The sequence below is a fragment of the Clostridium ihumii AP5 genome (assembly GCF_000612845.1).
GTDB classification, from domain to species: Bacteria; Bacillota; Clostridia; order Clostridiales; family Clostridiaceae; genus Clostridium_J; species Clostridium_J ihumii.
On the sequence record NZ_CCAT010000047.1, the window covers coordinates 1 to 57,671 of the forward strand.

The 57,671-nt window shown below is 27.1% G+C and carries 34 protein-coding genes, 2 pseudogenes and 2 riboswitches (1 of these 38 running past the window's edge); of the genes and pseudogenes, 34 read left to right on the plus strand and 2 right to left on the minus strand.

Annotated elements, in window-relative coordinates:
- The first annotated feature begins 425 nt into the window (after positions 1 to 425).
- Positions 426 to 5,711: a DUF7507 domain-containing protein gene (locus tag BN346_RS20525; protein ID WP_051540254.1), complete on the plus strand. Its 5,286-nt coding sequence runs from the start codon at positions 426 to 428 to the stop codon at positions 5,709 to 5,711.
- Positions 5,712 to 5,799: 88 nt separating this feature from the next.
- Here BN346_RS20525 and BN346_RS09765 read toward each other — a convergent pair whose 3' ends face one another.
- Positions 5,800 to 6,267 (minus strand): GreA/GreB family elongation factor, encoded by a 468-nt coding sequence (locus tag BN346_RS09765; protein WP_040328263.1) that lies wholly within the window; start codon positions 6,265 to 6,267, stop codon positions 5,800 to 5,802.
- 888 nt (positions 6,268 to 7,155) lie between these two features.
- Between BN346_RS09765 and BN346_RS09775 the strand changes: the two genes are divergently transcribed.
- The 14 genes and pseudogenes from BN346_RS09775 (at position 7,156) to BN346_RS09835 (ending at position 23,307) form a co-directional block, all read left to right on the plus strand.
- Positions 7,156 to 8,289, plus strand: a complete 1,134-nt coding sequence (locus BN346_RS09775) for a deaminase domain-containing protein (protein WP_040328265.1) — start codon at positions 7,156 to 7,158, stop codon at positions 8,287 to 8,289.
- 310 nt (positions 8,290 to 8,599) lie between these two features.
- Complete coding sequence (locus BN346_RS09780; RefSeq protein ID WP_040328267.1) at positions 8,600 to 9,130, plus strand: glutathione peroxidase; 531 nt, start codon at positions 8,600 to 8,602, stop codon at positions 9,128 to 9,130.
- Between the two features lie 95 nt (positions 9,131 to 9,225).
- Positions 9,226 to 9,702: a GyrI-like domain-containing protein gene (locus BN346_RS09785; RefSeq protein WP_040328268.1), complete on the plus strand. Its 477-nt coding sequence runs from the start codon at positions 9,226 to 9,228 to the stop codon at positions 9,700 to 9,702.
- Positions 9,703 to 9,784: 82 nt separating this feature from the next.
- A riboswitch (SAM riboswitch) is annotated at positions 9,785 to 9,901 on the plus strand.
- A 520-nt stretch (positions 9,902 to 10,421) separates the two neighbouring features.
- The gene (locus tag BN346_RS09790) at positions 10,422 to 12,116 is read left to right on the plus strand and encodes a methyl-accepting chemotaxis protein (RefSeq protein WP_040328269.1); all 1,695 of its coding nucleotides are present in this window, start codon (positions 10,422 to 10,424) and stop codon (positions 12,114 to 12,116) included.
- A 183-nt stretch (positions 12,117 to 12,299) separates the two neighbouring features.
- Positions 12,300 to 12,416: riboswitch (SAM riboswitch) on the plus strand.
- 169 nt (positions 12,417 to 12,585) lie between these two features.
- A pseudogene (locus BN346_RS21920) lies at positions 12,586 to 13,014 on the plus strand (ECF-type riboflavin transporter substrate-binding protein); the annotation flags it as partial.
- Between the two features lie 147 nt (positions 13,015 to 13,161).
- Entirely contained in the window at positions 13,162 to 14,853 is a 1,692-nt protein-coding gene (locus BN346_RS09795; protein ID WP_040328311.1) for an ABC transporter ATP-binding protein, read from the plus strand.
- On the plus strand, positions 14,850 to 15,677 hold the full coding sequence (locus BN346_RS09800) for an energy-coupling factor transporter transmembrane component T family protein (protein WP_040328270.1): 828 nt from the start codon (positions 14,850 to 14,852) through the stop codon (positions 15,675 to 15,677). The genes BN346_RS09795 and BN346_RS09800 overlap by 4 nt, the downstream gene beginning before the upstream one ends.
- A gap of 457 nt (positions 15,678 to 16,134) precedes the next feature.
- Positions 16,135 to 17,784: an ABC transporter substrate-binding protein gene (locus BN346_RS09805; RefSeq protein WP_040328271.1), complete on the plus strand. Its 1,650-nt coding sequence runs from the start codon at positions 16,135 to 16,137 to the stop codon at positions 17,782 to 17,784.
- Between the two features lie 102 nt (positions 17,785 to 17,886).
- On the plus strand, positions 17,887 to 18,855 hold the full coding sequence (locus BN346_RS09810; protein WP_040328272.1) for an ABC transporter permease: 969 nt from the start codon (positions 17,887 to 17,889) through the stop codon (positions 18,853 to 18,855).
- Positions 18,856 to 18,891: 36 nt separating this feature from the next.
- On the plus strand, positions 18,892 to 19,737 hold the full coding sequence (gene opp4C, locus BN346_RS09815; RefSeq protein WP_040328274.1) for an oligopeptide ABC transporter permease: 846 nt from the start codon (positions 18,892 to 18,894) through the stop codon (positions 19,735 to 19,737).
- 11 nt (positions 19,738 to 19,748) lie between these two features.
- Entirely contained in the window at positions 19,749 to 20,735 is a 987-nt protein-coding gene (locus tag BN346_RS09820) for an ABC transporter ATP-binding protein (RefSeq protein ID WP_040328276.1), read from the plus strand.
- Entirely contained in the window at positions 20,735 to 21,754 is a 1,020-nt protein-coding gene (locus BN346_RS09825; protein ID WP_040328277.1) for an ABC transporter ATP-binding protein, read from the plus strand. Before BN346_RS09820 ends, BN346_RS09825 begins: the two co-directional genes overlap by 1 nt.
- 125 nt (positions 21,755 to 21,879) lie before the next feature.
- The gene (locus BN346_RS20530; protein WP_051540256.1) at positions 21,880 to 22,407 is read left to right on the plus strand and encodes an SPOCS domain-containing protein; all 528 of its coding nucleotides are present in this window, start codon (positions 21,880 to 21,882) and stop codon (positions 22,405 to 22,407) included.
- Positions 22,408 to 22,443: 36 nt separating this feature from the next.
- Positions 22,444 to 23,307 (plus strand): DUF11 domain-containing protein, encoded by an 864-nt coding sequence (locus tag BN346_RS09835; RefSeq protein ID WP_040328279.1) that lies wholly within the window; start codon positions 22,444 to 22,446, stop codon positions 23,305 to 23,307.
- A gap of 44 nt (positions 23,308 to 23,351) precedes the next feature.
- Here the strand turns inward: BN346_RS09835 and BN346_RS09840 are convergent, their stop codons facing one another.
- Complete coding sequence (locus BN346_RS09840) at positions 23,352 to 26,789, minus strand: COG1361 family protein (protein ID WP_040328281.1); 3,438 nt, start codon at positions 26,787 to 26,789, stop codon at positions 23,352 to 23,354.
- A 194-nt stretch (positions 26,790 to 26,983) separates the two neighbouring features.
- On the opposite strand from BN346_RS09840, the gene BN346_RS09845 reads away from it, so the two are divergent.
- The 19 genes and pseudogenes from BN346_RS09845 to BN346_RS20535 form a co-directional block, all read left to right on the plus strand.
- On the plus strand, positions 26,984 to 35,062 hold the full coding sequence (locus tag BN346_RS09845; RefSeq protein ID WP_040328283.1) for a DUF7507 domain-containing protein: 8,079 nt from the start codon (positions 26,984 to 26,986) through the stop codon (positions 35,060 to 35,062).
- Between the two features lie 205 nt (positions 35,063 to 35,267).
- On the plus strand, positions 35,268 to 36,479 hold the full coding sequence (mtnK, locus tag BN346_RS09850) for an S-methyl-5-thioribose kinase (RefSeq protein WP_040328284.1): 1,212 nt from the start codon (positions 35,268 to 35,270) through the stop codon (positions 36,477 to 36,479).
- A 766-nt stretch (positions 36,480 to 37,245) separates the two neighbouring features.
- On the plus strand, positions 37,246 to 38,301 hold the full coding sequence (gene mtnA, locus BN346_RS09855; protein ID WP_040328286.1) for an S-methyl-5-thioribose-1-phosphate isomerase: 1,056 nt from the start codon (positions 37,246 to 37,248) through the stop codon (positions 38,299 to 38,301).
- 28 nt (positions 38,302 to 38,329) lie between these two features.
- A complete protein-coding gene (locus tag BN346_RS09860) occupies positions 38,330 to 38,989 on the plus strand; it encodes a class II aldolase/adducin family protein (RefSeq protein ID WP_040328287.1) in 660 nt (219 codons plus the stop codon).
- 314 nt (positions 38,990 to 39,303) lie between these two features.
- Entirely contained in the window at positions 39,304 to 40,374 is a 1,071-nt protein-coding gene (locus BN346_RS09865; protein WP_040328288.1) for an ABC transporter ATP-binding protein, read from the plus strand.
- Entirely contained in the window at positions 40,374 to 41,255 is an 882-nt protein-coding gene (locus tag BN346_RS09870) for a carbohydrate ABC transporter permease (RefSeq protein ID WP_040328289.1), read from the plus strand. The genes BN346_RS09865 and BN346_RS09870 overlap by 1 nt, the downstream gene beginning before the upstream one ends.
- Before the next feature lie 8 nt (positions 41,256 to 41,263).
- Positions 41,264 to 42,082, plus strand: coding sequence for a carbohydrate ABC transporter permease (locus BN346_RS09875; protein WP_040328290.1), 819 nt, complete (start codon positions 41,264 to 41,266; stop codon positions 42,080 to 42,082).
- Entirely contained in the window at positions 42,066 to 43,361 is a 1,296-nt protein-coding gene (locus tag BN346_RS09880; RefSeq protein WP_040328292.1) for an MBL fold metallo-hydrolase, read from the plus strand. Before BN346_RS09875 ends, BN346_RS09880 begins: the two co-directional genes overlap by 17 nt.
- A 17-nt stretch (positions 43,362 to 43,378) precedes the next feature.
- Positions 43,379 to 44,647 (plus strand): ABC transporter substrate-binding protein, encoded by a 1,269-nt coding sequence (locus BN346_RS09885; RefSeq protein WP_040328294.1) that lies wholly within the window; start codon positions 43,379 to 43,381, stop codon positions 44,645 to 44,647.
- Positions 44,648 to 44,751: 104 nt separating this feature from the next.
- Positions 44,752 to 46,266 carry a bifunctional metallophosphatase/5'-nucleotidase gene (locus BN346_RS09890; RefSeq protein WP_040328297.1) on the plus strand — a complete coding sequence of 505 codons (1,515 nt, stop codon included), beginning with the start codon at positions 44,752 to 44,754 and terminating at the stop codon, positions 46,264 to 46,266.
- A 373-nt stretch (positions 46,267 to 46,639) separates the two neighbouring features.
- Positions 46,640 to 47,785 (plus strand): PucR family transcriptional regulator, encoded by a 1,146-nt coding sequence (locus BN346_RS09895; protein ID WP_040328298.1) that lies wholly within the window; start codon positions 46,640 to 46,642, stop codon positions 47,783 to 47,785.
- 215 nt (positions 47,786 to 48,000) lie between these two features.
- Positions 48,001 to 50,250: an ornithine decarboxylase gene (locus BN346_RS09900; RefSeq protein ID WP_040328299.1), complete on the plus strand. Its 2,250-nt coding sequence runs from the start codon at positions 48,001 to 48,003 to the stop codon at positions 50,248 to 50,250.
- 121 nt (positions 50,251 to 50,371) lie between these two features.
- A complete protein-coding gene (gene potE, locus BN346_RS09905; protein ID WP_040328300.1) occupies positions 50,372 to 51,715 on the plus strand; it encodes a putrescine-ornithine antiporter in 1,344 nt (447 codons plus the stop codon).
- Between the two features lie 202 nt (positions 51,716 to 51,917).
- Positions 51,918 to 53,000, plus strand: a complete 1,083-nt coding sequence (locus BN346_RS09910) for an HpcH/HpaI aldolase/citrate lyase family protein (RefSeq protein ID WP_040328301.1) — start codon at positions 51,918 to 51,920, stop codon at positions 52,998 to 53,000.
- A 9-nt stretch (positions 53,001 to 53,009) separates the two neighbouring features.
- The gene (locus BN346_RS09915; protein ID WP_040328303.1) at positions 53,010 to 54,206 is read left to right on the plus strand and encodes a phosphoribosyltransferase domain-containing protein; all 1,197 of its coding nucleotides are present in this window, start codon (positions 53,010 to 53,012) and stop codon (positions 54,204 to 54,206) included.
- A 43-nt stretch (positions 54,207 to 54,249) separates the two neighbouring features.
- Entirely contained in the window at positions 54,250 to 54,993 is a 744-nt protein-coding gene (locus BN346_RS09920; protein WP_040328304.1) for an HAD family hydrolase, read from the plus strand.
- 208 nt (positions 54,994 to 55,201) lie between these two features.
- The gene (locus BN346_RS09925) at positions 55,202 to 55,648 is read left to right on the plus strand and encodes a MarR family winged helix-turn-helix transcriptional regulator (protein WP_040328305.1); all 447 of its coding nucleotides are present in this window, start codon (positions 55,202 to 55,204) and stop codon (positions 55,646 to 55,648) included.
- 2 nt (positions 55,649 to 55,650) lie between these two features.
- A complete protein-coding gene (locus BN346_RS09930) occupies positions 55,651 to 56,718 on the plus strand; it encodes an FUSC family protein (RefSeq protein ID WP_040328307.1) in 1,068 nt (355 codons plus the stop codon).
- Positions 56,719 to 56,853: 135 nt separating this feature from the next.
- Positions 56,854 to 57,671 (plus strand): annotated as a pseudogene (locus BN346_RS20535) (hypothetical protein); its annotated part runs 210 nt beyond the window's last position; the annotation flags it as partial.

Consider the following 57,671-nt stretch of genomic DNA (forward strand, 5'->3'; position numbering starts at 1 on the left):
ATATACATTGAATTTTGAATTACATATTTCTAAATTTAGTTCACACGACGTCCTGTCTAGGCAGTCGCTGAACTCGTCCTTGGGTTCAGGTCTTGAAAATAAAAAACAAATTAATAAGAGTTTCTAAATCAATTTTTAAAGAAATACTAATTTAAATAATTCCTGTTTCTTGATGAAAGAAAAAAGTTTTTCAATTGATAAATTTGTTATTTTGAATTTGGAACCCTATAGACTTAAATTTTGAAAATATAAATGCGAGATAACCTTATATAATTTCTTGAATAAATAGAAAATAGAACTGCTCAAAAATCAACAAAGATTTAATTGTGAATATACTATATTGTGATATTTTTAAAAAATAGCTCATAGAGAAAAGTTTTATTTATATAGATTTTAATAAAATTTTATTGAGGAGGGGAACTTTTATGGCATCATTAGTTTATGCAAATCCTGGTGGAAATTCACCGAGTGCAGGTGGTATTGGATGGGTTAATTTTGGAAATTTTACTATAAATCCAGGTGAAACAATAACTGATATAACTGCCACATTATTAGATGGTTCAACAGTTAAGTTTGATTTAACCAATACTGCAATTGCATTAGGGGGAAGATCATTTGTAGCAACACCATCACCAACATCAGGAGGAGCAGCTTTTGGAAATACAGGGTATACAGGGATTAATGGAAATGTAGTTTTATATGAGCCAAATGGTAATTTTAATAATAGAGTAACTGAGTTAAGGATTTTTAATATAAAAGTTTTGGATAAAGAAGGAATGAACATTCCCAATTACTCTGTTATTTTAGCTGATGGAGAAACTACAAATTTGGAAGAAGGTATTATATATACTACTAATCAAGGTGTTTGGGATTTATTAATAAATATGCCACCAGTAGGTGGAGGTATAGCAACTACACCAGCAATTAGTGGAATTGGAACAAATATATTTAAAGAAGAAGGTACAAGTGGGTATATTGTTTCAGCACCTGTCATTGTAACAAAAAATGCAACTGATATTAATGTAAGAGTTATAAGTTCATCTATTGGAGGAGGCGGAAGACAAGGAATTGCAATTGGTTTTGCTATAAATAAAATAGAAGTGTTAAAAAATATTACATCAAGAAGAAGTCCATTAGATCAATTTACTTTAAGTATAAATGGAATACCAAATAATAAAGTAACCACAACAGGAAATTCAAATGGAATACAAATAGAGACAGCAAATGTATTTGGTAAAGTTAATAATACTTATACAATAGATGAGTCAATGAGTTTAGAAAGTGAAAATTCATTAACAGATTATAATCAAACAATATCTGTTATCAATTTATCTAATGGTGGACAAATACCTCCAATAACACAGTTACCAGAATCAGTAACATTACAACTTGGTGATATAATAAAATATACAATAACTAACACACCTAAAAAAGCTGATTTAAGAATAATAAAAACGGCAAATCCTAATCCTGTAGTTGCAGGAAATAATATTAATTATACAATAGTTATAACTAATCAAGGCCCGGATAATGCTCAAAATGTAATATTGAGTGATACAATTCCATCCTGTATATTAAATCCAGAGTATTCAATTGATGGAGTATTACCATGGAAACCATGGCCTCAAAATGGAATAACATTAGGAATATTAATTTATGGAGCAAAAGATATAAATGTACAAATAAGGGGGACTGTAAATAAATCTTGTATAGAAAATATAATTAATACAGCAAAGATAGCCTCAACAACACCAGATCCAAATCCTGATAATAATACTTCCACAACAACCACAAAAGTAAACACATTAGCAGATATAATTGTGAAGAAAACAGGTAATCCTAATCCAGTAATTGCAGGGGACTTATTAACGTATAATATAGAAATAATGAATTTAGGACCATCAAATGCACAGGAAGTAATATTAGAAGATATAGTTCCACAATGTATATTAAATCCAGAATATTTAATTAATGGAATATTACCATGGAAGCCATGGCTTCAAAATAAAATTAATTTAGGGAATATAGAAGCAGAAGCACCTGAAATAAATGTACAAATAAGAGGAAATGTAAACTCATCATGTATAGAAAATATAGAAAATACAGCTACTGCTAAATCAACAACACCAGATCCTAGTCCAGATAATAATACATCAAAATCAACAACTGTAGTAGATACTTTGGCTGATATAACTGTTAAAAAGACAGCAAGCCCTAGTCCGATAGTATCAGGAGAAATGTTGACCTACACTATAGTTATATCAAATTTAGGTCCATCATACTCACAAGGTGTTAAACTTAAAGATGCTGTAATACTAGAAAATCCTGAATATATGTTAGAGGGTTCATTAAATTGGTTACCATGGAAAGGAAGTTTAAATTTAGGAACATTACAAGATAATGAATCTAAGGTAGTTTTAATAAGAGGTATAGTGCCTAAGGATGTAACTGGAATTTTACAAAATACAGCTACAGTAAGCAGCACAACAAAAGATCCAAATCAAAATAATAATACTGATACAATTGGAACACCTATAAATTCTTTAGCGGATATAAGTATTAAAAAAACAGTAAATAATAGTTTTGTAAATAGAGGAAATACAGTAGTTTATACCTTAGTTATTAACAATAGTGGACCATCAAATGCACAAGATGTAATTATAGAGGATGTAGTACCAGAAGAAATATCCAATGTTGAATTTTCTACGAATGGAGGAACTGATTGGAGCGTATGGATAAGTCCTTATAATATAGGAACGTTAATAGTAAATGAATCAAAAACCATTCTTATTAGAGGAACTATAACTAATTCTGCATTAGGTATAGTTACAAATACAGCTAAGGTAAGTAGTACAACAAAGGATCCTAATCCAAATAATAACACTTCATCAGTTGATATAAAGGTTGTATATGCAGATTTAGTATCATCAGGGAATTTAGTTAAATCTGTAGATAAACAATATGCAGATATAGGAGAAGAAATAACTTACACAATTAATGTTAATAATACAGGTAATACAATTGCTAACAATGTTGTAATATCAGACGCTATTCCTAATGGAACAATTTATATTGAGGGAAGTTTAGTATCAAATGTTCCTATAACTGGAAGTCCATCTAGTGGAATTAATATTACAAATGGAATTTTGCCTAATCAAAAAATAATTTTGAGTTACTCAGTGAAAGTAGATAAAATTCCAGTGCCAAACCCAATCCCAAATACTGCATATATAAAATATACCTACACAGTTAATCCATCTAACCCTAATTCAGTAAGTGGAAGTGGCTATACAAACACTGTATATACAAAGGTTAACCATGGTGAAATATTGCCACAAAATGCAGAAAAGTCATCAGATAAAATAGTTACAACACCAGGAGATATAATAACTTATACTATAAATTTGAAAAACACAGGAAATGTAAGTGTTATTAATACAATTGTAAATGATATTGTTCCAGAAGGAACAGAATTTATATCAGGTACAGTTACTATCAATGGTGAATTAGAACCTTTGCAAAATCCAAATTTAGGAATAAATGTTGGTAGCATTGCGCCAGGTGAAACTATTACTACAACTTTTAAAGTGAAGGTATTGCAAAGTGCTCCAAGTGTTTTAACAAATGATGCAGAGATAAATTATGAGTATAGAGTTAATGATAATCTTCCACCAATTAAAAGTAAAATTGTCACAAATAAAGTTAATATACCTGTAATAAAAGCAAAGTTAACTTTAGTTAAATCATCTGATAAAGTTAAAGCTTTAGTTGGAAATACCATAAGGTATTCAATAAAGGCAATTAATGCTGGAGAAGTTTTATTACAAAATGTCATAGTTAGTGATGAATTATCATCAAATTTAAATTATGAAGGAAAGTTAACTATAAATAATATACCTTCAAATCAAAGTATATTAACTGGAGTTAATATTGGTAATTTAGAAATTGGAGAAGAAAAAATAATATCATTTGATACAAAAGTAACATCTATTCCTAAAAGTGGGGTTATAACTAATATTTCAATTTCAAAGTTTAATTATATAGTATCTAAAAATAATTTTAATGGAAATTCAACTAGTAATGAAAATAAAATTAATGTATATAATCCTAATTTTACAATAAGCAAAATTTCAAATAAAAGCTCAGTTAAGGTTGGAGAAATATTTGTATATACCATTGAGATTAAAAACACAGGAAATATAGAAATAAATAATTTTATTATTAAAGATGACTTACCATTAGAATTTCAAGTTTTAAGCATAAAGTTAAATGGAGTGGTTATTACTGGAGATTTAAAAACAGGAATTGATATTGGAAATATAAGTATAGGTGAAAATAAAACTGTTGAAATAGAAGTTAAAGTAATTTCTGATTTAAATGAAATATTTAAAAATATTATAGTAGGAACAGCTAAGGTAACTGTAAACTCTGAAACAGATCCCAATAAAATAAATAAGATAGCTACTGATAATACTGGTGTTCAAGTTTTTAATCCACAGTTAACTTTAATTAAGAGTGTAGACAAAAAGTATGTTGTAGTAGGAGATATAGTCACATATACGTTATTTGCTGAAAATACAGGAGATATAACTTTAGGCGATGTAGATGTTAATCCAATTACTATTTCAGATATATTGAGTTCAAGCTTAGAGTTTATATATGGAACAGTAACTGTAAATGGAGTTGAAGATTTACAATCAGGTATTATATCAGGTATAGATATAGGAGTATTAAAACCAGGTGAAAGTGTTACAATAACTTTTAAAGCAAAGGTTATATCTAATGAAATAGTACCAATAACTAATATATCAAAAGCAAAATATGGATTTAAGTTACCAGGCGAAAATTCAGAAACAGGTATATCATCTAGTAATCAAGTTGAAATATATCCGGAAATAGCCAATATAGATATTGAAAAAACTGCAGATGAAAAATTTGTAGTTCTAAAAGATAATATAACTTATACATTAATATTAAAGAATACAGGAACTTTAGATGCTTACAATGTAATATTTAAAGATGATTTACCATTTGAAGTTGAAGTAATAGAAGGTAGTTTTTCTATAGATGGAAAAGTTATTAATAATATTAATATTAGAGAAGGAGTTAATATAGGGGATATAAAAAAAGGTGATGAAGTTATAATTAAGTATACTGTAAAAGTAATTAAATCTAATTGCAAACAACAAATAATTAACAAAGCTAGTGTTAAATTTAATTATATATTAAAAGAAAATATTAATAAATTAGAAAAGAGCATAAGTAAAAGCTCAAGTACAATAGTAGATGTTGGAATATCAAATTTTAAACAATTTAGTGTAGAAAAAGTAATTCAAATACCATTACAAAAGCCAGATATAGAGGGAATATTAAATGTTAAGGGTGAAATAGAGATAATAAATAAGTATGTAGTAGAAACTTCTAATGGTGAATCTAATGAAGGTCAGAAATTAGGAGGTTATAAGTTGATTGTTCATGGAGTATTAACTGAAGTAGTTGAATATACTGCATTATGTAAAAGTCAATCTGTTCATTCAGCTCATTATAATATACCATTTTCAACATTTATAGTATTATCTAATTATGCCGAGGATAACAATGTAAAAATTGAAGGATTTATAGAAGATATATATTTTAATAAATTAGATAATAGGAATGTATTTATAAATAATACTGTTTTAATAAAATCATGTTTAGGTTGTTGTAAATAAAATAGAAAAGTGAGTAGTATACTCACTTTTTTATTTGAAAATATTATGATTATAGACTAATTGTTTATAAATTATAATATAAATAACTTTAAAGTATTTCTAATATTTCTATTGAATAATTTTCTCCAGGAGCATTAACTTCAACTATATCTCCAGCTTTTTTACCAGATAAAGCTTTACCTAAATCAGATTCTATGCTTATACACATATCTTCAGGAGATGCATCTAGTGTAGTTACAAGTGTTATAATATCTTCATCCTCAGTATCAACAAATTTAATTTTAGCTTTACCATTAACACCTAATACTGATTTATCTATGTTATCGCCATCTATTACAGTTGCTGTAGATATCATAGTTAATAAATATTGAATTCTATTATCATTTTCTCTATAGTTTGCACAAGCTTCTTTATATTCAGCATTCTCAGATCTATCTCCATGTGCAGCAGCTACTAGTTTCTCTTTAGCAATTTCAGCTCTTTTTACAGTCATTCTATAATCTAATTCTTCTCTTAATTTTTTTATGTTTTCTTCTGTCAGTTGATGATTCTTCATAAAAAATAAACCTCCCACAAAATATATTATGTCATAGGGCTTTAAACTAATCTTACAATTTAATTTGTTTCAAAAATTAACACCCTTAAATATAGGGAAACAAGCTCGAATTCAAAACTATTTTTTAAGCTGAAAATATATTGCTTTCAAAAGAAATACTTACTATAAAATGATTCCGAGCTAGTCTCACTCTTAAGGGTATCCAAGTTTTGAAACTAATAATTATGAAGATGAACTTGGAACCCTATATAGGGTTCCAAGTTCGAAGTTTAAATAACATCTTTATCAAGTGATATTATTAAGCTTACAGTTTATTCTATTATCATGTTGGAAACCAATTAAAAAGTAAGAGTGAAAAGTGATGGTGAATATCCCGGGGATTGAAATCCCCACTACAATGTTTTATTTGTACTTCAAATAAAATCAGTATAATATTTATCCATAAAAAGTTCATTTTGGAGAATAAATTCCCCATCATAATATTCTTACTAATCACAGTTTCAATAGTAACTATCCCTATTACTTTGGATATTTTATAAAATTCAGTTTTTATATTGTGTTTAAATAATTTGCTTTGCAAATTTAATAAAAAATCATTTTTAAAAATTGAATCTCCAATTTTTACATTCACTTTCAACTTTCAATTTTCCATTTTAAATTAATTAGAATTCCCAAATGAAACAAAAATAATTTTATTTTTCAGCTTGTAACCCTATAATATTATATAATATATAGAAAAAAATAAAACCTCTATTGTAAAAGTTATAGCTATAAAGTTAAGTTTCCTATAGTTGAGAAATTGTAATAATAAATATTGTAAAGTAATTAATAATATATATATAATTATAAATAGACTTATTACTTACAAACTAAAGATAAGGGGTTAATATGACGGGAAAAAATGGCTTATTAAAAGAAAGAAAAAAAGAACGAATAAAAATCAGTAATTCAGATGATTTTAAAAATGCATTAAAAACAGAAGGGTACAATATAAATGAATTTGATGAACTAAAGTTTAGAAAGAAAGTTATAGATACTTTTAAATTAGATAATAATTCAATGAATATGTTAAATGTATGTATTAATGACACTAAGACTACATATAAGGCAGATGATATTAATGATTTTATAGATTATGTAAAAAGAATTACTATATTTCAAAATAATCATAATAAATTATGTGAGAGTATATGTAAAATTAAAAAAATGTATATAGATAGAATTGAATATGAGAGAGAACCTAGTTTAAAAGAAAGTGTTGAAGAGATTTTAGATGAAATAGAAGAAATAAAAACTAGAGTAGATAAAAAAATAAGTTTAGAAGAAAAGTTTGAATTAATAAAGTTAGAGAAGGAATTAGATAATGAATATCTTTATGCAAAAGATATAGAATTATTAAAGAGAATGATTTTAGTAGGAAATGATAGTTTAAAAGAAAATTACAATGATAAAAGTAAAGTAAAAACAATATCATTAGAGATACCTAAAAAAATAGAGTGTGAATATTTTAAAGTTAAAAAAGGAACTGTAGAATATCATGAGCATTTAAAAAATAATATACCAAGAGTTAAACGCTTAATAAAAAATATAAATAAATATATGAGAGTAGATGAAAAAGAAAAAGCAACATTTCATATAAATCAAAGTGAAGCATTGCAAGATTCTATAAATATAGCAATTGCAACATATGATAATAAGGAATTTAAAGCAATAAGTGGGAAAAATGAAATATCAAATTATTGTGCAGCACCACCTATGGAAAAGTCAGTTTTTAAAAGTTTAAAGGTAAATAAGTTGGGAAATTTGGGTGTTGGATATGAAAGAGTTAATGATAGTGAAAAGAAGATATTGGAAGAAATACATAAGCAAATAGAAAAAAAATTTTTAAAGGATAAAGGAAAACTTATTCTTTACAGCAAGTGGGAACCATGTCCAAGTTGCTATTTTGTAATTAGTCAGTTTTGTAAAAAACATCCTAATATACAATTACAAGTAAAATATATTAAAAAATATGGTGAATAGAAAAATATAATGAAAAATCACTTAGGTTTAAGAAAAACCTAGGTGATTTTTTATAGAAATTTAAAAATGTGAGAGTATTGCATAGGTATTGATATTAGTTTACTTGTGAGACATGCTTCTGGATATGTAGTATAAAGTTTAGTTATTGATAATTTGGATTTAAAGAATGAATTAGTGTGAATAAATAGTTATATATATATAAAGTAAAATGAAAAAAATTTAACAGGAGTGAATTATTTAATGTTAATAGTAAATGATAAGTTATGTAAATAATTAAACATATTATAATTTTAGTATGGAGGAGTTAAAAATGATCTATGATTTCAAAGTAAAAGATGTAATGGGAAAAGAAATTTCATTAGAAGATTATAAAGGAAAGGTTCTTTTGATAGTTAATACTGCAACAGGATGTGGATTTACACCACAATATGAGGGTCTTCAAAAAATATATGATAAATATAAAGATAGAGAATTTGAAATTTTAGATTTTCCATCAAATCAATTCTTTGAGCAAGCCCCAGGAAGCAATGAAGAAATAGTTAACTTTTGTAAAACAAACTATGGAACAACATTTAAAACTTTTGGAAAAATTGATGTAAATGGAGAAAAGGCAGTTGAAGTATATAAATATTTAAGAAAAGAAGCACCAAAAGCTTATGAAGATGAAGCATCAAAATCTTTTTATGATAAACTAACATCATTAGGATTTAACACAAAAGATGATGATATAAAATGGAATTTTACTAAATTCCTTATAAACAGAAATGGAAAAGTTGTAGAAAGGTTTGCGCCAACAGTAGAACCAGAAAAAATAGAAAGTGCAATTGAAAAGTTACTGTAAAAACATATAAAAATTTACAAATTATTTTTATATATTAATTAGGTAAGATGATAATATAATTATATTGTCAGATAAATTGAAAATGGGGGATGAAAATGGAAAATATTAGATTAATTGAGTTGCCTAAATGTAAAATGGTTTCATCAGGTTGTGATGTGAATTGTGATTTTTCAGAAACAGGAATTTTGGGTAAATTTGATAAGTGGTGGAGTGCATATGATAAGAATAGAAAAGATAAATTTTTTCCAAGAGACTTTATATGGTATGATTTTAAAAATGAAGGACTTGTTTGGTATTATGCTATTGAAGAAGAAATAAGTGATTGTGAATATGAAATTATGGATTTTAACGGTGGATTATATGCTGTTGCAACTTCAATAGACGGAGATGATGAGGACGGTGCAAGAGTTATTAAGAGTATTTCAGAATGGATAGAAAAAAATGAACAAATAGAAGTTGATAACAGTAGACCTATTATGGTTCATGTTATAACACCACAATGTGCTATAAAGGCTTTAAATTATCATCAAGCAGATAACTTTGTTCCAATAAAAATGAAAACACCGGAATAAATTTTATTTTTGAAAAAATTAAATATATTTTAAATAATTAAATTAAAAATAAATAGATTGGATTAATAAATTTAATATTGAATTCTTATCAAGAGTGGTAGAGGGACTGACCCCATGATACCCAGCAATCTATTTTTATATATAAATGATATATAAAGTGTGCTGCTAAATCCTGTAGCTTTTAGCTAGTAGATGAGAACAAATTATGTATTTCAAACGCTAGAGGGAAAGTATCTAGCGTTTTTATAATTACTCAGTTTTGCAAAAAACATCCTAATATAAAATTACAAGTAAAATATGGTGAATAGAAAATACAATGAATAATCACTTAGGTTTAAGAAAAACCTAAGTGATTATTTTATTATATAGAGGGTTAAATTTTAAAAAATTATAATATAAGAAATTCATATTACTGTATTTTTATAGTTAAATATATTAGAAGATTATAAAGAAAAAGTTATTTTGATAGCTAATAAGGAAGATGGAGATTTAAATTTATTTGACTATATAAAGTTTAAAAAAACAATTACATTTTTATACTTTTATTATAAAAAGAATAATTTATATTTAAATATATTAAAATAAATTTTAAAAAAAATTAAAGTATTAAATTTATATTAAATACATTTAAGTTTTATTAATATTTAGAATAATAAGTCGTAATATAGAATAATGAAAATACATGATATTAATTTGTAAAAAAATAGGAGTGTGTATGTATGAAAAAACTAAAAGATAAGATTAAAGATTTTAAAATTGAAAAGAAATTAAAAACTATATTTTCTATTATTATTTTTATGCTAATTATTACAGTAATATCATCAATTGTAAGCTTAGTATTAGTAGGAAGAAGTTTCACAACATTTTACAACGGTCCTTATCAAAACACAAATAAAGTCATGGAAATACGTAGAACAATTCAATCATATTCAAAATTTATAAATTATGCATTTGGTACCCCAGATAAAAGTAAAACAGAAGAATATATAAATAATGCAAAAGAAGAACTTGATTCGATAAAAGATGATTTAGATTACTTAAATAATAATTTTTTAGGTGATAAGATATTGATAGAAAAATTTGATAATACAATGAATACTTCAAAAGATTTTAAGGAAAAAATATATGAATTGGCTTTAGTTAATGCTAATGATGAGGGAAGAAAAATATTTTTTGAAAATTATCAGCCAATACTATTAGAAGCAAACACATACTTAGAATCAATGTATAAACAATCTCAAGAAATTGCAACAAATAAATATAAAACTTTGAGAGTGATACAAATAATTACAATTGTTGTTTTGATAATAGTTGCAGGTATTACAATTGGAATTACAGCTATTTTAGCTATATATATTACTAATAGTTTGACAAATCCAATATTAGAAATTGAAACAGCGGCAGATAAGATGGCAAATGGAGAGTTTAATGTAGAACTTAATTATTATTCTGAAGATGAACTTGGATTATTATCAAATAGCATGAGAAAAATGATAAAAGTAACTAATGATGTACTAAAAGACACGGCTAGGGGTTTAAGAGAAATTTCTAATGGTAACTTTAATATTGAACCTGAAGTTGAATTTATTGGTATATTTGAACCAATAAAAGATTCTATATATAAAATTATTAGACAGCTTAGTGATATTATAATAGAAATAAATGAAGCATCAAATCAAGTTTCCAGTGGATCAGATCAATTAGCAGAAGGATCACAAAATCTTGCACAAGGAGCTGCTGAACAAGCAAGTGCAATTGAAGAGCTTTCAGCATCTATTGGGGAAATTAGCAATGAAGTTCAAAACACTGTAAAAATAGCTAATGATGTAAATGAGATGTCACATGAATCTATGGTTGTTGTAAATGAGGGAAATAAAAGTATGAAAGAAATGGTAAGTGCAATGGAAGATATTGAAAAATCATCTATAAACATTAGTAGTATTATTAAAGACATTGAATCAATAGCTACAGAAACTAATCTACTAGCATTAAATGCTAGTATAGAAGCAGCTAGAGCAGGCGATGCAGGAAAAGGTTTTGCTGTAGTAGCCAATAAAGTAAAAGAGTTATCACAACAATCAGGACAAGCAGTAAAAAATACTATGGAGTTAATTGGAAAATCTATAGATTCTGTAAAAAATGGGAAACAATTAGTGAATAGTACTGCTGAAAAGTTGGTAAAAGTGGTGGATTCAGTAAGTAAATCTACTGAATTAATTTTTGAAATAACAAATGCATCAAAAGAGCAAGCACAATCAATTGAACAAATAAATGATGGAATACAACAGATAGCAGAAGTAGTGCAATCAAATTCAGCTATATCAGAAGAAAGTGCAGCAGCAAGTCAAGAATTAACAGCACAGGCTATTAACTTAAATAATATGGTGTCACAATTTAAAATAAAAAAAATATAAGATAGTTATTAAATAAAGATAATGAGAGTTTTCCTAATATATCAACGATTAATATGACTAAAAGAATAATAAACTTTATGATAATATAAGTTGAAATCTTATTATTAAATTCAAAACTATAGAGTATACTATTGACATTAAAGATATTGTAATATATCATTAATTAGTAAATTTAATATTGAATTCTTATCAAGAGTGGTAGAGGGACTGGCCCTATGATACCCAGCAACCTATTTTTATATATAAATGATATATAAAGTGTGGTGCTAAATCCTGTAGCTTTTAGCTAGTAGATGAGAAAAATTATATGTTTTTTCAACGCTAGGTATGAGTTATCTAGCGTTTTTGTTTTGAATAATATATAATAAAGTTAAAAAATACAAGAAAATAAGGAGAAAAATAGATGAAAAAAAATAATAAGCTACCCATTAAAACAATAGTAGCTATAGGTATTGGGGCAGCTGTATTTATGATATTAGGGCGATTTGGATCGATTCCTACGGGGATTCCAAATACAAATCTAGAAACAAGTTATGCATTTTTAGGATTAATGTCAGTTATATTTGGGCCAATAGCAGGAGCTGCAATTGGATTTGTAGGACATACTTTAAAGGATTTAATGATGTGGGGTAGTCCTTGGTTTAGTTGGATAATAGCATCTAGTGTTACTGGATTTATTATTGGATTTGCAAAAAAATCAGTGGATATTTCAAAAGGAAAATTTACGAAAAAACATGCAATAATATTTAATATTTATCAAGTGTTAGCAAATATAATAGCTTGGTGTGTAGTAGCACCAACATTAGATATTGTAATTTATAGTGAACCAATAGATAAACTTTATATTCAAGGTGCGGTAGCAAGTATATCTAATATAATAATAGTAGGATTTTTAGGAACTACATTATTGTATACATATGCTAAAAGCAGAACCCAAAAGGGCAGTTTAATTAAAGAAGTAAATGAAGAAAAAAGTAAAGTTTCTTATGAAAACTATGATTTAAGTTTAAAAAATGGTTCAAAGAAAAGTTCCCAAAAGCCGGTAATTGAATTTAGTAACTTTACATTTAAATACAATTCACAAAAAGAACCAACATTAAGAAATATTAATTTGACTATATATGAAGGAGAAAAAGTGCTTATTGTAGGGCCATCAGGATCAGGCAAGAGTACACTTTCAAATGCAATTAATGGGCTTGTACCTTTTTTATATGAAGGTGAAATACAAGGATCACTTAAAGTTAAAGGCAAAGAAACAAAAGATATGAGCATATTTGAACTTTCTAGTGTAGTAGGAACTGTACTTCAAGATCCAGATAGTCAATTCATTGGATTAACTGTAGCTGAAGATATAGCATTTAGATTAGAAAATGATTGTGTATCACAAGATAAGATGAAAGAAAAGGTAGATAGAGTTTCTAAAATTGTGGATATAAATAGTCATTTAAAATCTTCACCTCATAGCTTATCTGGAGGACAAAAACAACGTGTTACATTAGGTGGGGTAATGGTTTCAGATGTAGATATACTTTTATTTGATGAACCACTAGCAAGTCTTGATCCTGCAACAGGTAAGAGTGCTATGGAGCTTATTGATAATATAAATAAGAAAGATAACAAAACCATAGTTATAATAGAACACAGATTAGAAGATGTATTACACTCTGATATTGATAGGATAATAGTAATTGATAATGGAAAGATTGTTGGAGATTTAACTACTAGAGAATTATTAAGTTCCAATTTATTAAATAAAACTGGTATAAGAGAACCTTTATATATAACAGCATTAAAATACGCAGGTATACAAATAACAGAGGAATTATGCCCAGAAGCTATAAACACTTTAAAATTAGATAAAGAAAAACATAAACTTAATAATTGGTATCAAGAAAGTAGTGAAGTTGTTAATAAAAGTGGTAACGATGCTATTCTTGAGCTTAAAGACATAAAATTTGGATATGATGAAAATAAGGAAATTCTTAAGGGAGTTTCATTTAAAATAAATAAAGGTGAGATGGTTAGCATTATTGGAAAAAATGGTGCTGGAAAATCTACTATATCTAAACTTATATGTGGTTTTTATAAACCAACTAGTGGAGATATATTATTAAAGGGAAGAAGTATTGAAAATGAAACTATAAAGGAACGTTCTGAAAAAATAGGAGTAGTTATGCAAAATCCTAATGCTATGATATCTAAGTCAATGATTTTTGATGAAGTTGCATTAGGTCTTAAGATTAGAGGAATAAGTGAAGAAGAAATAGAGGAAAGAGTATATGAAACACTTAAAATTTGTGGTTTATATGAATTCAGGAATTGGCCAATATCAGCTTTAAGCTTTGGTCAAAAGAAACGAGTAACTATAGCTTCAATTCTTGTATTAAATCCAGAAATTATAATTTTAGATGAACCAACAGCAGGACAAGACTTTAGACATTATAGTGAGATTATGGAGTTCTTAAAATATATAAATGAAAAAGGTGTAACTATAATAATGATAACTCATGATATGCATTTAATGCTTGAATATACTAATAGAGCAATAGTATTATCAAATGGATTAAAAATAGCAGAAGATAGTGCTTCCAATATACTTACAGATGAAGAAGTTATAAAAGAAGCTAACTTAAAAGAAACATCTTTATATGAATTAGCATTAAAAGCAAATTTAGAAGAACCAAGAAATTTTGTTAAAAGATTTATTGATTATGATAGGAGGATTAGAAAAGTATGAATACAATGCTAGAATATTCTGAGATAGATTCGCCTATTCATAAACTTAGTGGTGCATCAAAGCTCATTGCATTAATTCTTTGGGCAATAGCATCAATGGTAACCTATAATACATTTTTGCTTATAGGAATGTTTATATTTAGTGTAGTAGTATTTAAAATTTCAAAGGTTCCTTTTAAAAAGGTTTCTTTTGTACTATATTTTATACTAGTATTTTTACTTATAAACAACATAGCTATATTTATCTTTTCACCAATGGAAGGTGTAAAGATATATAATAGTAGAACAGATTTATTTACGATTGTAGGACCATACACAGTAACAATAGAACAATTATTTTATCAGTTTAATATAACATTAAAATATTTTTCTATAATACCAATGGCATTATTATTTATAGTGGCAACAAATCCTAGTGAATTTGCAGCATCTTTAAATAAAATTGGTGTAAATTATAAAATTGCTTACTCAGTAGCAATAGCATTAAGATATGTTCCAGATATTCAAAAGGATTATATGGATATATCATTTGCACAACAAGCAAGAGGAATAGACATGTCTAAAAAGGAAAAGGTATCTAAAAGAATAAAACAATCAGTAGCTATATTAATTCCACTTATTTTTTCAAGTCTAGATAAAATAGAAACAATAAGTACTGGGATGGAATTAAGAGCATTTGGAAATAAAAAGAAACGTACATGGTATAGCGAACGAAGTTTTAAAATAGGAGATTATATAACAGTTGCAATTATGATGACAATTTTACTTATGGCTATAGCTTGCAATATATATAATGGAGGACGTTTTTATAATCCATTTTTATAATAATATAAACTTATAGTTGTATATATAGAACTATAAACGTATAAAAGATGTTGTAAATTAAATTTTATGACATCTTTTTCTGTTTTAAAAAATTATATAGTAAAGAAATATTATAGTGAAACTATAGGGTTCCAAGTTCATCTTCATAATTATTGGTTCCAAAACTTGGATACCCTTAAGAGTGAGACTAGCTCTAAATCATTTTAAAGTTAGTATTCCTTTTGAAAGTAATATATTTACAGCTAAAAAAATAGTTTTAAATTCGAGCTTGTTTCCCTATATTATTAACAAAGTGTAAATAGGAAAATTTAATAAAATCAAATATTCTATAGATACTAAGTTATTTATTTGAAATTCAAATAATATGAAAAATATGTAGAAAAAGGATTGTTAAATGATATAATAAAAAAGTATTTTACAAAAAAATTAAAAATATGACAAATTTAGGGGGACTAAAATGAAGAGAAAGTTAAGCTTAATTTTAAGTTTAATCATCACAGTTTGCTTTGCATTTACAGGTTGTGGTGATGCAGAAAAGAAAGAACAAGCTAAAAAAGTTAAGACAGGTGGAGTAGTTACAGAAGCAATAGGAACTTCTCCAAGCGGTGTTTTTTTACCGACATCATTTACATTTAGCTATGATGCATCTATTAACAATATTGTATATGATGGATTATTATCTTTAGATGAAAATATGGATATAGCACCAAATCTTGCTGAGTCATACGAATTTTCAAATGATAACAAAACATTAACTTTTAAACTAAGAAATGACGTGAAATGGCATGATGGTGAAAAATTTACTGCAGATGATGTTGATTTTACATTTAAATTTTGTTCTGATGAAAAATATAAAGGACCATATACAATGTTTGTTAAAAACATAACTGGATATGAAGATTATAAAACAGGAAAATCTACAGAACTGAAAGGTGTAAAAAAAATTGATGATTATACAATAGAAATAACAACAGATGAAGTATATGGATCAGCTTTAATTAATTTTGGATTTATGATGAGAATTATACCAGAACATATATGGAATAAAGATACTGTAGAAAAAGTACAAAATGATACAAATTTAATAAGAAAACCAATTGGAACAGGTGCATTTAAACTTGAAACATTTACACCGGATCAAGGAGTAGAACTTGTAGCAAACGAATATTATTGGAAAGGTAAACCTAATATCGATAAGTATGTTTTTAAATTAGTAAGTAGTGAAACAGCAGAATCAGAAATACTTAATAAAGAAGTAGATATTATAGGTGTGGGAAATTTAACTAAAGAAGACGAAGAAACTTATAAAGAGCAAGGTTATAGAATTGAAGATATAACTAATAATGCATATCATTATGTTGGACTTAATTTAAGAAAACCTCAATTTAGTGATAAAAAAACAAGACAAGCTTTAGCTTATGCTTTAGATAGAGAAACAATTGTAAAAGAAGTTTTAAAAGGAAAAGGTGAAGTTGCATACAATCCATATCCATCAAATTTTTGGGCTCATCCAGATGGATTAAATGAATATAAGTTCAATCCTAAAAAGTCTATAGAACTTTTCAAAGAAGCTGGATTTGAATACAAGGAAAACGATAAAAAGATGTATTATAATGGGGATCCATTTACATTTACTTATAAGTATGTTGGTGGAGATGAGTCAAAAACTAAATATGCACTAATGCTACAACAAAATTTCAAAGATATAGGTATAGATGTAGAATTAAAACCAATGGAATTTACTGCATTATCGAATGATGTTAAGAATGGAGATTTTGATACTTATTCTATGGGAATAGGAAACTTCTATGATGGAGATTTAGGTCCAAGTTATCTTTCGACATTAACACCTCCAAATGGATATAATTATACTGGGTATAATAATCCAAAAGTAGATGAACTTATCAAAAAAGCATCTACAATGGTAACGAAAGAAGAGAGAGAGCCAGTACTTAAAGAGATTGCTACAATATTGAATGATGAATTGCCGGTAATTTACAGCTACCATTGGAAGAGCACAATGGCTGTAAGTGATAGAATTAAAAACTTTAAGAATGCTCAACCTATATATAGTCAGTATTCTAATGAATGGTTTGTGGAAGATTAAAGTTTATAAATAAAATATAGTGTTAAGGATTGCCTTTCTAATAATAATTTAAGTTTAGAAAGGCAATTACTTTTTATGAATTTAGATTTAGAGGGTATAAAAATGAGCAAATACTTTTTGAAAAGAATTTTTACAATGATTCCAGTATTTATAGGATTATCTATAATTATATTTACTCTTATAAATATTGCACCAGGGGATCCATATACAAATATTGTTGAAGGTGAAATTAGCATTTCAGCATCTGACAAAGAAGATGCATTGAAGTCAATAGGATATTATGATCCAATGCATGTTAAATATGGAAAATGGATAGGAAAAGTTATAAAGGGGGATTTAGGTACATCTATAAGATATAACGAACCTGTTTCAGATATAATTCAAAGAAGAATAAAGAATACTTTTTTATTATCTATGATTACATTAATCTTAACAACGATAATAGCTATACCATTAGGAATAATATCAGCTGTAAAACCATATTCAAAAACTGATAAAATACTTACAATACTAGCATTTATAGGAATTTCAATACCAGGATTTTTTGTAGCACTTCTTGTAGTTAAAATTTTCGCGGTTAACCTAAAGTGGTTTCCTATATCGGGTATGTCTAGTTTAGGAAAAAATTTAACGGGATTCAGTAAATTTTGTGATGTAGGTAAACATATGATTTTGCCAATTTTATCTATGACAATAATAGAAATAGCTTCACTTATGAGATATACACGGTCAGCTATGATGGATGTATTTAGCGAAAATTATATAAAAACTGCAAGGGCAAAGGGATTAGGTGAAAAACTTGTAGTATATAAACATGCATTTAGAAATGCTTTAATACCAATTGTTACATTATTAAGTATGTCTCTTGGTTATATATTTACAGGAACTATATTAATCGAAACTATATTTGTATGGCCAGGAATGGGAACTTTATTTTATCAATCTATAGCTAACAGAGATTATCCAGTAGTTATGGGGTGTGCATTAATTTTTTCAGCAAGTATATTAATAGCAAATTTACTTTCAGATTTTATTTACTCTATTGTAGATCCTAGAATAAGGTTTAAATAAAATATAAAAATATTAATGTAGAAAAGGTGAAGTTAAATGATAAATAGCAATAAAAGAATTTTTAAACTTTTAAAAAATAAAAAGGCAATGATAGGGTGTGCAATATTAATATTTATAATGTTACTTTCTTTGATTGGGAGCATTGTTACATGTCATGAAAGAGATCTTATAAATACAGCAATAGCTAATAGCAAACCTAGTTTTGAACATATATTAGGAACAGATGATTTAGGTAGAGATGTTTTTGTAAGGTTGAGCTATGGTGGCAGAGTATCACTAGCAGTGGGAATCGGAGCAACAGCTATATCTTTAATTATAGGTGTAACATTTGGAGCTATTGCTGGATATTATGGTGGAGCTATAGATCATATTATAATGATTTTTATAGATATATTTATGTGTTTACCATTTTTAGTAATAGCAATTATACTAGCAGATTTAATAGGTGCAAGTGTTTGGAATTCAGTTTTTATAATAGGATGTTTAGGGTGGACAACTATAGCAAGAATAGTTAGAGGTCAAGTTATGGCGTTAAAGCAAAGACAGTTTGTGGAGGCTGCAAAATGTGTTGGCATGAATTCTATGGAAATTATAATAAAACATATAATTCCCAATAGTATTCCAACTATAATTGTTTATGCAACATTGGGGATTGCAGGAGCTATATTAGCAGAGGCTGGATTAAGTTATTTAGGAATGGGTGTTAAGCAACCTATACCTAGTTGGGGAAATATGTTATCTACAGCTAGAAATATGAAATCACTTATGAGATATTGGTGGGAATGGGCACCAGCTGGCATAATGATTTTTTTGACTATTTTATCTATCAATTTTATAGGAGATGCAATTAGAGAAGTATTAAATCCTAAAGTAAAGGAGTAGTGAAATAGAAAATGAAAAATATATTAGAGGTAAAAAATTTAACAACGAGCTTTAATACAAATAAAAATAAAATTAAAGCTGTTGATGGAGTTAGTTTTAATTTAAAAGAAGGAAAGGTTTTAGGTATAGTTGGAGAATCAGGATGTGGAAAAAGCATGATAGCTATGTCAATAATGGGACTTATAGAGAGTCAAAATGGAAATATAGATAATGGTGAAATAATGTTTAATGAAAAAAATCTATTATCTTTAAATCTAAATGAGTTAGATAAAATAAGAGGCAATGAAATTGCTATGATATTTCAAGAACCTATGATTGCCTTAAATCCTGTATTAAAAATAAAAGATCAGATAGGTGAAGTGATAAAAGTACATAAAAACATTGTGGCAGAAGAGAATAAGAAAAAAGTGTTAGAATTTTTAAATTTAGTTGGAATAAAAAGGGCAGAAGAAGTTTTAAATTCATATCCGCATCAATTAAGTGGAGGTATGTGTCAAAGAGTTATGATAGCTATGGCTTTAATATGTATACCTAAACTTTTAATAGCAGACGAACCTACAACTGCATTAGATGTAACAGTACAAGCACAAGTATTAGAACTTATAAATAATATTAAAAATAAGTTTAACATGTCAGTTCTTTTTATAACTCATGATTTAGGTGTTATTTGCGAGGTCGCAGATGAAGTTATGGTTATGTATGCTGGAAAAATTGTTGAAAAAGCTAAGGTTGAAGATATTTTTGATAGTCCTAAACATCCATACACTATAGGGTTAATAAATTCAAGACCAGAAAACTTTAAAAGAGGAGAAATACCTAAATGTATAAAGGGAAAAGTTCCTAAACTTACAGAACTTCCAGAAGGATGCTCATTTTATGAACGATGTGATTTTAGAATGGATATTTGTCAAAATGAAAGGCCTAAATTGAATTTTGTTGGAATAGAACATGAAGTTAGTTGTTTCAAGTATAATTTAAAATCGGATGGTGAGGCGTAATGTGTACTACAAGCAAGGATGTATTATTAGAAGTAAAGAATTTAAAATGCTACTTTAATGATAATAGTGGTATATTGAAAAAAAATAGCAATATAGTAAAAGCTGTGGATGGTATATCTTTTAATATAAAAAAAGGAGAGGTATATGGGTTGGTTGGAGAATCAGGATGCGGCAAATCTACAACAGGTAGAGCTATATTAGATTTAATTCCTAAAGTTAGTGGATCATTAACGTTTGACAATAAATTAATATTTGATATAGAAAAAAAGTATAATATAAAAAGAAGTGAATTTAAAGATATAAGAAAAAATATGCAAATGATTTTTCAAGATCCATATTCATCATTAGATCCACATATGACGGTTGGAAATATTATAAAGCAAGGTCTTATTAAAAATAAAGTTGTGAATAAGAAAACATGTAATAAGGAGATTATAAATATATTAGAGTTATGTGGTCTAAGAGATTGTGATATAGATAAGTATCCACATGAGTTTAGTGGTGGGGAACGTCAGAGAATAGGCATAGCAAGAGCCTTAGCTATAAGGCCTAAATTTGTAATTTGTGATGAACCTACTTCAGCATTAGATGTATCTATTCAAGCACAAATTTTGATACTAATGGAGAAACTGAAAAAAGAAATGAATTTAACATATCTGTTTATATCTCATAATTTAAGTCTTATAAATTATTTTTGTGATAGAGTAGGTGTTATGTATCTTGGAAAAATTGTAGAAGAAGCAAGTTGTGAGGAATTATTTTTAAATCCAATACATCCATACACAAAATGTTTAATTTCATCAATACCTAAAATTCATCCAAAGAAGAAAAAAGAAAGATTAAGATTGAATGAAGATATTTCAAATTGTGATAGTTATGTATCAGGATGTAAACTTAGTTCAAGATGTCCATATTTAAATAAAAAGTGTGTAAGTAATGAGCCAAATTTATTAGAAGTAAAACAAGATCATTTTGTAGCTTGTCATAATATTATTGAAATAAAAAATACTACTAAGTAAAAGAAGAGCAGTATAAACATAAAAAGTTGAAATTTATATATTTAGTTACATAAAAATGAAAGGTTTCATATTATATAAGATAAATATATATATAATAATTTTTTGTTTATGGAGTGAAGTAAAAGATGAATATAGATTTACAAAAACTGGTTCCGAGTCTTTCATGTTCAAGTAGTATAGGAGAATTAAAATATTTTAAACAACTTAATATATATGAAACAATTAACTGTAAAAGTTATGTGTATCATGAAAATAATTTATGTGATGAAATATATAATGATAATAGAAAAATAGAAATTTGTAAGGTTGAATCAACAAATCCAATCTTAAATATAGTATCAAGCAAAATAATAGGTACAATAGAAGGAACTTCAGTGGAGGGACAACATTTAACAGGAAAAAAATTGGTGATTGTTGGTGAGTTGAATCTAAGTATAATAATAACCTATTATATTAGAGGGGATAGGTGCAAAAAAACTGTAGCAAAACTTAAAATTCCATTTAGTACTTTTATAATAATACCACAAAATATATGTAATGATGATAAAGTATATTTAAGATATTTAATAGAAGATGTGAGCATTGCAAACTTAGGAAAAGGTAAAGCTATGGTAAGTATCACTACATTAATACAATATTTAGATGAATATTAAATATAAATTTATTCAAGTAAGAGTGTAAGGTTAAAAATGGATATAGTTAATGAGTGTAGAATAGATTTTAAATATAGATTATCACCACAAAGCCCTGTAATAAGTAAAACTATTTTTAGTAATTTAGTATCAACACAAATTATAGAGAATACTTTAAAAATGACTAAATATGTAGATAAAAAAGAGACCTATGCATTTGATATATTAACTTATACAATAATTATTGAAAATATACGAGAATTTGATGTAACTAATATTTTTTTTCATGATACTATACAAAAAGGAACACAATTCATTGAAAATTCAGTAGAAGTAAATAATAGAAAAAGAAGATGTATAAGTCCAGAAGAAGGATTTTATTTAGGCTGTTTAACAAGTGGAGAAAAAGTAAAAATAACTTTTAAAGTGTTAGTATTACCAATGTATTTTCATAATCTTATAAAAAATTATTCAGATATAGAATATGATTATATTTACAATATAGAAAAGCCTCCAATAAAAGTAAATGAGAAAAGCAATGAAGTAAAAGTAAAATATAAGAATAAGGTTTTTCTTCAAACAGTATTAGGAAATACTATAAAGACATATGCCTATATAGAAGAAATATTAGATATTAGTTGTAAATTAGAAATAATAAAAACGAAATTGATAACTTCTATAGATTTAGACAAATGTACAGTTTTAGTAATAGGTAAAATAAAGTATGAAATTTTATTTAAATCACTACACTATAAAAGATATATAGAAGATACCTTTGGTTTTTCTACATGTATGATGGCACCTATAGGTATGATTTATTCAAATAAAGATAATATAAAGATAAATATTGAGTATTTAAAAGCTAATTTATTAAATAAAAATAGTATATATATAACTACAAGTTTATTAATATATTATTAAACAACCATTGATTATAGAAACTATAATCAATGGTTGTTATTTTTTTAGAATGGATGAGGATCTATATTTAATACTGTTTTTTCAGGATAAGGACTAGTTTTAGATTTTGTAGTAACCGTAAAATCATATCTAACTCCCAAAGACTCTCCTATAGGAATAGTAGCTGTGATCTTTATAACTTTAGAAGTATTAGGTGCTAAATTTGACATTGCAGATAAATCTGCTTGATAAAGTGTATTTTTAGATATATCAGCTATTTTTATATCGTCAATATATAAGCTATAAGGAATAGCAACTTTTTGTATTATCAAAGTAAAATCATCATATCCACCGCCAATATTTTTAAAGTAATCAAGAATTATAGCAGTATTTCCAGGTGGAGTAACTATAAATGCAGTTGAATCATCTATTTGATACAAAGGATTTGGCATTAAAGAAACACCTGGAGGTAAAATACAACTTAAAATATTACTTTTTTCACCACTATATACTTTAGTAGGAGATATATCATTATAATAAGATATGGCAGTTGCTTGAGTATTTATAGTAGTACCAGCTCTTAAAGTAGATTGAGGTATTACAGTGAACATAACATAACCTAGTGTTGATGGAGTTAATGTAGGTACAGATATAATTATTTTTTTTGATGATGAATTATAAATTGCACTACATAATACAGCAGTATCTATGGAAACAAATAAAAAGTTGTTAGCTATAGGAATTTCTATAGTTCCGTTAGATAAATTTATAATGCTATTGTTTTGAAAAATTAATTTAAACTGCATTATAGAATTGGTGTTTATATTAGCAGTTTGAGTATAACTAGTGGAATTTGTTTTATCTGTTGCACTTAAAGTTAAGACTAAATTTGGATGATTTACTGTTATACTTAAGCTTTTACTAAGAGTTAAAAAACTTCCACTTTGAGTTTGTTGATATAAACATTGCATAGTATTAGTTTGTGTTGAGGTTATAGAATTAACAGTCTTTGTTGCATTGCTTATTTTTGCAGTCATAATATAGGTTATAGTTTTAGTTGAAGTTCGAGCATCTACAGTTCCAATTGTAGGAAAAGTAACTATATTTGAAGAAACTGTAGGAGTAATAAGAATACCATCTTTATAAGAAGGTCCTAAATAAACTTGTCCACCACTTGGTAAAGTATCTTTCACATATAGTCCGTATGCAATAGTACCTTGTGGCACAGTTACTGTAAGTGTATAAGTTATTGGAGAACCAACTTTAAAAGTATCAGCAAAGTTAGTTTTTGTAAGTGCTATAGCAAGTGATGATAATGTTACAGATGCATTTTTTATCAAGTTGCTATATTGAAAATTAGTGGAGCTAGAATTATATACTTGAGAATATGGATTAGTATTACTAGCTGTAGTAGTTATGCTAACACCTGGAGCAAGAGTTGGACTTATAATAACTTTATAAGTTAAAGTTATTGATTGTCCAGGAGCTAATTTATTAATATAAACAGATATATTATTACCTTGAACTACAGGAGCATTAAAACTTCCAGAGCCAGAAACATTTAGGCTATTTGTATCAAGTGTAAACCAGTTATCAGATAAAGTATCGCTAAGTGTGAAATCAAAAGCATCTGTTTCAGTGCCCAAATTATTTGAATTACTTATAGTTACCGAATAAGTGTAAATTTCATTTGATTGTATAGCGTTTTTATTAGGGCCAAATACAGATTTTGTTAAGCTTAAATTTGGAGTACCTATATTAATGGTTACTTGTGAACGATTGCTATAAGCATATCCATAAGTGTTTATTCCTTTTAGCTTCATTAAATTTATATTTTGACTAGATGATCCAAGAGTGGCAATAGGCACTTTAAAATTAATAGTACCTGATGATAAACCCAAAAGATCACCATAGTAAAAATCAACACCGTGAGGACTAATTAATTGTGGTGAACTAACCGGATTAATACCTGTATAAATATAATTTAAATTATCTATAGGATCTGTTGATAATGGAAAAAAGTCATCTATATAAACCTGCTTTTGAATTGCTTTCAAAGTAGAAGCGTTGTAGGTTAAGGTATATTCAGCAGAATCTCCAGGTGCTAAGGAGTTTATAGTTTTAGGAGTTCCATCTTTATAATAACCTTTAATAAATTGTTTTGTTATAGAGCCTATACCTATACTAGAAGTAACACTGGCATTATCAGAGACTTGATTTAATAATGTTACAAGAGTTCCAAGTATATCAGTAGTAGCTAAAAATGGGTCATATGCGACAACAGGTAAAGGTAGTCCTTGAGTATCTTTTTTATATCTATAGTAGCTGTCAACCTTTGCATTAATAGTTACTGTTTTTGTAGAATTTTGAGTAGCTAAAGGAAAATTATAAGTTAAATAGTAACCTTGCATAGTAGGATTATCTACTACAGAAGTTGGTGTTTGTGAACTAGAAATATAGAATATTCCATCTGGCAAGAAATAATGAACTATAATATCTTGAATATTGTAGTATTGTCCAACTTTATATACATAAGTGTAAGTTACATTTGTTTGTACATCCACAGTAGATTTACTTATAGAAGTAGTTATTATTAAATCCATAGCTAAAAAATTAGTACTACTATCTGAAGTTGAAATAATAGAATCAGCAGCTGTCATATTAATATACATATTTAACATAGTACCATGATATATATAATTTCCCTGATTATTATTATACTTATTCCATACGGCATAACTAAAAGTTAAAGTTGTACTACTATTTATGGAAAGATTAATATTGCCAAAATATAATTGAGTATAAATTTTACCATTAATATTAACTGTGCTTATTGTAGGAGTTAAAAATTTAGAAGCATCAGTACCAGACGTTGTAATATTTCCTATATATCTTATTCCATCATCTAATAATATAGATATATTTACTAGGGAAGATGAAATTGAGTTGTTAGAAAATTTACAGGTAGCTGTAGTTACTTGAGTATAATCATTTAAAGAAAGAGAAGTTCCAGCGCCTTTTAAAACTTTTCCTGCTGTGGTTATAGTACTAGTAAATCTAACAGTTACATAAGTCATAGATATCTGGGAAGTAATAACTTCATTACCAATGTCATAAAATCCTCTAGGCATAGTGTCTACACTACAAGATACACTTATTCCAGAAAAGCTATACCCAAAAGGAACTGTAGTTCCATTTTTAAACTTAGTGTTACATTTTACTGTAATGTTAAATTTAAAGTTTACCTCCATAGGTGCAAGATCCTTTATGTTTACCCATGAATAGGTAGTGCTATTATCTGCATTAGTAATGCTAGAGGTTTGAGGTATAGTAGATGTTGAAAGAGTCATGCCATCAGGCAATGTTAATGAAATCCCTAAGTTATATAATCTTTGAGTAGAGCTAAGATTTTTTATACTTATATCAAATGATGAGGTATTTCCAATTATTATGGGAATGTTTTGAGTTTTATCTATACTCATACTTAATATATTAGAAGGCATAGTATCACCCCTTAAAATTTACATGTTACATTGTATTCAAAATCCGATTTTATGCGACAAAATATAAGACAAAAGTAGCCATTAATTTCACTTAAAATAATCACTAAAAGTTTTTTGTGTAATATTATATAATAAGGTTTTTTAATAGGACCTTCAAAATGTATTTAAAAAATACAAAAACAGGAGGTAATATAATGGCGCTAATTCAAAGATTTTCAGCAATTGATAAGGCCATGTTAGTAGCTACTGGAAATAGTTTTATGGTTTGTGGAAGTTCAACTGAGCCAGTTGTAAATACTTCTGACCTTATTAAACCAGATGGCTCTACAACAAGAGATTGGACCCAGGCGGGAAGTACTGCTCATTTAAATATATTAACTAATAGCACAATACTTTATGCTGAACTTGTATGGTATTCAACTGTAAAAAGCAATGTATCCGGTGCTACTGACCTTAGAAGTATACAAGATAATCCAGTGTCATTTACAACATCAAAAGGAACTTATCAAATAACACCTCAGTACACTGATAGTTACACTTCAAATTCTGGAACTATAGATAGATATAGAGGTGCAGATGTAACAAATTATGTACAGGCTGCATTATCTGGAAATTATACAGTATCAAATGTTCCTATAAGTATACCAAATACAGGATTAAGCAATTCTAGAGGTGGATGGTCACTATCAGTTGTATATAGAAACAATGCTTTTTTACCACAGAAAGTTATTTATAATTCAGGTATAGCTGTAGCAACACCAGATACGCCATTACAGACAACTATTACAGGTTTTACAACTAGTTCAAGTCAATCAAGTTTAAAAGGTAATGTTTTTATGGCATGTGCAAATGGAGTGCCCCTTAATGGTGTTGAAATTGTGTCTGCAGGTCCATCTTTTGCAGAATTAAGTAATATAGGTAATATAGTAAATAGTCCTAATCCTAATCCAGGAACAGCTCCAAACAACCCAGGAAATAGTTTTTTCTCAGGTGTAATTAATGTAGCAGATCCATTAAATTCTAGCAATGGACTTTTAAATGTTAATGGAACTAATGGAAATAATAATAATGATGGTTTTGTTCCTATTCAAAAATTAGGAGGAAGAAATAAATGGGATATAACTAATGTAGATATATCTCAAACATTAGTAACAAATCAAACAATATTAGCAGGACAAATAACAGAAGGTTCAGTAGGGGATGGTGTTCAATTAGTAGCATTAGGAACCCAGGTATTAGCAAAGGCACCTAATATAATAGCCACATTGGATGCATATGATATAGATGGTGATAACGAATATAATGCAGAAGTTGGAGAAGTATTAGTTTATGCAGTACAAGTAAAAAATGATGGTGATATACAAGCTAGTAATGTTATATTATCTGCAACAATAAATTCAGCAACTACTTTTATACCAGGTTCAGTTACAATAAATGGCGTATCAAATCCTACAGCGAATATAATTAATGGAATTAATATAGGAACTGTTGATGCTAAAGCTGTTAAAAATGTACTATTTTCAGTTAGAATTAACTCTGTACCAACAGGTGGGTTATTACATCAATTTGTAAACTACAATTATCAATTTATTTCAGGTATAGATACAATAACTAACTATGGTAAAACAAATACCATGGATGTAATAGTACAAGATGGATTATTAGCAATAACTAAAGCAGCTTCAAAAACTACTATGAGTGTAAATGAAATAGTAACTTATACCATAAATATAAGCAATGTGGGTACTGAACTTTCTAAAGACGTATTTTTCCAAGATAAAATAGATGCAAGTTGTTCCTTTGTTACAGGTACTGTAGTTATAGATGGAACAAATTATTCTGATTATGATCCAGTAGTGGGATTTTCATTACCTAATTTATCAGTTGGAGCAAGTACTGAGATAGTATTTCAATTTAAAGTTATCTCATTACCAGCATCAACTAAAGTAACTAATGTAAGTTTTATTACTTTTGGATATATATTTAATCAATATGGATATGAAAGAAAAAGAACTATAGCAAGTAATGTTACGTCAATTCAAATTCAATATGTAGATGTAATAGGTGAAAGATGTAACAATAACAATTATCCTAAGGTAGGAGATACAGTAACTTATAACTTAGCGTTAACTAATATCGGAAATATTCCAGCAAGTAATGTTCAAGTATTAGAGCCAACAATACCAGGTGCATCATTTGTTACTGGAAGTGTAAAAGTCAATGGAACTTCAGAACCAGTACTAAATCCATTTGATGGATTTACTTTACAAGCACCTATAAATCCTCAGCAAACCACAAATGTAGAATATAAAGTTTTAATAAATAGCATTAATCCAGCTGATTTAATAGAAAATATAGCAAACATTCCATTTAAGTATCAAATATCACCAGGTGGAACTGTTATAAATGGAGAAAAAGATTCTAATAAAGTTGATACAATAGCTAATTATGTATGTATGAATACAGTTAAGAGTGTAGACAAATCTTATGCAGAAATAGGAAATACTTTATATTATAAAGTGTATGTAAGTAATAATGGAAATATTAATGCTACTAATACTGTATTTTTAGATGTTATACAATCAGAAGCATCATTTGTATCTGGGTCAGTAGCCATTAATGGTATACCATACCCATCATATGATCCAAATCAAGGATTTACACTAGGTACAGTATGTGCTGATGACACTATAGAAGTTACTTTTGCAGCTAAGGTTAATACTCTTCCAAATCCTAATATAATATATAATAGTTCTAGCTTAGTATATAGTTATAAACCAGATCCTAACGGAAGCACAATATCAAATACAATTTTTAGTAATACAGTTCAAACTGTTATAAATAAAGCACAGTATTCTGTAGTTAAAACAGTTGATAAAACTTATGCACAAGTTGGTGATTTTCTTGTTTATACAACAACTATACAAAATACAGGAACAGTACCTTTAACTAATATGAAATTTGCAGATTTTACAGGAATATATTTATCATTTTATGAAGGCAGTGTTTATATAGATGGAGTTAATTATCCAGAGCTTAATCCAGATAATCAATTTCCACTTCCAAATATGAATCCAGGGGATACCACAACAGTAGTATTTGGTGTTTCTATAGCAAATAATCCACCTGTAGGATATATACCAAATATGTCAGAGGTTACACTTAGTTATAAACAAAATCCAGATAGTCCAATAATAACAAAGACTGTATATTCAAATGTAGTTAAAACTTATGATCCTTATGCACAAGTGAATATAGTTAAAAATGTTGATAAACTATATGCTGCAGTAGGTGAAACTTTAACTTACACATTTACAGCAACAAATATGGGAAATGCAACTGCAATAAATACTTTATTTACAGATATTATTCAATCAGAAGCATCATTTGTACAAGGTTCTGTAATTGTAAATGGAATAAGTAAACCAAATTATGATCCACAAATAGGATTTACTTTAGGATCAATGGAATATGGTCAAGTTGTAACTATTGAGTTTAAAGTAATAGTAAATAGTTTACCAAGTCCAAATACTATAAAGAATAATGCAACAACTTCATTTAGCTATTATGTAGATCCAAATGGTCAGCCAATAACTAAAACTACAACAAGTAATACAGTAACCACAGTTATAAACACTTATAATGCCACTTTAACTAAAGCAGTAGATAAAGCATATGCAACAATAGGAGATGTTTTAAACTATACAGTTATAGCAGCTAATGCCGGTACGGTAACTTTAACTAATGTTAACTTTACAGATATAATACCAGCTGGAGCAACATTCTTATCTGGTTCTGTAGTAGTAGATGGTGTAAGTAAACCAGATGCAAATCCTAATAATGGTTTTATAATAAGTAATGTTTTACCAGGTGGAAATGTAGTTGTTATGTTTAAAGCAACAGTAACAAGTGTTCCAACACCACCTAAGATTGACAATAGTGCTCATATTGCATTTAAATATCAATTAAGTCCAACATCACCTTATGTGGATGGAAGCTTAACAAGTAACACCGTAACTACAAATATAAATAATATGTCAGTTACTAACACTAAAAGTGTAAATAAAACTTATGCAACAGTAGGTAATGCCATAACCTACACTTCAGTAATAGCTAATAATGGTAATGTAAATATAACAAATACAAATTTTATAGACACAGTTCCAACTCATACTACTTTTGTATCAGGATCAGTAAAAATAGATGGAACATCATATCCAAATTATGATCCTAATATTGGATTCACATTGGGAACTATAAATTCAAATAAGAATGTTACAGTAACTTTTGATGTTACTGTTGATAGTGTGCCAAATGATGGATATATAACTAATGCATCTATTATAAATTATCAATATAAAATAGATCCTAATGGACAATATATATCATCTAGTGTAACTAGTAATACTGTTACAACTTATGTTAACTTAGGTAATTTAACAGTAACTAAATCTGCTAATAGAACTATTGTTAGATTAACAAATATAATAACCTATAGTTTTGTTATAGCAAATACAGGAAACACTATATTAAAAAATTTATTATTTAAAGATATTGTTCAAACTGAATCTTCATTCAATACAGGTTCTGTATATGTAAATGGTGTTAATAAATTAAATTATAACCCAAATACAGGATTTGCTTTAGATGATATACCAATAGGACAACAAACTATAGTTAGTTTTGATGTAACAGCTAATTCAATACCAAAGAATAATGAATTATTAAATAGTGCAGATGTGACTTACTCATATTATGTAGATCCAAATGGAAGTCCTACAACTAATACTAAGACATCTAACACAACTACAGTATATGTTTATGACACAATAGTATCTGCAAATAAATCTGTAAATAAATCAATAGCAAAAATAAATGACACTCTAATTTTTACAATAGATATAAAGAATGAAGGAAACACTACGGCTCAACATGCATTCTTTAAAGATATTTTAGATTCAAATATATCTTTTATAACTGATTCTGTATATATAAATGGAAGTCAGAAGATAGGATATAATCCAAATATAGGATTTAATCTTGATGATATATTAAGTAACGCAACTACAACAGTAGTATTTTCAGCAAAAATAAATACAAGACCTGCAAATAATATAATTTATAACTATGCTACTGTAAATTATGATTATATTGTAGGAGCAGAAGTTATAACAGCTACAATTAATACTAATACAACTGAAACTTATGTTGCTGCAGGTGAACTTACAGTTACTAAGTCAGTAGATAAGTTATATGCAACAGTAGGAGACAATATAGCATATACAGTATTAGTTCAAAATACTGGTTCAGTAGATGCAACAAGTTTAAATTTTAAGGATTTAATACCAGATTCAACTTCATTTAATGCTGGAACAGTAGTTGTTGATGGTATCCCACAGCCAGCATTTAATCCAAACACAGGATTTAATTTGTCAGATTTAATACCAAATCAATATCATACAATAACATTCAGTATTCATGTTGATTCTCTTCCACAAAGTGGTAAAGTAGAAAACACTGCGGATGTTACTTTCACTTATAAATTAACACCAACAGATAATCCAGTGACTATTGTAGCTACTTCTAATAAGGTTACAACACTTATTAAGTTAGGAAATTTAACAGCTACAAAAACAGTAGATAAAGCATATGCAACAATAGGTGATATATTAAACTATACAATAACCATAAATAATACAGGAAATGCTAATTGTTTTAATGTATTATTTAAGGATATAGTACAATCAAATGCTAGCTTTATAAATGGATCAGTAAAAATAAATGGAGTGACTTATGGAAGTTATAATCCAAATATAGGCTTTAGTTTAGATGATATACCTGGTTATGGAAGTACTGTAGTTACATTTGCTGCAACAGTACAAACATTACCAATGGATTACACTATTTATAACTATTCAACAGATAGCTATAATTATTATATTGACCCATCTAATCCACCAATTTCTAAAACTGGAAATAGTAATACAGTAACTACAGTAATAAATATAGGATCATTAACAGCTACTAAAGCAGTTAACAAGGCTTATGCCACTATAGGTGATTTAGTCACTTATACAGTAAGTGTAAATAATACAGGTAACACAGTAGCTAAAAATGTAAATTTTAGAGATGTTATACCAAATGGATTAACTTTTGTTCAAGGGTCAGTAACAATAAATGGAACATCTTATCCAAGTTATGATCCTTATACAAGTTTTAGTTTAGGAAATATAATATCTGGTGATATTGTAGTTGTTAAATTCGATGCAACTGTAACTTCATTACCAACACCTTCATTAGTAAGCAATACAGCTAATATAAGTTATGTATATCGTATAAATCCTAATGGACCAGATATACCAGGTACAGTGAGCTCTAACACTGTAACAACTCAAATAAATGTAGGATCATTAACTCTTAATAAGAGTGTAGATAAAAGTTATGTTACAATGGGAGATGTAATAACTTATACAGTAGTAGTTACTAATACCGGAAATGTAAGGGCAGACAATGTAATATTTACAGATAGCTTACAATCTGATGTAACATTTAATGGAGGTTCTGTAAAAATTAATGGTGTAACTCAGCCAGATTATGATCCAAACGTAGGATTTAGTTTAGGGAATATAGAAACATTAAATTATGTTACAGTAGTATTTACAGCTACAGTTATAGCAAATCCAACTCATTCATCAGTATTAAACTATGCATTAGGAACATTTTCATATAAGGTAAATCCTAATGAACAATATTATAGTAAAACTGCGCAATCAAATACAGTATCTACTATAATAATAATGCCTAGTTTAACTGCAACAAAAACTGTTGACAAGATTTATTCAACACTACAAGGTGTTTTGAATTATGGAGTATTAGTTAAGAATACAGGAAATACAAGTATTTCAGATATGTTCTTTACAGACTTTTTATCAAATGGTGCGTTGTTTAAAGCAGGAACAGTAACAATAGATGGAGTAAGTTATCCAAGTTATGATCCAACAGTAGGATTTAATTTACCAAATAGCCTTTTAGCAGGAGTGACTTCCTTAGTTCAATTCCAAGCTATAATAAATACACTTCCAGCACCACCACAAGTAACAAACTATGCTATATCAAATGGAGTATATCATGTAGATCCACAAGGACCAACTTATCCAATAACTGCAACATCAAACACTGTAACCACTAATGTTAATATAGGAAGTTTATCAAATACTAAAACTGTAGATAAGATGTATGCAAAAGTTAATGATACAGTGACTTACACTTCAACAATAGTGAATACAGGAAATGTGAATGCAACTAATTTATTCTTTAGCGATATATTACAATCTGAATTAACTTATATATCTGGAACAGTAAGTATAAATGGTGTAGTATATCCATCATTAGACCCAACAGTTGGGTTTGAATTATCAAATTTAGCTCCAGGTCAAAGTGTAATTGTAGCATTTAATGCTAAGATAAATGCATTACCAACCCAAGCATATGTAAATAATAATTCTTTAGTTCAATTTAGTTATAAGATAGATCCAAGTGGATCAGTAACAACAACAACTCAAACAAGTAATACTGTAACAACAAATGTAGTTTTAGGTAAGTTAAATGTAGTTAAAACAGTAGATAAATCAATAGCAACAATAGGAGATGAATTAACTTACACAATAACATTAACAAACGTAGGAAATGTTATTGATAATAATGTATTCTTCCAGGATACACCATCAATTGGAGTAAGTTTTAAGGCTGGATCTGTGAAGATTAATAATGTGTCTCAGCCAACCTATAACCCAACTACAGGATTTAATATAGGTGATATAGGAATAGGTAATGTAGTTACAGTATCATTTGTAGTCACAGTAATTTCAGTACCAGCAACAAATCAAGTAACAAACCAAGCTGTTGTCACATTTGAATTTGTGGTAGATCCAAAACAACCACCATATAGTCAAACAACTTATTCTAATATTGTTATAACTAATATAGCATATGGTAATTTAAGTGTAACAAAAGCAGTAAATAAACAATATGCAACTATAGGTGAACAATTAACCTATACAGTTACAGTTACAAATATAGGCAATGTAGATGCGACAAATGTTGTATTCTTAGATCAAACTCCTCATAATTCAACATTTGTATTAGGTTCAGTAACTGTAAATGGAGTATCATATCCAGATTATAATCCTTCAGCAGGATTTAGTTTAAATACAATGACACCAGGCCAAATTATAACAGTAGTTTATAAAGTTCAAGTTATAGATTTATGTTAAATTTAACTTTTAATTAGAAATATGCTCCCTTAAGTTATTAAGGGGGCTTTTTTATGTAATAAATAAATGATTAAAGAATAAATTTAATTATGAACAATAATATGTATGATTCTAAATTGAAATTAAAAAATATTGTTACTTAAATTTGAAATTATTACGATTTATAAACTATTTCAATATGAGGTAAGTAGAATGGAGGTATTTAATGAACACTTATAAAGAAATGAATGATGCTTTAATTGTAGAATATATCAAAGAGTTGGGTATTTTCCCAGAAAACCATGAAATTGTTAGTAAAGAAATTGGTGATGGAAATTTAAATTATGTGTTTAGAGTAAGAGATTTAAATACAAATGAAACAATAATTGTTAAGCAAGCATTACCTTATTTAAAAATAGCAGGAGATGGTTGGAAATTAACATTAGATAGAAATAGAATTGAATATGAAGCAATAAAATGTCAAAATTCAGTTTGTGAAGGTACTGTTCCAAAAGTATATCATCATGATAATATATATGCACTAACTGTTATGGAAGATTTAAAAAATATGATTATTTTAAGAAGAGGTCTTATGGGTATGCAAAAATATCCTAACTTTCCAAAACAAATAGGTAAATTTATGGCTAGAAACTTATTTTTAACATCTGACTTTGGAATGGGACCGATGGAAAAGAAAAAAAACATGAAAAAGTTCATAAGTCCAGAACTTTGTGATATAACTGAAAGATTAGTTTTTACAAATCCTTATATGGATGCTAAAGATAATAAAATTAATGAAAATATTAAGGATTTTGTTGTAAGTGAGATATGGAATTCAAATAAACTTAGACTTGAAACAGCTAAGTTAAAAACAATATTTATGACTAAGTCAGAAGCATTACTGCATGGAGATTTGCACACAGGTTCTATTTTTATAGATGAAAGTAAATCTGTTGTTTTTGATGCAGAGTTTGCATTTTATGGACCATATAGTTATGATATAGGATTATTATTTGCCAACATATTACTAAATTATGTATCTTGGGAAGGAAGAATGGACAAGTCTAAAAATGAAATAATAAGTTATAGAAAATATCTATTAGATTTATGTACTGAAATATGGGAAGAATTTTTGGCAAATTTAAATTATTTATGGAACAATGAATCTAAGGATGTAATAACTGAAATTGATAGATATGAAGAAGAGTATATAAAAAATTTATTACATGAAACTATTGGATTTTGCTCATGTGAAATTATGAGAAGAATTATAGGAATGGCACATGTCCAAGATTTAGATGAAATAGAAGACTTAAAACTTAGAGCTAAAGCACAAATATTAGGACTTAAGATAGCTAAAAAATTAATTCTTACTAGAAATGAAATTAATTCTTTTAGTGAATTTATAAATTATATAGGGTTCCAAGCTGAAAAATGAAATTATTCAAATATTAAATGAGAATAGTAGTAGTAAAGGAAACAGAAATTATTTAAAACGTTATTCATAAAAATTTCAAAGAAACTCTAATAAATTTGCCATTTTATTTCCAAGACTAAACGGCTATAAGTGAACTAAATTAAGAGCTATGTAATTAAATTCTAGCCTATTTTTCATAACTCTTCGTCAGCAATTCACATTAATAAAATTCAATTATTGATGTGAATTACTTCCTTGATTTATAAAAAATATACATTGAATTTTAAATTACATATTTCTAAATTTAGTTCACACGACGTCCTGTCTAGGCAGTCGCTGAACCCGTCCTTGGGTTCAGGTCTTGAAAATAAAAAACAAATTAATAAGAGTTTCTAAATCAATTTTTAAAGAAATACTAATTTAAATAATTCCTGTTTCTTGATGAAATAAAAAAAGTTTTTCAATTGAGAAAGATGTTATTTTAAATTTGAACTTGGAATATAGGAATAGAAGATGGAAAATGAAATTATTATCATTTTAAAGTATATTTACTATTAAAACTATATTTAGTAAGAATATTATAATGGTGAATTTATTCTCGAAAATGAGTTTTTACGGATAAATATTATATTAATTTTATTTGAAGCACAAATAAAACATTGTAGCAGGGATATTCGCCATAATTGATAATTGTGAACTGTTTCCAAATAGAAAACTAGGAATTATATATAATAAAGTCTCAGGGAGGGGCAATAAATAGTGAATTTAAAAAATAGGGGGATTTTATATGGAGGAAGATCTATTATCTATTAAATGGGATGAGAAAAAAGATGAATTAATTTTATTAGATCAAACAAAGTTACCAAATGAAATTGAATATATAAATTATAATTCAGTAGAAGGTGTGTACTCTTCAATAAAGAATATGATAGTTAGAGGGGCACCAGCTATAGGGGTTACTGCTGGATATGGAATGTATTTTGCAGCAAAGAAAGCTACAGAAAATTCTTTTGAAGATTTCTATTTAGAAATTAAAAAAGATGCTGACTATTTAAATTCAAGTAGACCAACTGCTGTAAATCTCTCATGGGCAGTTAATAGAATGCTTAAGAAGGCTAAAGAATCAAAAGGAATGCCTATAAAAGATATAAAAATAGCACTAAGAAATGAAGCTAAGACAATTCATGAAGAGGATATAGAAATATGCAAAGCTATTGGAGAAAATCTACTTACACTATTAAAGGATGGTATGGGAATATTAACTCACTGTAATGCTGGGCAACTTGCAACTTCAAAATATGGTACGGCAACAGCACCAATGTATCTTGCAAAGAAAAAGGGGTGGAATTTAAAAGTATATTCAGATGAGACAAGGCCAAGACTACAAGGTTCTACATTAACAGCATTAGAACTTAATATGGCAGGGATAGATGTAACAACCATTACAGATAATATGGCGGCAGTAGTTATGGCGGAGGGGAAAATAAATGCAGTTATAGTTGGATGTGATAGAATAGCCGCTAATGGCGATACTGCAAATAAAATTGGAACATATGGTGTGTCTATATTAGCTAAGTACTTTAATATTCCAATGTATATTGCAGCACCAACACCAAGCATAGACTTAAACACTGCAACTGGGAAAGACATTCCTATAGAAGAAAGAGATCCTAAAGAAGTTACATGTAGATTTGGTGTTTGGACAGCTCCTAAAGATGTAAAAGTATATAATCCATCATTTGATGTAACAGAAAATAAAAATATAACAGCTATTGTAACAGAAAAAGGAATTGTATATCCTCCTTTTGACGAAAACTTATACAAATTATTAAATAATAAATAAGGGTAATTTAAGTAAAAGGGGTAAAGCTATGTTAGAAGATTTGAAAAGAAAATTAGTAAAAATAGCTAAAGAGGCAGATGAAGCTGGTTTATGTAAACATAAATCAGGAAACTTTAGTATAAGAGATGAAAAATCAGGATATATTTTAGTAACACCCTCAGCTGTTTCAAGAGAAGAATTAACTGAAAATCATATATGTGTAGTAGATATGAATTTAAATTTATTAGAAGTAAATGAAAAAGTAAGACCAACTAGTGAGTTGCTAATGCATATAGAGACATATAAATGTAGAAAGGATGTAAAAGCTATAGTGCATACACACTCAAAATTTGCTACAGCATTTTCTGTTTTAAACAAGGAAATTCCACCTATAGTATATGAAATTGTCAATGTTATTGGAGGTAGTGGAAGAATAAAAGTAGCGCCATATAAAAGGCCTGGAACACCAGAACTTGCTAAAAGTATTATAGAGATAATAAAAAAAGATAATGCATGCTTAATGGCACATCATGGTGTGATTACAGTTTCAGAGAAAGATATTGAGGATGCATACTTAAAAGCTGCATATGTAGAAGAAATTGCAGAAATATATTACCGAACACTTCAAATAAACAAAGGACAAGAACCAGAATTAATACCTAAAGAAGAACTTGGAGTTTGGAAGTATCCAGCTGAAGTAAATTATTAAAGTGAAAATAAATTTTAAAAATTCCACAATTATTAGTGGAATTTTTTTTGAATTAATATTAGTACATAGATAATAGAAAAATACAAATAATATAAAAGTATAAAGGAAGTGTTAGAAATTTGGAAAAGTTATTATATTGTACAGCATATATTTCGATTATATTAAAATTATGTTAATAAATAAAAGAAAATGTAAAAGAGTAGTGCAAAAAATGTCGAAACAAGATATATTATATAAGCAAGCTTTTTTTTTAGTGTAATTAAAATTTATTTATTTAAGTATTAAATAAATGTTAAAAATAATAGAGGTGAAATATGATACAGATTGAAAAACTAAGAAAAGTTTATGGTAATGGTTATGAAGCTTTAAAAAGCATCAATCTTGAAATTAATGAGGGAGAACTTGTTTGTTTATTAGGACCAAGTGGTTGCGGAAAGACAACAATATTAAATCTTTTAGCAGGACTATTAGATCCAACCAGTGGAGATATCAAATTTGATAATGAATCAGTTATTGATAAACATCCAAAAGACAGAAATATCGGACTAGTATTTCAAAACTATGCATTGTATCCACATATGACAGTTTTAGAAAATGTAATGTTCCCTCTAACAGTTGGAAAGAAAAAAATATCTAAGCATGAAGCTAAAAAGATATCCGAAAAATTCATGAAAATTACAAGTATTGAAGGACTAGCTGATAAAAAACCAGGAGAAATGTCTGGTGGTCAACAACAAAGGGTCGCTATTACAAGAGCGTTAGTACAAAGTCCAAAAGTTCTTTTGTTAGATGAACCATTAAGTAACCTTGATGCAAGACTTAGACTTAAGATAAGAGAAGAAATCAGAAGACTTGTTAAAGAAATAGGTATTACTACTATATTTGTTACTCATGATCAAGAAGAAGCATTATCTATAAGTGATAGAATTGTACTTATGAATGAAGGTGTCGTTCAACAATTTGATGTTCCGCAAAATTTATATTTAGAGCCAACAAACCTTTTTGTTGCAAAATTTATGGGAAACCCTATAATTAATATTTTTGAAATGGAAAAAGAAGGAGAAATGTTAAAGTCTAAAGATTTTTCAATAGATGTTAATTTATTGAAAAAAGATAGATTTAAGGGTGAACTAAATGAAAAAAAATATTATGTAGGAATTAGACCAGAATATTTGGAAATAAGTGAAAATCCATTATTTAAAGTAAATGTTGAATCAGTGGAATTAATAGGTAAAGATTGTATTATTAACTTTAATGTTAGTGATATAAATGCTAAATCAATTACAGATATAACTAGTAGAATTAATGAAGGTGATGAAATTGGACTAGATATTACATACGACAGTATTTATATTTTCAATGAGAATGGAGTTAGAGTGTACTAATGAAAAAATTTAAATATAGAGCTGAAAATTCACCACAAGCATGGTTATTTCTTTTACCTACATTAATTATAATAGGAATATTTAGTGTATTACCTCTAATGAAAACTTTCATAATGGCATTCCAAAAAGGAACATTAAATAATCTTGAGTTTAATGGATTTAAAAATTTTCAAATAGTTTTAAGTGATCCTAAGTTTCATACAGCATTATTTAATACTTCAACTTATGCATTTATAGTTGTTCCAGTATGCCTTATTATTGCAATGTTCATAGCAATAACTATACATGAAAAAATAAAGAATAAAAGTCTTTCAGAAACCATATTCTTTATACCATATTTAACAAGTATAATTGCAGTTGGTATTGTATTTAGATTTTTATTAAATGGAGATTATGGATTTGTAAATTATATATTGGGAATATTCAATTTAGGTCCAATTAATTTTTTAGATGACCCTAATATGAGTATGACAACATTAATTATATTTGGTATATGGTCAGGATTAGCATTTAATATAATTATTTTACTTTCAGGACTTAGAAATGTTGAGCCGAATTATTATAAAGTAGCAGATATGTTTGGCGCTACAAAAAAAGAGCAATTCTTTAGAATAACTTTACCACAAATGATACCAATAATTACATTTTTATTAATGATTAATTTTATCAATGCATTTAAAGTATATGCTCAAGTATTTGCAATATTTAATGGAAAAGCTGGAATTGCAGATAGTGCTACTACGGCAGTGTTTTATATATTTAATAAATTCTATGTTGAAAATAGATATGGCCAAGGTATGGCAGCTGCAGTTATCTTGTTTATATTAATTTTAATTTTTACATTAATCCAAAATTATGTATTGAAAAGAATATCTAAGTAGGTGAAAAAATGAAAAAAATTAACACAATTTTATCTAAAGCATTTATTGTTATTATGGCGATTATTACATTATTTCCTTTTGTATATATGATTTTAGCGAGTTTAATGACTTTTCAAGAGGCAACTAGCATACCTCCCACATTATTTCCTAAAAAACTTCAATGGGAAAACTTTTCATTAGCTATGCAGCAAGCGCCCTTTGTTAGATATTTCTTCAACACAATTTTAGTTGCGGGATTATCAACAATAGGTGTTGTAATAACATCAGTATTATCAGCGTTTGCTTTAGTACAGTTAGAGTTTAAATTTAAAAATATTTTGGTACTAGTTATGGCTGCATTATTAATGGTACCTTATGAAGTAACAGTATTTACAAACTATCAAACTATTGCAAAGCTTGGATTATTAGATACATACACTGCATTAATAGTTCCATCACTTGCAAGTATATTCTACATATTTTATTTAAAAGAATATCTTACAAGTATACCTACATCATATTATAAGGCAGCAAAAGTTAATGGTTGTGGTGATTTGGAATTTATTAGAAGAATATTAATTCCTTTAGCAAAACCATCATTATTCACTATGGGAATATTAAGTTTTATTAATGGATGGAATTCATTTTTATGGCCAATACTTGTGACTAATAGTAAGGAAATGAGATTGCTTAGTAATGGACTAAGTTCATTTGCGACTGAAAGTGGTACAAATGTACAACTACAAATGGCAGCATCAACAATTGCTATAGTTCCAATTTTAATTTTATATTTAGTATTTAGAAAACAAATTATTAGAGGAGTTGTTAAGAGTGGAGTTAAAGGATAAAAAAACAAAAATTACATTCCACAATGGTATTTTAACTATTGGAGGAACAATTATAGAAATTACATACGAAGATAGTCATATATTCTTTGATTTTGGAAGTGAGTATAATCCAAAGGCACCTGTACAACCAACAAATTTACAAGAACTATTGGATGAAAAATTAGTTCCATATTTAAATAATATATATGATCCTAATATTCCATTAAAAGGATACGAATCCATGGAAGATGATTGGAAAAATACTGCTGTATTTTTATCACATGTTCATTTAGATCATTCAAAGATAGTAAACTACTTAAATCCTTCTATACCATTATATACACTAGAAGGTACAAAATCATTATTAAATACTTTAAATATAAATGATGATTTTCTTTTCCCACTTTATGAGAAGAAAGAGAAAAACACAAGAGATATCACTGGATTAAAAGAAAATGAAATTGTAAATGTTGGAAAAATAAAAGTAAAGGCAATGCCTGTAGATCATGATGCATATGGTGCCTGTGGATTATTAATAACAACTCCAGATTTAGTAATATCTTATACTGGCGATATTAGACTTCACGGATATAGAAAAAATGACACATTAAATTTCTGTAAGGAAAGTGAAAATTGTGACGTTCTGTTAATAGAAGGTGTTAGTGTATCTTTTCAAGAATTTGATGAAGAATTAAGTAGTGAAGAAATATACAATGAGCCAGATTTAATAGATAAAATAAATAAAATTTTGCAAGATAATCCTAATAAGCAAATAACGTTTAATTACTATATTTCTAACATAGAAAGAATTTTAAATATAATAAAAACAAATTCAAGAAAAGTTGTGTTAGATGCATATTATGCTTATGTTCTAAAAGAAGCCACAGGATATGAAGCTTATTATTATGAACTAAATGAAAATAAATATGGACTAAATGAGCAATATAAAATTGATTTTGAGGATTTATTAAACGATGAAGGTGATTTTTTCTGGCAATTAGACAATTCTGCCATTAAGTATATAGATAAATTAAAGAAAGGCGGAATATACATTCATTCAAATGCAGTTCCATTAGGGGAGTTCGATCCAGCATACGAACCATTTGTGAATAAATTTGGAGAATGTAATATTGAGTTTGTAAAAGTTTCATGTAGCGGTCACGCACATCCTAATGATTTAATTAAAATAATAGATTTAATTAAACCTAAGTTGTTAGTGCCTATACATTCTTACCGTCCTGAAAAACTATATAATAAATCAGGTGATGTTTTGTTACCAGAAAAAAAACAAACTATATAAATTGGAGGAGTAAACAAATGAAATTAAAGAAAATAACAGCGCTTGCACTAGCAGCACTAACAACTGCTACTGTTATGTCAGGATGTTCTTCTAAAGATGGGGATGCATCAAATAAAGAAATAGTAACTGAAATAACTGAGCCAGTAGAAATAACATTTTGGCATGCAATGAATGGAGATTTAGAAAAATCTTTACAAAGTTTATCAGATGAATTTACAAAACAAAATCCAAACATTAAGGTGACTTTACAAAACCAATCAAGTTATCAAGATTTACAACAAAAAATAACTGCTACAGTTGCAAGTCCAAAAGACTTACCAACAATTACTCAAGCATATCCTGATTGGATGTTTAATCCTATAAAAGAAAATTTAGTTACGGATTTAACTGCATACATAGAAAATGAAACATTAAAATTTGATAATTATGAAGATATATTACCAAGTTTTAGAGAGGCTGCTAAAATAGATGGTAAAATATATGGAATGCCTTTCAATAAATCAACAGAAGTTTTATGGTATAATAAAACATTATTTAATGAATTAAATTTACAAGTGCCTACAACTTATGAAGAGCTTGTAAATGTATCTAAAACAATAAAAGAAAAAAAAGGTATAGTTGGTGCTGGATTTGACGCATTAAATACATATTACACTACTTTTGTAAAAACAGAAGGAGAAAGCTTTGATTCAAACCTTGATGTAACAAGTGATGCTTCAGTTAAAGCTGTTAACTACTACTTAGATGGTGTAAAAGAAGGTTATTTTAGAATTGCTGGAACAGATAAATATTTATCAGGACCATTTGCAAATGAAACTATAGGCATGTATGTTGGATCAAATGCTGGTGAAAACTTTATTAAACAAGGTGTTGGTGATAAATTTGAAATAGGTGTTGCACCTTACCCAACAAGCACAGCATTACAACAAGGTACTGATTTATATGTATTCTCTAATGGCACACCAGAGCAAAAAACTGCTGCATATGAATTCTTAAAATTCTTAACTACTAAAGAAAACCAAATAAAATGGGCTGAAGAAACTGGATATATACCAGTAAGAAAAAGTGCAATTGAGTCAGAGGAATACAAGAATTCTGGAAGATTAATAGCTCCAATATTATCTAAAGCAACAGAAAACTTATATACAAATCCTATATTAAGTGGTGCTGATGCAGCATATAGAGAAGCTGGTACAGTTATGGAAAGTATATTATCTGATACTAAAATAGATGTAACTAAAAGATTAGAAGAATTTAAAACTACTTTAAGTTCTATTTGGGAATAATATAAATTAAAATGAAAAAATTTGCTTTACAAATTTTAGATTTATATATTTAATAAAGGGGGGTGTCTTTAAAAAGATAGCCCCTTTTATGATGGAGGATAGATATGAAAATTGTTATATATCAAACTAGTGATTTACATGGATATGTATATCCAACAAATTATGTGACTGAAAAACCATTAGGAATTTTGAAAATTGGCAGTTACATACTAAATGATGAAAAAAACTATGATGCAGCATTAAAAATTGATTGTGGAGATTTAGTTCAAGGTTCAGCACTTACTCATTACTTGTCTAAAAAGGATATTAAGGAAAATCCAATTATAAAATGTTTAGAAATGATAGGTTATAATTCATATGTATTAGGAAATCATGAGTTCAATTATGGGTTAGAGTATCTTAAAACTGCATATGAAAAAGTTTCAAATAAAGTATTAAGTGCAAATATTGAGGGGTTACCATTTAATGGAAAACCATATGAAATATTTAATTTCAATGGATTTAAAATTGGATGTATTGGTCTTACAACATCATTCATACCAAATTGGGAACAAGAAAAAAATATTAAAGATATTAAATTTTTAAATCCTGTTGAAGCATATAGAAAATATGAAAATGAACTAAAAGAAAAAGCTGATATGATTATAGTATGTTATCATGGAGGATTTGAAAAGAGTTTAGATGAGAACATGACACCTACAGAAAAGTTAACAAAAGAAAATCAAGGAAGTGAACTTTTAGAAACTTTTGATTCAATTGATATTGTTTTAAGTGGTCATCAACATAGATCATTTATTACAAAAATAAATAATGTAATTTGTACTCAACCTATGCATAATGGAGAGACATTTACAAAAATAGTATTAGATACAGAATCAAAAGAAATTAATTATGAATTAATTAGTGTATCTAATTTACAAGAAAAAATAAATAGTGATTTAGAAAGTATATTTACAGATTTAGAAGCTGAACTACAAAAATACTTAGATAGGGAAATAGGAAATTTTGATAAGGATATGATACTTGATGATATTTTTGAAGCAAGATTAAAAGGACATCCATTCATTAATTTTTTACATCAAGTTCAATTAGAGGTGTCAAAGGCAGATTTTTCAGTTTTATCCTTATTTGATAGTGCTATTGGGTTTAAGAAAAATGTATCAATAAGAGATGTATTAATAAATTATCCATATCCAAACACAATAAAAGTCCTTAAAATAACAGGAGAAAAATTAAAAGAAGCAATTGAAAAGAGTGCTACTTACTTTGTCATTGAAAATGGAAAAGTAGAAATAAACGAAGAATTTTTAGTTCCTAAAATACAAAATTATAACTATGATACCTTTGGAGGATTAACATATGAGGTTGATTTGACTAGGAATTTTGGGAATCGAGTAGTTTCAATGAAAAAAGATGGTAATGATATTAATTTACAAGATTATTATACAGTTGTTTTAAATAATTATCGTGCTAGTAATACAGCCATATATCCATGTTATGAAAATGCAGAATGTGTAAAAGAAATAAACATGGATGTTAGTGAGCTAATAATAGAATATTTACAAAAAAATCATAGTGTAAAACTAATTGAAAATAGTAACTATATTTTTAAATATTAAAAGTAAACAAATTTTATAAATATATATTTTTATTGACCACGAAAAATTTTCGTGGTATTTTTATATATGAATTTGCAATTTTTGTAGAAAAATACAATTTATATATCAAAAAGATAAAGAAAAAATACAAAATATTAATAAAATTAAAATTATTTTAAAAAAACACAAAAAAATAAATAGTTTTATTTTTAAATTATATAATAAATTTATTTGATTTTAGAACTTTTCTTATTTATAATTTATATCGCATAGAATTTACAAAAAATATTAATAATACAAATAAAATTAATTACAGTATTTAAATGTATAAACGAAAGTTAAAAATAGTAAACTTACGAATGAGTAGTTATCTTAGTAGAAGAGGGGGAGTTTTATGGCTATAACAGTTAAAGAAGCATTGGAACTAGATATACTAAAAGGATTTGAAGTAATAGCAGGAAAGAATGGTTTAATTAAAGATATAACCAATGTAGCTATTTGGGATTATGAAAGAGGAGAATTATTAAAGGAAAACTTTAGAGCAGGAGATTTTGCATTAAGTACATTAGTAGCAATAAAAGATGATATAAATGAACTATATGAAAGTGTAAAAAGAATGATTGATATTGGAATTACTTGTTTAGGAATAAAAAACATATACTTTGACTATATTCCCGAAAATGTAATAAATCTTGCTAATAAAAATAATTTTCCAATAATGCTATTTAGTGATACTTTCACAGAAGATGTAATAGTTCAAGTAAATAGAGCCATAACAAAAAAGAAAAAATGTGAAAATTTAGCATTTCAAGTAGATAAAATATTGTATGATAATTTAAATGGAGAGGCTATAAAAAGAATTGCTTATAATATAAATCCTAACTTTAAAGATGTAAATATTGTTGCATATTGCAAAAGAAAAAGTAGCACTTTGGATGGTATAGGTGAGTTTTCACATGATGATATGCAAGACAATCATAGTAAAGTTATTCCATATAAGGATGGGTACTTAGTTATCAATACTTTTGAAAGCATAGATTATAATGATATTGAAAATATCATTCAGAGAAGATTAGAATGGTTAGGTTTTTCACATAAAGAATACATAATAGGTGTTAGCAATATTTATAATAAGCTCAAAAATTTAGATAAATCTATACAAGAAAGTTTATATGCATTTAAACATTCTAAGACATATAAGAAAGAAATATCTTTCTTTAAGAAAATAGGACTTAATAGAGTTTTCATACCTATTTTAGATAATCCATGGGTTAAAAAATATTACAATGAAGTAATAGAGCCATTAATAAAATATGATAAGAGTAATGATTCAGAATTGTTAAAGACAGCTATAAAGTACATAGAAAATAATGGAGATATAAAAACCACAGCAGAAGAATTATTTCAACATGGTAATACAGTAAGATATAGAATTGATAAAATAAATAAAATAATTAGTGCTCATTGTAAAGATGAACATTTTTATGAAGAATTAGCTGTAGGTGTTAGAATATATACACTTCTTAGTAATCCATTGTAAATTTTACAAGTGATCTATTGTAAATTTTACAATGGATTACGTTTTTAATTTTAAAATATTACAAAACAATATTTATTAATAGTGGTGTATCATATTTCTTGTGGCAAAACTAGGAATTATAAATTAATTATTTTTAAATATAGGAAATTAGATTTGCCTATAAGTTTATATAAAGTGTAATAAGATTTATTAAATAAAAGTTATGGAGGAAAGATATGAAAAAATTTAAAATTGCTTATACAGAAGAAGCAAAAAGATATTTTGATACTACAAGAGAAGTAGTATTAGCAGGAAAAACAGATTTTACTGATGTAGCAGCAGTAGTGTTAACTGATTCAGAAATAGAATTAATTAATGCAGCATATAATACTAAATTTGGAGTTCCAATATTTATAGTAAAAATAAATGATGACTTATCAAGTGAAATTATTGAAAAGGCATATCGTGTAATTGATGGAAATACTTTTGATTCAAAACTTTATACTAGAGTTATTGAAAGTGCAGCAAGTCAATATGAAGATAAAATATTACCACCTTTCTTTAAAGCTTTAACTAGCTATGTAGAAAGAGGAAATATTCAATTTGATTGTCCAGGACATCAAGGTGGACAGTATTTCCGTAAACATCCAGCTGGTAGATATCTTTATGATTTTTATGGAGAAAATATTTTTAGATCAGATATATGTAATGCAGACGTTGCATTAGGAGATTTATTAATTCATGAAGGTCCAGCAGTTGATGCAGAACAAAATGCAGCTAGAATTTATAATGCAGATAAAACATATTTTGTAATGAATGGTACTAGTGCATCAAATAATGTTGTTGTAGGATCTTTAGTTTCACCAGGAGATTTAATATTATTTGATAGAAACAACCATAAATCAATATATAATTCAGCTTTAGTTCAAAATGGCGCAACACCTATATACATGGAAACAGGACGTAACCCATTTGGATTTATTGGTGGAATTGATGCACATTGTTTCGATGAGAAATATATTAGAGAAGAAATAGAAAAAATTGCACCAGAAAGAAAAAATGATAAAAGACCGTTTAGATTAGCAGTAATTCAACTTGGAACATATGATGGAAGTATTTATAATGCAAGACAAGTTGTTGATAAAATAGGACATTTATGTGATTACATATTATTTGATTCTGCATGGGTTGGATATGAACAGTTTATTCCAATGATGAGAGATTGCTCTCCATTGTTACTTGAATTAAATGAAAATGATCCTGGAATATTTGTAACTCAATCAGTACATAAACAACAAGCAGGTTTTTCACAAGCATCACAAATACATAAAAAAGATAGTCATATAAAAGGACAACGTCGTTATGTTGATCATAAGAGATTTAATAATTCATTTATGCTATATGCATCAACAAGTCCATTTTATCCATTATATTCAACTTTAGATGTAAATGCTAAAATGCAAGAAGGCGAAGCAGGAAGACGTTTATGGGCAGATTGTATAAAACTAGGTGTTGAAACTAGAAAATCAGTACTTAAAAATTGTTCTATGATAAAACCATTTATACCAACAGTAGTAAACGGAAAGAAATGGGAAGAGTATGACACAGAAGAAATAGCTAACAATATTGATTTCTTTAGATTTGTACCAGGAGAAAAATGGCACTCATTTAAAGGATACGGAGAAAATCAATATTTTGTTGATCCAAATAAATTTATGTTAACAACACCAGGAATAAATGCTGAAACTGGAGAATATGAAGATTTTGGAATACCTGCAACTATACTTGCAAATTATTTAAGAGAAGTAGGAATAATTCCAGAGAAAAATGATTTAAACTCTATATTATTCTTATTAACTCCAGCAGAAACTTCAACAAAAATGGAGAATTTAGTTGCTCAGTTTGTAAAATTTGAAAAATTAATAAATGAAGATGCTCCATTAAGTGAAGTTTTACCAAGCTTATATAATAAAAATATAGAGCGTTATAAAGGATATACAATAAGACAATTATGTCAAGAAATGCATGATTTCTATAAAGAAAATGATGCAAAAACATATCAAGAAAGATTATTTAGAGCTGAATACTTACCTAAAAGAGGAATTGTTTACGATAAAACTAATAATGAAGCATATGATGAAGTTGCAGCTACATCTTTAAATGATAAAAAGCAAGACAATGGAAGAATGATGACAGCTCAAGATGCTAAATGGGCATTAATAAGAAATAATGCTAAATTAGTTGCTTTAGAAGACATAGTTGGAGAAATAGCATTAGAAGGAGCACTTCCATACCCACCAGGAGTATTCTGTGTAGTTCCAGGAGAGGTTTGGAGTGAAACTGCTCAAAAATACTTTACAATTTTACAAGATGGAATTAATGAATTCCCAGGATTTGCGCCAGAAATTCAAGGTGTTTATTTAGAAGAGCAGGAAAATGGTAAAGTTAAAGCATTTGGATATGTGTTAGATAATAAATTTATCTAAAAAGTAAAATATAATTAGTGAGATAATTTAAAATAGGGTTTCAAAATGAAAAATAAGATTATTTAGTTGAAACCCTATATTAAAAATTCAGTTTAAAATAAAAAGGATTAGAGGCAGAATTATGAAAGAACAAAAAAATAAGATGAGTGTTGTTCAGTTAACAATGATAACTGCAATAAACATGATGGGATCAGGTATAATAATGCTTCCAACTAAATTAGCGGAAGTAGGAACTATGTCTATATTATCATGGATGGTAACAGGCTTAGGTTCTATGGCATTAGCGTATGCTTTTGCTCAATGTGGAATGTTTAGTCGTAACTCAGGTGGAATGGGTGGATATGCAGAATATTCACATGGTAAATCTGGAAGTTTTATGGCAAACTATGCATATGGATTATCACTAGTAATAGCTAATATAGCAATAGCAATATCAGCAGTAGGATATGCATCTGTACTATTTAATATAGAACTTTCTCCAATATTAGTATGTTTATGTACAATATTTACATTATGGTTAGCTACTGTGCTAAATTTTGGAGGAGCAGGAATTACTGGTAAAATTGGTTCATTTACAGTTTGGGGAGTAATTCTTCCTGTAATAGTAATTTCAACAGTTGGTTGGTTTTGGTTTAGTGGAGCAGACTATGCAGCTGCTTGGAATCCAAATAACTTTTCATTCTTTGATGGTATAGGTAAGTCAATTTCAATAACACTATGGGCATTTTTAGGCTTAGAATCAGCATCTGCTAATATGGATGCAGTTGATAATCCAAAGAAAAATGTTCCAATAGCTTGCTTAGGTGGAACAATAGGTGCGGCAATTATATATATTGTGTCTACTAATGTTATTGCAGGAATTATACCAAATGCAGACTTATTAAGCAGTAATGCCCCATTTGGATTAGCATTTGCAAGAATGTTCAGTCCATTAGTTGGTAAAATTGTAATGGGAATGATGGTAATTTCTTGTTTTGGATCTTTATTAGGATGGCAATTTACTATAGCAGGTGTATTTAGAACATCTGCTATCGAAGGATATTTTCCTAAGATATTTGGAAAAGTTACTAAAAATGAAACACCAATAATAGGAATGGTGATTATAACTATAATGCAGTCATTACTTGCTTTAATGACAATTAGTCCAAGCTTATCAAAACAATTTGATATACTTGTTAATTTAGCAGTTGTTACAAATGTTATACCATATTTATTATCAATGGGAGCTGTTAATGTAATATTAAAATCAGAAAATGTACCAGCAAAAAAACGTAAATTTACAACTTGTATTTCCATAATTGCGTCAATATATAGTTTATATGCGTTATATTCTTCTGGTTTTGAGCCAATGTTCTATGGATCAATAGTAACATTTGCAGGTTGGATATTATATGGTTTTGTTTCAGACAGATTTGATTTAAAAAGTGATTTTGATGAATTAGAGCATGCAAAAATGCATGCATAATCCTTAAAATATAATTATTTTAGTGTAAATGGTGCACTCCTAATTTAAATTGGGAGTGCACCATTTTTATATATAAATATTAATTATAAAAATAAATAAGTTAATTATTTACTTGGAGTATAAAAAGTAACATAATATTGAAACTCTCATAATATAAAATAGATTTGGAAAATATTTAATTCTATAAAATGGAGAATTTATTATGAGACATTTAAAAAGTATTGATAAAAAAAATTTTTATAAAGAACCTATAAATTTTGACAAACATACAAATAAAAATTTACTAAAATATGCAGTAGGTTCTAATTTGTACATGAATGCTTTAATGGACATAGAAAATAAGATAATACTTAAAAAATTAGAAAATATAAGTTCAATAACAATTTGTTTTGAAGATGCTATAAAAGAATCTGATGTTGAGAATGGCGAAAAAAACCTGTTAAGAGCATTAGATATAATATATGATTATTTGAAACTTGATGATAATAGAAAAGATGAAATTCCATTAATATTTATTAGGGTAAGAAATATTAATCAATTTTTAAACTTTACTTCTAAATTATCTGAAAAACAAATGAGATTAATTACAGGCTTTACATTTCCTAAATTTAATATAAGTAGTGGGAAAATTTATTTAGAACATTTATTAAAATTAAACAATAAGTTTAATGAAAAAATTTATGCTATGCCTATACTTGAAACTGAAGAAATAATATATAAGGAAACTAGAGTTTCAGAAGGAATATATCTAAAAAAATTATTATGGGATTATAAAGATTTAATATTAAACATTAGAGTAGGAGGCACAGATTTTTCTTCAAAGTTTGGAATAAGAAGAAGTTCAAATAGAAGTATATACGATATAGGAGTTATTAATGACTGTCTTATTGATATAATTAATATTTTTGGAAGAAGTGAAGATGACTATATTATATCAGCACCAGTGTGGGAATATTTTTCATCTGATATAAATTCAAAGGAAGTTAAAGGACTTATTAGGGAAATTGAATTAGATAAGGAAAATGGTTTTTGTGGTAAAACCATAATTCATCCAACACAAGGATTATATGTAAATGCTATTTATTCAGTTAAATTTGAAGATTATATAGATGCCATGGATATATTAAATTTTGAAAGAACGGGTGGAGTTTTTAAAGGATACAATAATAACAAAATGAATGAAGTTTTACCACATTATAATTGGGCAAAAAGAATATACCATAGAGCACAAGTTTTTGGGGTCATGAATAAAAATTTATCTTATAATGATTTATTTAGGGGGTAAAATGTAAAATTGAAAATTAAAGTAACAAATAATATATATGGAATAGATACAGAAAATTTATTTTCAATAGGTAAAAGAATTAACAATAGCAAAAGAAATTTTCTTTTTATAAGTAAAGTATTAGGTAAACATATAGAGGTTAAGCCAGATGTATGTAAAGCAATGGGCTTTTTATTGGCATCTACTATATATGGTAGAAATGATAATATAAATGTTTTAATTAATTACTTAGAAAATCCTAATAAATTTCAAGTACAAGCAAAAAAAGCTATGAATCAAAGTTATAAGACAAATGAAAAAATAACAGTCTTAGGTTTTGCAGAAACAGCAACTGGATTAGGAATGGCTGTAGCAGCTGCAATAGAACAATCTTATTATATAACAACTACAAGAGAAAAAGTTAAGGGCGTAAAATCTATATTAAATTTTGAAGAAGAGCATTCTCACTCAACTACACATAAATGTTTTCCGGAAAACCCATATAAACTAAAAAATGCAGACAGAATAATTTTAGTTGATGATGAAATTACTACAGGAAAATCAATGCTTAATATAATAACAGAACTTATAAAAACTACTAATGTTAAAAAGTATACTATTTTAACTATTTTGGACTGGAGAAATATAAATTATAAAAATTTATTTGAAGATTTTATTAAGAAAAACAATGTAGATATAAATGTAAAAGCTTTAATTTCAGGAGAGATTCAGTCAGATGAAAATAGTGTTTTCTATGATAATGAAGAGAATATGTTAGATGATAAAGTGAGTGTAAATAAGCTAGATATTTTGAAAAGAAGAGATGAAGAAAATTTAAAGTTTACAGGAAGATTCGGTATTGAATTTAATGATATTCAAAAGTTAGAGGAAGAATGTAAAAAAGCAGCAGAAAAAATTGAAGAATTATTAGGCGAATATAAAAAAATATTAGTATTAGGTCATGGAGAAAATATATATATACCCTCAAGAATAGCCTCATATATTAAAGGTGATGTATACTTTAAAAGTACTACAAGAAGTCCCATTTATTGTAGTGATGAAAAGGATTATTTTATTAAAGAAAAAAATAGTTATTATCATAACGGAGTTAAATACTATTTTTATAATAAATCTAAAATTGAAGAAGAATATGATAAGGTAGTTTTAATTACAGAAGATGATTCTAATATAAAACTTGCTAAAAATATAATAATAGTAAAATTGTAAAGTTATCTTAAGTTAAATATAAAAATTAGATAGGTGATAAGTTATGGAAAAATTATATTTAATAACAGACTTAGATAGAACTATCATTCATTCAAGAAATAAGGGATTTAAATGTGTAGAATCTATTGGAGATAGAGAGATAACTTACATGACTGAATATAGTTATAATAAACTTCAACAATTATTAAAACTAAATAAATTTATTTTTATTCCATGTACTATGAGAAGTATTGAGCAGACTTTAAGAGTTGGATTTATAAGAGAATACAATCCCAAAATAATGATATGTTCTAATGGTGCACAAATATATATAAATGGAAAATTAGATTTAGAATGGGATAATTATATGAGAGGTTTTGTGACATTAAGTGAAATTGAAAACAATATTAGTGTTATAAATAAATTAAATATTAAATATGAAGAAATTATAAATATAGAAGATTTTTATATTAACGTAAAATTTAAAAGTGATTTAGATGCAATAGAAAAATATAAAATTATATGTAATAAATTTGATAAGGATTTTATGGTAGGTCAAGTAGCAGCAAAAGTTTTTATAATTAATAAGAATATAAATAAGTTAAAGGCGGTTGATTATATAATAAAAAAATACAATATAAATAAATTAATAACATCAGGGGATAGTGATGTAGATAAAGAATTTACTAAAAGAGGGCAGGCAATATTGCCTAAACATAGTACATTTACTCATGAAAATGCAATAATTACAAAACAAGAAGGAATATATGCTACAGATGAGTTACTTAATATAGTAGAGATATATTAAATTATATTAGCTAAAATCCATGATAAGATGTCATGGATTTTAATATTTAGAGATATATTAATTTTATTTAAATTAATATATGAAATGTAAAATAAAAATTATTTTTGATAAAATTGACATAAGGAAAATTTTTTAATAAAATATAGTTAACAAAGTAAACTATATTTTATTAAAAAATTTTAAGAGAGAAAAGTGGTGAATTGTATTAATGGAAGATATAGATTGGAAATATATGATGGAAAAAATGCAAGAAATAAGATTGTTTAGTAGAACATTAATACGTCGTGCTACTAAAGAGTATGAAATACCATCAGAGCATCTTGATTTATTATCTCAACTTGCTATTCGTGAAGAAAAAATGACACCTATGAACTTAAGTAAAATTATGGGGGTAAATAAAACTATAATAAGTAGAATAATAGAACAATTAAATATTAAGGGATATTTAATTAAAACTAGAGACGAAAATGACAAAAGGAGTTATTTTTTATCCATAACTGATTTGGGAAGAGAAAAATTGGATGATATATATAAGCATTATTTGGGTCCAATATATGAATTAAGGAGAAGAGTAGGGGAAGAGGATTTTTTAAAACTTATTCAATGTATAGAAAAAGCAAATATAAAAATGAAAGAGCCTAGACAGGAGGAATAATAATGACTTTTTATGAAGCAATGCAATTAGGCGCAAATAGATTAAAACCGTTAATACAAGAGACAACTGATGAAAAACTAAAAAGAAAATATATTATAGCTTTTGTTATAAAGAATTTTTTATGTTTATTATTTTGTATGGTTATTGTTACTACTTTTAGTGTAGTATTTGGAACAGAAAATAGTATTGTTGGAGTTGTAACAGTTATAGCTTTGATGACTTTTAGATTTTCACATTTAGATTTTAAGGTGGGACAATCAACATTTGCGCTTTTGGGTATATTTGGAATATTTATTATCAGTCCATATATAGTTACCATAGTCAATCCAATATTAGGATTAATTATAAATTTTATATCAATAATGACAATTGTAATTTTATCATGTCATAATGTTATGATGGCTAATCAATCTACATTAGTTTTATCATATTTACTTTTATATGGTTATAGAGTTAGTAATGTAGATAACTATGTAAATCGTATTTTTGCATTGATATTAGGTGGGATAATAGTTTCAATAATTTTTTATTTTAAACATAGAAAAATGAGCTTTAAAAATAGTTTTTCAGAAATAATAAAAGATATTGATTTTACCACAGAGAGAAGTAAATGGCAATTAAAACTTTCACTAGGAATATGTACAGCTATTTTAATAGGAGAACTTTTACATATACCTCGTGTAATGTGGATTGGATTCTCATGTATGTCAGTACTTCAACCTAGTAAGGAAAAAATGGAATTTCGTATTAAAACTAGACCAATTTATATGATATTAGGTTGTATAATATTTGGTATTATTTATTTTGTTTTACCAGAACAATTTAGAGGTTATATGGGAATGATAGGTGGATTCATGGTAGGATTTTCTGCTACTTATCAGTGGCAAACTTCATTTAATTGTTTTGGAGCATTAACGGCAGCAGTACCTATGTTTGGCATAGGCTGGGCAATAATTATACGTATAGTAGATAATTTTTTAGGAGCTATATATAGCAAGATTTTTGATAAAATTTTTGATAAAGTACATGAAAATATATTTGTTAGCGATAGTATAAATGAAGCTAGCTAATAAAACAACTGGATAAGAGTATAGAAAATATTTTAATATTTTCTATACTCTTATTATTTATGTTTTATAATATAAATATTCCTTGAACTGATACGAAAAATATATATAATAAACAAAGAATATAGGAGATTATTAATGAGTAGCAAAATAGGCATAGCATTATCACTAGTTATTGGAATTACATTAAGTACATATTCCAATGTATATGCAAAATATAACACAAATGTGTCAAATAGAGATTTTGAAGAAAAAAAGAAAGAAATAAAAGATTTACACATTAAATGGTTAGATGAAAATACTACTTTTTATCTTGGTGGAGATATTATTGTAGAGGCATATGTAAATGGAGAGAAAAATGAAAACATTTTGTGGAGTATACGAGAGTTAGATGGTAAAACAAATGTGGTAAATTTAGATGCTGTAGGGAGCAAAGCAATATTATATGCAAATAATGTTGGAAGGGCAGAAATAATTGCATCAACTAGTGATAATACAGATTCAATGAGACATATAGTAGTGGATGTGAAACAATATTCTAATGATGATTTTAATAACGATTTAATTTCAAGTAATATTATTCCTGTATTAAACAAAAATATAACTTCAAGTCAAAAATCACTTCAAGTTGAAGTTGATAAAAATATTTCAACAAATGAAAAAATAGAAAAGCTAGATGTATATTTAAAGAAGTTATCTAAACTTGGAAAATTAGCAAATGAATCTATTAATTTAGAACATGATGAATATGAAATGCATACTATCACAATAGATGAAATAAATAATATTAAGTTAGAGATAAGATTAGAAAAAAACGATGAGTCTTATGAACAAATGAGAGAAAAATTAATTAATATAGAGAAGTATAATGAAGAAAATTCAACTGAAGATGATAACTTAGGAGAAGAAGGAAACAGTAATGAAGATGGTAATTTAGGAGGAGAAGAAGGAAACTC

Bases quoted from the DNA above. Each gene is read 5' to 3' on its own strand.
- BN346_RS20525 (WP_051540254.1), top strand. From the start codon at position 426: ATGGCATCATTAGTTTATGCAAATCCTGGTGGAAATTCACCGAGTGCA.
- BN346_RS09765 (WP_040328263.1), bottom strand. From the start codon at position 6,267: ATGAAGAATCATCAACTGACAGAAGAAAACATAAAAAAATTAAGAGAA.
- BN346_RS09775 (WP_040328265.1), top strand. From the start codon at position 7,156: ATGACGGGAAAAAATGGCTTATTAAAAGAAAGAAAAAAAGAACGAATA.
- BN346_RS09780 (WP_040328267.1), top strand. From the start codon at position 8,600: ATGATCTATGATTTCAAAGTAAAAGATGTAATGGGAAAAGAAATTTCA.
- BN346_RS09785 (WP_040328268.1), top strand. From the start codon at position 9,226: ATGGAAAATATTAGATTAATTGAGTTGCCTAAATGTAAAATGGTTTCA.
- BN346_RS09790 (WP_040328269.1), top strand. From the start codon at position 10,422: ATGAAAAAACTAAAAGATAAGATTAAAGATTTTAAAATTGAAAAGAAA.
- BN346_RS09800 (WP_040328270.1), top strand. From the start codon at position 14,850: ATGAATACAATGCTAGAATATTCTGAGATAGATTCGCCTATTCATAAA.
- BN346_RS09805 (WP_040328271.1), top strand. From the start codon at position 16,135: ATGAAGAGAAAGTTAAGCTTAATTTTAAGTTTAATCATCACAGTTTGC.
- BN346_RS09810 (WP_040328272.1), top strand. From the start codon at position 17,887: ATGAGCAAATACTTTTTGAAAAGAATTTTTACAATGATTCCAGTATTT.
- opp4C (WP_040328274.1), top strand. From the start codon at position 18,892: ATGATAAATAGCAATAAAAGAATTTTTAAACTTTTAAAAAATAAAAAG.
- BN346_RS09820 (WP_040328276.1), top strand. From the start codon at position 19,749: ATGAAAAATATATTAGAGGTAAAAAATTTAACAACGAGCTTTAATACA.
- BN346_RS09825 (WP_040328277.1), top strand. From the start codon at position 20,735: ATGTGTACTACAAGCAAGGATGTATTATTAGAAGTAAAGAATTTAAAA.
- BN346_RS20530 (WP_051540256.1), top strand. From the start codon at position 21,880: ATGAATATAGATTTACAAAAACTGGTTCCGAGTCTTTCATGTTCAAGT.
- BN346_RS09835 (WP_040328279.1), top strand. From the start codon at position 22,444: ATGGATATAGTTAATGAGTGTAGAATAGATTTTAAATATAGATTATCA.
- BN346_RS09840 (WP_040328281.1), bottom strand. From the start codon at position 26,789: ATGCCTTCTAATATATTAAGTATGAGTATAGATAAAACTCAAAACATT.
- BN346_RS09845 (WP_040328283.1), top strand. From the start codon at position 26,984: ATGGCGCTAATTCAAAGATTTTCAGCAATTGATAAGGCCATGTTAGTA.
- mtnK (WP_040328284.1), top strand. From the start codon at position 35,268: ATGAACACTTATAAAGAAATGAATGATGCTTTAATTGTAGAATATATC.
- mtnA (WP_040328286.1), top strand. From the start codon at position 37,246: ATGGAGGAAGATCTATTATCTATTAAATGGGATGAGAAAAAAGATGAA.
- BN346_RS09860 (WP_040328287.1), top strand. From the start codon at position 38,330: ATGTTAGAAGATTTGAAAAGAAAATTAGTAAAAATAGCTAAAGAGGCA.
- BN346_RS09865 (WP_040328288.1), top strand. From the start codon at position 39,304: ATGATACAGATTGAAAAACTAAGAAAAGTTTATGGTAATGGTTATGAA.
- BN346_RS09870 (WP_040328289.1), top strand. From the start codon at position 40,374: ATGAAAAAATTTAAATATAGAGCTGAAAATTCACCACAAGCATGGTTA.
- BN346_RS09875 (WP_040328290.1), top strand. From the start codon at position 41,264: ATGAAAAAAATTAACACAATTTTATCTAAAGCATTTATTGTTATTATG.
- BN346_RS09885 (WP_040328294.1), top strand. From the start codon at position 43,379: ATGAAATTAAAGAAAATAACAGCGCTTGCACTAGCAGCACTAACAACT.
- BN346_RS09890 (WP_040328297.1), top strand. From the start codon at position 44,752: ATGAAAATTGTTATATATCAAACTAGTGATTTACATGGATATGTATAT.
- BN346_RS09895 (WP_040328298.1), top strand. From the start codon at position 46,640: ATGGCTATAACAGTTAAAGAAGCATTGGAACTAGATATACTAAAAGGA.
- BN346_RS09900 (WP_040328299.1), top strand. From the start codon at position 48,001: ATGAAAAAATTTAAAATTGCTTATACAGAAGAAGCAAAAAGATATTTT.
- potE (WP_040328300.1), top strand. From the start codon at position 50,372: ATGAAAGAACAAAAAAATAAGATGAGTGTTGTTCAGTTAACAATGATA.
- BN346_RS09910 (WP_040328301.1), top strand. From the start codon at position 51,918: ATGAGACATTTAAAAAGTATTGATAAAAAAAATTTTTATAAAGAACCT.
- BN346_RS09920 (WP_040328304.1), top strand. From the start codon at position 54,250: ATGGAAAAATTATATTTAATAACAGACTTAGATAGAACTATCATTCAT.
- BN346_RS09925 (WP_040328305.1), top strand. From the start codon at position 55,202: ATGGAAGATATAGATTGGAAATATATGATGGAAAAAATGCAAGAAATA.
- BN346_RS09930 (WP_040328307.1), top strand. From the start codon at position 55,651: ATGACTTTTTATGAAGCAATGCAATTAGGCGCAAATAGATTAAAACCG.